A 56,209-nucleotide genomic window follows, 5' to 3' on the forward strand; every position below is an offset into this window, starting at 1 on the left:
TCCCGCCAAGGCGCCTCCGCCGGCCAGACCGCAGCAGCCGCAGGCCGCGGAACGCCCGCGCCCGCCCGCTGCCGTTTCGCAGTGGTCGAACGATCTTTACGCGGCGCTCGACCTCGGCACCAACAATTGCCGTCTTCTCGTCGCCCAGCCGACACGCCCCGGACAGTTCCGTGTCGTCGATGCGTTTTCGCGCATCGTGCGCCTCGGCGAGGGGCTCGCGGCGAGCGGCCGGCTTTCGGCCGAGGCGATGGACCGCGCGGTCGAGGCGCTCCGCGTCTGCGCGGCGAAACTCTCCGGCCGGCAGATCCGCCGCATGCGCCTGATCGCCACCGAAGCCTGCCGTGCAGCGGAGAACGGCGAGGAATTCCTGCGCCGCGTGACGGTCGAGACCGGCCTCGACCTCGAGATCATCAATCGCGAGACCGAGGCGCGGCTTGCCGTTTCCGGCTGCTCGTCGCTGGTCGGCCGCGAGGCGCGGTCGGTCGTGCTCTTCGACATCGGCGGCGGCTCCTCCGAGATCGCCGTCATTCGCATCGGCGAGAACCGCTCGAGCCGGCTTGCCAACCACATCACCCATTGGACCTCGCTGCCGGTCGGCGTTGTGACCCTCTCGGAGCGCCACGGCGGCCGTGACGTCACGCCGGAGGTCTTCGAGGCGATGACCGCCGAGGTCGGAGAGATGCTCGCCCGTTTCGACTGCCCGCCGCTCGAAGGTGCGGCAGAAGGCGCCGTGCCGGAGGATTTCCACCTGATCGGCACGTCGGGAACGGTGACCACGCTCGCAGGCGTCCATCTCGACCTGCCGCGCTACGATCGCCGCCGGGTGGACGGGCTCTGGCTCTCGGACGCCGAAGTGAGCGCCATGCAGGCGAAACTGCTCTCCTGGGATTATCAGGGCCGCGCGGCCAATCCGTGTATCGGCCCGGACCGCGCCGACCTCGTGCTCGCCGGCTGCGCGATCCTTGAGGCGATCCGCCGCCGCTGGCCCTCTCCGCGCATGCGGGTGGCCGATCGGGGCTTGAGGGAAGGCCTGCTCACCGACATGATGGCCGACGACGGCGTCTGGCGGCGTGCGCGCAGCCGTCGCCCCTTCCGCGAGCGTGGGCGCTGAACAGGAAAGAACGAAGATGACCAAGGCTCCGATCGCCGGAAACCGCACCGGCCGCAAGCTCGGCCAGAAAGTCAAGAAGACCAAGCTCAAGGCCTCGTCGCGCCGCTGGCTGGAACGGCATATCAACGACCCTTACGTGCAGCGCGCCAAGCTCGAGGGCTATCGCGCCCGCGCGGCCTTCAAGCTGCTGGAAATCGACGAGAAGCACAACATCCTGAAGGGCGCCCGTCGCATCATCGACCTCGGGGCTGCGCCGGGGAGCTGGTCGCAGATCGCCGCCAACGTCACCGGGTCGACCGACGCGGACGTGCGGGTCGCCGCGATCGACTTCCTCGAAATGGCGCCGCTGCCGGGCGTGAAGATCCTGCAGCTCGACTTCCTCGATCCGGAAGCCCCGAAAAAGCTCATCGAGGCTGTCGGCGGCACGCCCGATCTGGTGATCTCCGACATGGCCGCCCCGACCACCGGCCACCAGAAGACCGATCACCTGCGCACGATGCATCTCTGCGAAGTCGCCGCCCATTTCGCGATCGAGGTGCTCGCCGAAGGCGGCCACTTCCTCGCCAAGACCTTCCAGGGTGGTACGGAGCGGGAGCTTCTGACGCTGCTGAAACAGAACTTCCGTCAGGTCGTGCACGTGAAGCCCGGCGCCTCGCGCTCCGAATCGGTCGAGATGTTCCTGCTCGCCAAGGGCTTCAAGGGACGCAAGCCCGCGACGGCTGAGGAGGCCGTCGAGCAGGATCGGTGAAATCCCATGCTCCTTTACGTAACGCTCGGAACCAATGACCTCGCGCGCTCTCAGCGTTTTTGCGACGCAGCTCTCGCGGCCCTCGGATATGAGCGCAGGGTTACCGAGGCGGACGAGATCGGTTACGCGGCCGCCGACGACCGCCGCTGCCGCCTGTGGGTGACGAAACCCTATGACGGCAAGCCCGCCACCTTCGGCAACGGCACGACGATCGCGATCGAGGCTCCGAGCCGCGCTGCCGTCGACGCATTCTATAAGGCCGGACTGGCGAATGGCGGCACCGACGAAGGCTCTCCGGGACTGCGGCCCTTCCATCCGGATTTCTACGCGGCATTCGTCCGCGATCCGGACGGAAACAAGCTCGCCGCCGTCTGCGAAAAGCCGGAATAGGCGCTATTTCACCGCGACGCTGTCGGGCTCCGGCGCTCGTCCATGACCCGAGACGTTGGCGCCGGCATCGCGCGGTATGCGCAGGAAGGGCAAGACGGCGAGCAGCGAGAGACCTGCCACCACCGCGAAGGCGAGATGGAAATCGGCAAGCCCAAGGGCACGGCCCTCGAGTGCGGTGCTCCCCTCGAGAATGGCGGCGGCGGCCGCCACTCCGAGCGCCAGGCTCACCTGTTGCAGTACCGAGCTCATCGAGGTCGCCTGGCTCGCCTCTGCGTCGCCGATCTCCGCATAGCTCAGCGCATTGATGCCGGTGAAGAAGAAGGACCGGCAGAAGCCTGCGGCAAGCAGCAGTCCCATGATCAGCGGATAGGGCGTGCCGGGCGTGAAGAAGGCGTTCGCCGCCGTCGTCGCCGCACCGGTGATCGCCGCGGCAATGAGCACGGTGCGGAAGCCGACAGCCGCGAAGACCCGGCGGGCGAGGAACTTGGTGGTGATCGCCCCGATCGCGCCGACGAAGGTGATGAGGCCGGACTGGAAGGGCGTGAGGCCGAAGCCGAGCTGTAGCATCAGCGGCATCAGGAAGGGAATGGCACCGGCGGCGATGCGAAAGATCGTGCCGGCGATGACCGCGGCGCGGAAGGTGGCGTTGCGGAAGAGGCCGAGGTCGAGAAGCGGTGCCGGATGGCGTCGCGCATGGCGGACGTAGAGGAGGCCTGCGGCAAGGCCGATGGCCGTCGCGCCGATGCCGGCGGCGGGCGGCAGCGCCGGCAGGCTCATGACCGAAAGACCGAAGACGATACCCGATGCGGCAAGCGCGCTCAGCGCGAAACCGCGCCAGTCGATCGGCGGCGTTGCGATCGGTGGCACTTCCGGCAGGTGGATGGTCGCCAGCCAGATGCCGGCAAGGCCGATCGGCACGTTGATCAGGAAGATCCAGTGCCAACTGAAATAGGTGGTGATGAAGCCGCCGATCGGCGGACCGCTCAGCGGGCCGATGAGGCCGGGGATCGTCAGCAGCGCCATCGCCGAGACGAGTTCGCGTCGCTCCGTCGTGCGCAGGAGCACGAGGCGCCCGACGGGTGTCATCATCGCGCCGCCCATGCCCTGCAGGAAACGGGCCGCGACGAAGGCGAGCAACGATCCGGAAAACGCGCAGAGGACGGAGCCGGCCATGAAGACGAGGATCGCCACGCGAAAGATGATCTTCCCGCCGAACCGGTCGGCCATCCAGCCACTCGCCGGAATGAAGATCGCAAGCGCCACCATGTAGGCGGTGAGGGCGAGCTTGAGCGTGATCGGCCCGACGCCGAGGTCGGCGGCAATCGCCGGCAGCGCCGTCGAGATGACGGTCGAGTCCATCTGCTCCATGAAGAGCGCGACAGCGAGGATCAGCGGGACGATACGGTTCATGCGAGAAGTGCTCACGGGAAAGGAGGGGCGGTCACCGGTGCGTCGCGCGGGGCCCGTTCTAGCTGAGGTCCGCACGGCTTGCCAGCCACGAATCGCCCCCGGTGCAGATGGACATTCACGTGTGCGTGACGCGTTCTGGCCGCCGGCGAACCCAAAGAAACCCGGCACCTGTGCGCAGGCCGTTTTTTCTGTTCCCTTCCTGTCATAGACGTGTTACCAGCCCTCGCCAACTTCCACGTTGTCCTGCAGGAGCGGCCGGGCGGACGATTCGTCCCGGAGAGCCACTGCATTTTTTAAAAAGAGGAAATTGGCAATGGCACGCATCGTATTATCGGCCACGGGAGCCGAAGCCCTGACTTTCGACGATGTCCTTCTGCAGCCGGGACATTCCGAGGTCATGCCGGGGCAGACCAACATCGCGACGCGGATTGCCAAGGATATCGATCTCAGCCTGCCGATCCTCTCCTCCGCCATGGACACGGTGACGGAAAGCCGCCTCGCGATCGCCATGGCCCAGGCCGGCGGCATCGGCGTCATCCACCGCAACCTCACGCCGAGCGAACAGGCCGAGGAAGTCCGCCAGGTCAAGAAGTTCGAGAGCGGTATGGTCGTCAATCCGGTCACCATCGGCCCGGATGCCACGCTCGCCGAGGCGCTGGCGCTGATGAAGGCGCACGGCATTTCCGGCATTCCGGTCGTTGAGAACGGCGGCCGCCCCGGTCGCCTTGTGGGTATCCTGACCAACCGCGACGTCCGCTTCGCCTCCGATCCCTCGCAGAAGATCCATGAGCTGATGACCAAGGAAAACCTGGTCACCGTCAAGGAAAGCGTCGACCAGCAGGAAGCCAAGCGCCTGCTGCACAGCCATCGCATCGAAAAGCTGCTGGTGGTTGACGGCGACGGCCGTTGCGTCGGCCTGATCACCGTCAAGGACATCGAGAAGAGTCAGCTCAATCCCAACGCCGCCAAGGACCTCCACGGCCGTCTGCGCGTCGCCGCCGCGATCTCCACCGGCGAGGACGGCCGCGAGCGCGCCGAGCGGCTGATCGATGCCGGCGTCGACGTGATCGTCGTCGATACCGCGCACGGCCACTCGCAGAAGGTTCTGGACGCCGTCGGCGTGGTCAAGAAGATGTCCAACGCGGTGCGCATCATCGCCGGCAACGTCGCGACCGCCGAAGGCACCCGCGCGCTCATCGAAGCCGGCGCCGACTGCATCAAGGTCGGCATCGGCCCCGGCTCGATCTGCACCACGCGCATCGTCGCCGGTGTCGGCGTACCGCAGCTCGCCGCCGTGATGGCCGCTGCCGAAGAAGCCGCCAAGAGCGACATTCCGGTGATCGCCGACGGCGGCATCAAGTTCTCGGGCGACCTCGCCAAGGCGATCGCCGCCGGCGCCTCCGCAGTCATGGTCGGCTCGCTGCTCGCGGGCACCGACGAAAGCCCGGGCGAGGTCTTCCTCTACCAGGGCCGTTCCTTCAAGGCCTATCGCGGCATGGGGTCCGTTGGCGCCATGGCGCGCGGCTCGGCCGACCGCTACTTCCAGGCGGAAGTGCGCGACACGCTGAAGCTGGTGCCGGAAGGCATCGAGGGCCAGGTCCCCTACAAGGGCCCGGTCTCGGCCGTGCTGCACCAGCTTGCCGGTGGCCTGAAGGCTGCCATGGGCTATGTCGGCGGCCGCGACATCAAGGACTTCCAGGAGAAGGCGACCTTCGTCCGCATCTCCGGTGCGGGCTTGCGCGAAAGCCATCCGCACGGCGTCACCATCACCCGCGAAAGCCCGAACTACCCCGGCGCCGGCGGCTGAGGCGAATGGATGGAGGGGAGCGGCAGATGGGAACGAACAAGGTGATCCTGTTGCTGCTCGCCCTCTCGGGCGCCCTTGTCGCCTGGATGTTCTTCGGGCTCGATCCGGAGTTCCGGCATCTCAGCGGGGCAGGAGGCTTCCTCGATGCCCGCCTGTCCGGCTACGAGGCCGATGCGGTGCGGGGCCTCCAGGCGGCGCTTGCCGATCCGGCACGGGCCGAGGCACGCGATCTGCTTCAGCTGATGTATCTCGGTCCGGACCTCGTCCTGCCGTTCGCGCTCACCCTCTCGCTCTGCCTGCTCTTTCGCGGCTATGCCCCCGGCGTCGTGCTCTATGGCCGACGCCTCGATGTCCGGCATGCCTGGCTGCTTTGCCTGTTGCCGATCGCCTACGGCGTCTTCGACTATCTGGAGAATTTCGGGTTTCTGAGCTATTTCCCGCCGGCCGAGCCGGGTCCGTGGCTCGCCGAAAACCTGCCCAACGTCTTGCCGTGGGTGACGCGCGTCAAATTCGTATTGCTGTTCGTGTCCGCGCTGCTTGCACTGCGCGTCACGGTGTTCTCGGGTCGCTCCGACGGCCGGTAACGAAGATGTGTTGCCCGCAATCGCCGGTGGGCACTATCCTGCCTGAGGCGCGCCTGCGTTCGGGCCGCCATCCAGATACCCTGAACGGAGGAGCATCATGGACACGCCGAAAGTCACGCAGGCGATGATCGACGCCTATGACGAATACACTCATCTTACTCTGGATCGCCGTGCATTCATGGAGAGACTGACGGCACTCGCCGGCTCGGGCGCGGCGGCCGCCACCATCGCGCCGCTGCTTGCCGCCAGCAAGGCGAGTGCCGCCGTTATCCCCGAGGATGACGCCCGCCTGAAGGCCGAGGATGTGACCTATCCCGGCGGAACGACCGAGATGAAGGCCTATCTCGTCGGCCCCAAGGATGCCGCCGGCCCGCTGCCCGGCGTCATCGTCATTCACGAAAACCGCGGTCTCAATCCGCACATCCGCGACGTCGCCCGCCGCATGGCACTCGAGGGCTTCGTCGTGCTGGCGCCGGACTTCCTCTCACCTTACGGCGGCACGCCGGACGACGAGGACAAGGCGCGCGAGATGTTCACCACCCTCGACATGGCCGCGGCCGTCAACAATGCCGAGGCGGGGCGCGTCTATCTGGCCGGCAACGCCGATTCCAACGGCAATGTCGGCGCCGTCGGCTTCTGCTGGGGCGGCGGCATGGTGAACCGCCTGGCGGTCGCCTCGCAGGCACTCGGGGCGGGGGTCGCCTACTACGGCGCCCAGGTCCCTGCCGACCAGGTGCCGTCGATCCAGGCGCCCCTTCTGCTGCACTATGCCGGGCTCGACGAGCGCATCAACGCCGGCATCGACGCCTACAAGGCGGCGCTCAATGAGAACAAGAAGACGTTCGAGATCCATGTCTACGAGGGCGTGAACCATGCCTTCAACAACGACACCTCCGCAGCCCGCTATGACAAGGCGGCGGCCGACCTTGCCTGGTCGCGGACGGTTGCTTTCCTGAAGAAATATCTCTCCTGAACATTCGCTGTTGCGATGGCGCCGGAATCTTTCCGGGGCTGTCGCAACCCTGCGACAGAAGTCGTTGCGAAGCGCCGCAGGCTTGACCCGGATCAAGAAACTCGACCGGGACAACGATAGGATGCATACGTCGTGACGGGTGCATCCCGGGCGGCCAGATGATTTCGCAACACGATTCCTGTCGAGGAGGAAAAGAATGGCATCGAGTATGAAAGCCGCGGTTGTGCGGGAATTCGGCAAGCCGCTGGTGATCGAGGAGATGGCGATACCGGACCCCGGTCCGGGTCGGATTCTCGTCAGGTATCTGGCGACGGGCGTGTGCCACACCGACCTGCATGCGGCGAACGGCGACTGGCCGGTCAAGCCCAATCCGCCATTCATTCCGGGGCATGAGGGCGTCGGCTATGTCGCCAAGCTCGGCGCCGGCGTGACCCGGATCAAGGAAGGCGACCGCGTCGGGGTTCCGTGGCTGCACACCGCCTGCGGCTGCTGCTCGCCCTGCCGCACCGGCTGGGAGACGCTCTGCGGCAGCCAGCAGAATACCGGCTATTCCGTCAATGGCACCTTTGCCCAGTATGGCCTTGCCGATCCGGATTTCGTCGGGCGGTTGCCGGACAATCTCGAATTCGGCCCCGCAGCTCCGGTGCTCTGCGCCGGCGTCACGGTCTACAAGGGGCTCAAGGAAACCGAAGTGCGCCCCGGCGAATGGGTGGTGATCTCGGGTATCGGCGGGCTCGGTCACATGGCCGTGCAGTATGCCAAGGCCATGGGCATGCATGTGGTCGCCGCCGACATCTTCGATGAGAAGCTGAAGCTCGCGAAGGAGCTCGGTGCCGACATCACCGTCAACGGCCGCGCAGCCGACGCGATCGAGCAGGTGCAGAAGGCGACCGGCGGCGTGCACGGTGCGCTCGTCACCGCCGTCTCCCCGAAGGCGATGGAGCAGGCCTATGGCTTCCTGCGCTCCAAGGGCACCATGGCGCTGGTCGGCCTGCCGCCGGGCTTCATCTCGCTGCCGGTCTTCGACACGGTGCTGAAGCGCATCACGGTGCGCGGCTCGATCGTCGGCACCCGCCAGGATCTCGAGGAATCCCTGGTCTTCGCGGGCGAGGGCAAGGTCGCCTCGCATTTCTCCTGGGACAAGCTGGAGAACATCAACGACATCTTCCACCGCATGGAGGAAGGCAAGATCGACGGCCGCATCGTCCTCGATCTCAACTGAACCGGCGCATACACCGAAACGTGAATGCAAGGGGCCGCCGATGCGGCCTCTTGCTCTGGCGACGCGTTCAGAACTTCCTATTTTATGGTGCAGCGCAATATTCTGGTTGCAGGGCATCATGTCGAATTCCAAGTGCGAACAAATCTTTGTCTTTCAAGGTGGTGGCGCGCTCGGAGCGTATCAGGCGGGCGCTTACGAGGCGCTGCACCAACACGATATCGACCCCGATTGGGTCGCCGGGATTTCGATCGGTGCCGTCAACGCCGCGCTGATCGCCGGAGCGCCGAAGGAACGCCGGGTCGAAAATCTCCGGACGTTCTGGGACAAGGTCTCGTCGAACCTGACCTTCGGGTTCGGCCATGACGGCGCCGATGTTCGCCGTATCTCCAACGAGATTTCGGTAATGGCCGGAGCGCTCACCGGCATACCCGGTTTCTTTTCGCCGCGCCTCTACACCCCTTACCAGATCCTTTACAATCGCGAAGCCGCCATCAGCTTCTACGACACGGAGCCCCTGCTCAAGACACTGGAGGAGCTGGTCGACTTCGACCTCCTGAACAATTGTCGGACCCGCATCAGTCTCGGCGCGGTCGAGGTCGTGTCCGGCAACTTCGCCTATTTCGACAGCCGTCGCCAGACGCTGGATGCCCGGCATATCGCCGCCTCAGGTGCGTTGCCGCCGGGGTTCGCGCCGGTCGAAATCGAGGGGCGCTACTATTGGGATGGCGGCCTCGTCTCCAACACGCCGCTGCAGTATGTCCTCTCCACCAATGGCTCCGAGCGCAACATGGAGATATTCCAGATCGACCTGTTCAGCGCCCGCGGGACCATGCCCAAGGATCACTTCGAGGCGGAGAGCCGCATCAAGGAGATCCGCTATTCGAGCCGGACGCGCCTGAACACCGACGATTTCGCCCGCAGGCAGATCGTCCGCCGCGCCGCCAAGCGGCTCCTCGAAAAGCTGCCACCCGAATTCGCCGATGACGAGGATGCCAGAATCTTGCGGTCCATCGGCGTCGAATACGACGTGACGATCGTGCACCTCATCCACCGCCGGGCGGCCTCTGCCACGCACGCCATGGATGCCGAATTTTCACGCGCTTCGATAACGGAGCACTGGGCAGCGGGTTACGACGACGTCATGCACACGCTCAATCACGACAAGTGGAAGAACCGTGGCCGCCCGCGCGACGGAATTCAGATTTTCGACCTCGCCCACGAACGGCACGGAAAGAGCTGACATCAGACCTCGCCGTCCGGTATCGGCGCCAGCAGGGAGCACGGCCCCGGACAGGCAACAAGGAGAACGACCATGAAGCTCAACGGTAAAGTCTGCATCATCACCGGCTCGGCCAGCGGCATCGGCCATGCCATCGCCAAGCGCTATGTGGAAGAGGGCGCGAAAGTCGTCATCGCCGACCTGAAGGAAGATCAGGCCCAGGCGGCGGCCGATGCCCTGACATCGATGGGCCCGGGCGAAGCCTTCGGCATCGCCATGGACGTGACGGATGAGGCGGCGGTCAATGCCGGCGTGGCGAAGACGGTCGAAAAATGGGGACGTGTCGATGTCCTGGTGTCGAATGCCGGTATCCAGATCGTCCACCGAATTGAGGATTTCCCCTTCGCCGACTGGAAGAAGATGCTGTCGATCCATCTCGACGGAGCTTTCCTGACCACGAAAGCGTGCATCCCGCACATGAAGAGCCAGGGCGGCGGCGCGATCATCTACATGGGGTCGGTGCATTCGCACGAGGCCTCGCCGCTGAAATCGGCTTATGTCACCGCCAAGCACGGATTGCTCGGGCTGGCGCGGGTGGTGGCCAAGGAAGGCGGTTCGTCCGGCATTCGGGCGAACGTCATCTGCCCCGGTTTCGTGCGCACGCCCCTGGTCGACAAGCAGATCCCCGAACAGGCGAAGGAACTCGGCATTTCCGAGGATGAGGTCATCAAGAAGGTCATGCTCGGCGAAACCGTGGATGGCGAATTCACCACGGTCGAGGACGTCGCCGAGGTGGCGCTGATGTTTGCCGGTTTCGAGACCAATGCGCTCACGGGGCAGTCACTGGTCGTCAGCCATGGCTGGTTCATGAACTGAGCCTGACGGGAGGGCGTCGGTCTCGCGGCCACGCCCGCCCTCGCGGAACTTGCCGCGGCTCGCCACGATGCCGGCGGCCAATGCTTCCATGTCCTGTCGGCGCGGGCTCGACCTCCGCCAGACGAGGCCGATCTCGCGGGACGGCGCCGGGTCGGCGAAAGGCACGATGCGGATCGCGGTGCGCGCCGTCTCCGTATCGACGGCCATTTCCGGAATGAGCGTCATGCCCATGTCGTGCGACACCATCTGCAGAAGGGTCGTCATCGAGGTCGCGCCGACATTGACGAGATTTCTTTTGTTCGCCGCCTTGCAGACCGCGAGCGCCTGTTCGCGCAGGCAGTGCCCCTCTTCGAGCAGCAGCAACCGGTTCGGGTCGACCTGCGTTTCGGCGAGAGGCGAGACAAGCACGTCGCTCTCGTTGTCGGCCATGGCGACGAAGAAGCGGTCGGTGAAGAGACTGCGGGTCGCGACGTTCTCCGCCTCGACCGGCAGGGCCGCGATCACCGCGTCGAGCCTGCCCTCGGCGAGATCCGCGAGCAGCCGGTCCGTCACAGCCTCCTTGAGTTCGATTTCGATCAGCGGATGCTCGCGCCGAAGATAAGGCACCATCTGCGGCACCAGATAGGGCGCAACCGTCGGAATGATGCCGATACGGATCATGCCCTCCAGCATGCCGCTCCTGCGACGCGCCGCCTCCTCCAGACGGTCGATGCCGGCGAGCACGCTGCGCACATGCGCAAGGATTTCCTCGCCCTTGGCCGTCAGCAGCGTCGCCCCGCGTGTCCTCTCCACCAACACCACACCCAGATGCTTCTCCATCTCCATGATCTGTGCCGAAAGAGCGGGCTGGCTGACATGCACCATTTCGGCCGCGCGGCCGAAGTGCAGGGTGGCGGCGAGCGCCTCGAAGTAGCGCATTTGACGAATGGTAATCATGATAGGAATATCCTATCGCTAATAACATCAAATACAATTGGAAATTATCGCATGCTTGGAAGAAGCTGGCGCCCGAAGACAACTGCTGCAGACAAACAGGAGGCAAACATGGACGCGAAGCTCAAGGAGATCAACGACAGCCAGGCCAGGTGTCCTGTCGTGCACGGAGCCACCAACGTATCGATGCGTTCCAACCGCGACTGGTGGCCGAACCAGCTGAATCTCAAGATCCTCCATCAGAATTCGGCGCTTTCCGACCCGATGGGGCCGGCATTCGACTACGCCGCGGAGTTCGGCAAGCTTGACCTCAAAGAAGTGAAGGCCGATCTCTATGCGCTGATGACCGACAGCCAGGACTGGTGGCCGGCCGATTACGGGCACTACGGGCCGCTTTTCATCCGCATGGCCTGGCACAGCGCCGGCACCTACCGCACGGGTGACGGCCGTGGCGGTGCCTCCGCCGGCACCCAGCGCTTTGCCCCGCTCAACAGCTGGCCGGACAACGTCAACCTCGACAAGGCCCGGCGGCTGCTCTGGCCGATCAAGCGCAAATACGGCAACCGTCTCTCCTGGGCCGACCTGATGATCCTTGCCGGCAATTGCGCGCTCGAATCCATGGGCTTCAAAACCTTCGGTTTCGGCGGCGGCCGTGCCGACATCTGGGAGCCGGAGGAAGACATCTACTGGGGTGCGGAGACCGAGTGGCTCGGTGACAAGCGCTATACCGGCGAACGCGTGCTGGAGAACCCGCTCGCCGCGGTGCAGATGGGCCTGATTTACGTGAACCCGGAAGGTCCGAATGGCAATCCCGAGCCGGTCGCCTCCGGCCGCGACGTGCGCGAGACCTTCGCGCGCATGGCGATGAACGACGAGGAAACGGTCGCGCTGATCGCTGGCGGGCATACCTTCGGCAAGGCGCATGGCGCCGGTGACCCGGCTTTCGTCGGTCCGGAACCGGAAGCAGCGCCGATCGAGGAAATGGGCCTCGGCTGGAAGTCGAGCTATGGCATCGGCAAGGCCGGCGATGCGATCGGTAGCGGCATCGAAGGTGCCTGGAAGCCGAATCCCACCACCTGGGACATGGGTTATCTGAAGGTCCTCTTCAAATACGACTGGGAGCTGGTGAAGAGCCCGGCCGGCGCGCACCAGTGGCTGGCGAAGGATGTAGACGAAGAAGACATGGTCGTCGACGCCCACGATCCTTCGAAGAAGCATCGCCCGATGATGACGACGGCGGACCTTTCGCTGAAGTTCGATCCGGTCTACGAGCCGATCGCGCGCGACTATCTCGCCAATCCCGACAAGTTCGCCGACGCCTTCGCCCGCGCCTGGTTCAAGCTCACCCACCGCGACATGGGGCCGAAAGCCCGCTATCTCGGCCCGGAGGTCCCTGCGGAAGACTTGATCTGGCAGGACCCGGTTCCAGCTGTCGATCATCCGCTGATCGATGCGAAGGACATCGCCGACCTCAAGGCCCGGATCCTCGCTTCCGGCCTGACGATCGCGGAACTCGTCGCCACCGCCTGGGCCTCGGCCTCCACGTTCCGCGGTTCCGACAAGCGCGGCGGTGCCAACGGCGCCCGCATCCGTCTTGCGCCGCAGAAGGACTGGGAAGCAAACCAGCCCGAGCAACTCGCCAAGGTGCTGACGGTTCTCGAGTCGATCCGTGCCACCTTCGACGCCGCCCAGACCGGCGGCAAGAAGGTGTCGCTCGCCGACCTGATCGTCCTCGGCGGCGCGGCCGCGGTGGAACAGGCGGCAAAGGCGGCGGGAGAGGCGATCGAGGTTCCGTTTACCCCGGGCCGCACCGACGCGACGCAGGATCAGACCGATGTCGAAGCCTTTGCCGTTCTCGAACCCGTCGCCGACGGTTTCCGCAACTACCAGCAAACCGAGTTCAGCATTTCGCCCGAGGAACTGCTGATCGACAAGGCGCAGCTCCTGACCTTGAGCGCGCCGGAGATGACGGTCCTCGTCGGCGGCCTGCGGGTGCTCGGCGCGAACCACGGCGGCGCGCAGCACGGTGTCTTCACCCACCGGCCGGGTGTTCTGACGAACGACTTCTTCGTCAACCTGACGGACATGGGCACGGCCTGGGCGCCGACCTCGAAGGCCGAGACGCTGTTCGAGGGCCGCGACCGCAAGACCGGCGCGGTGAAGTGGACGGCGACGCGCGTCGACCTCGTCTTCGGCGCCAATTCGCAGCTGCGCGCGCTTGCTGAAGTCTATGCGCAGGACGACGCCCGGCGGAAGTTCGTCAACGACTTCGTCGCGGCATGGGCGAAGGTGATGGACGCCGACCGCTTCGACGTCGTCTGATCGTTGGCAGAACGGAACGCCGGTGTGCGGCCTGCCGCCAGGGCCGCGCACAGGCAGTCGGACCGAGAGAGCGCCGCACCCCGCGCCGCACTCGGGTACCGGCCGGAAACGGGAACAGCCGGGGTTCGCCCCGGCTGTTCCCGTTCTGCTGACTATGTCCGGCTGTGCCGGCGGCTTACCAGCCCGGGATCATGTGGCCGGCGCGTAGCCGCGGATAGTAGCGGGGATAGGTCTTGACGTCGCCTTCGAGATCGTCGTCGACCGCCGATGGTGTAATGTTGTCGAGGCAAGCCGTGATGTGGTCGGTGATGGCGTTCATCAGCGAGGTGGAAAGCCCGGGCCGTTTCATCAGGCCGATCTGCACCGGCGGCAGCGGCGGAAAGCCGTCAGCCTGCGTCAGCACCTTCATGCCGGTACGGAGCGCCGATTCCGGCAGCACCGAAACCGCCATGCCGGCGAGCACGGCAGCGGCCACCACGGTCGAGGACCAGCTGGTGAACAGGATCTGGTAGTCGCGGCCGTCGGCGTCCAGCGCCGAGCAGGCGAGCTGGCGCCAGTTGCAGTCGCGCCGTCCGACGGCGAGCGGCACCGGCGCGTCGTCACGCAGCGGATGGTTGGCCGAGGCGACCCAGCAGAGCGGTTCGGTGCGGACCACGTCCGAGCTGCGGGCGCGCGGATTGTGGGTGACAAGCGCGATGTCGAGCTCGCCGCGGGCCATCTTCTCGGCAAGGTCAACCGACGGCTCGCAGACGATGTAGAGCTCGACGTTCGGGTGGGTTTTCGCAAAACGGCCGATGATTTCCGGCATGTAGCGGTCGGCGTAATCGTCCGGCGTGCCGATCCTCAGTGTGCCTTCCAGCCGGTTGTCGTCGAATGCGGCGATCGCCTCCGAGTTCAGCCGGATGATCCGCCGCGCATAATTCAGGAGCTTCTCTCCCTCGGCCGTCAGCCGGTTGCCGCGGCCGTCCTTGATAAAGAGCTGCTTGCCGATGCGTTCCTCCAGCCGCCGCATCTGCATGGAAACGGCCGACTGGGTCTTGAAGACGCGGCCCGCGGCCTTCGTGAAGCTTCCGGTGTCGACGATCGCGATGAAGGTCTGGAGCTGGTCGATATCGAGTGGCGCTGACATGGGGAAATTCCATCAGATGGATTGATGATAACTATTAGAAACATTCGTTGGACTGATCAATAGCTTTTCAGCATCATCACGATGCAAATCAACCGGAGCCGCCCCATCGGCTCCCCCCAACCTCCATGCCCCGACGGTTGGCTCTACCCTTTGCCGGGTAAGAGCCCGCCTCCATTCGTGCCGAAATCGAAAGGACTTTGTCGCCATGAGCACGACCGAACGGATGATAGAACTCGATCTCGCGGTCTCCCGGCCGACGCTTGCCGCGCGTCTCGCCGCAACCTGGGAAGGGACGAAATCCGTTCTGCGCGCGCTGCGGAACCGACGAGTCGCGAACCGCCTTGCCGAACTCGACGATGCGCTGCTGCGCGACATCGGACTTTCCCGCGCCGATGTCGAGAGCATCCTTCGGACCTCCGGCATTGCGGACGATCCTTCGCGTCTTCTCACGCGTACCGCGCGTAATCGCGCCGACCGTTCGTTGCTGTCGGCGAAGTCCGAGTGACCCTCTCCCAATCCCCGCAGGGTGACTGCCAATAGCCCTGCCGACTTGCCCGGTGACCCTCCCAGTCCCGGGCATTTTTTTATGCCCAAGAATCTTTGCGCCAACCTCCCACAGCTTTTCCGTTCGCGGTAAGAGATTTCTAACTTCCGCACGAGATTCTCTTTCCCATTGCCAGCGGCCCCGGTTCCTCCGGGCACGGTCACGGAGCCTTTTTCAATGCGGATTTCCAGGAAGCTTCCTCTCGCGGCGGCGGTCTTCACCATCGTCGCCATCAGCGCATCGGTCGCCTTGACGCTCTTTCTCGAAGGCCGTGCGCTGCGCCAGCAGGTCTATCAGAAGCTGGAAGCGACGGCCGACGGAAGGCGCAACGAAGCGAAGGGGTATCTCGAAAGCGTGCGCCTCGATATCGCGGCGGTCGCCTCGAACGTCACCACCCAGCAGGCGCTTTACGGCTTCACCGGAGCGTGGAAATTCCTGGGCGAGGACCCGGCTGCCGAACTTCACCGCCGCTACATCGACGAGAACCCGAACCCGGTCGGCGAGAAATACAAGCTCGAAAGCGCCAAGAAGGATGCCTTCGACCGTGCCCACAAGCAGTATCAGGCCTACTATCTCAACCATCTGCAGGCGCAGGGCTATGACGATATCCTGATGATCGATCTCGAAGGCAACGTCGTCCATTCGGTCCAGAAGGAGAAGGACTACGGCACCAACCTGACGAAGGGACCCTACAAGGATTCCGGCCTGGCGGAGGTCTTTTCGAAGATCGTTGCCGCCAATGACCCGAACGCCGTCGCGATGTCCGCCTTTGCCGCCTATGCGCCTTCCGAAGGCGCTGCCGCCTCCTTCCTCGCCGTTCCGATCACGATGAACGGCCGCACGATCGGCGTCGTCGCCTATCGCCTGCCGAACCACCGCCTCGACACGCTCTTCGCCAACCGCAAGGGTCTCGGCGAGACCGGCGAAACCGTTCTCGTCGACTCCGCGGGCACGCTGCTGAACGACAGCACGCTGACGCCCGAGAAGGACATCCTTTCCGCGAAGGTCGACACGACGATGCTGCCGGTGGTCATGGAAGGCGGCGACGCCTTCGGAACACTATCCGGTTACCGCGACATGACCAGCCTTGCCGCCGGCGTGCCGCTCGAATTCGCCGGAACCCGCTTAGCCGTCTTCGCTCTCATCGGCGAGGATGAGGTCGCGGCGAACCTCCGCGATACGGCACTGGTCTCCGTGCTGTTCGGCGCTCCGATCGTGCTGCTCGGCATCGTGATCGCCGTTCTCTACTCGCGTTCGCTGACGCGCCCGATCACGCGCCTCGTCAAGTCCATGGGCGAACTCGCGAGCGGCAACACGACGATCGCTCTCGAAGGCGAGGGGCGGCAGGACGAGATCGGTGAAATGGTCCGTTCGGTGGCGGTCTTCCGTCAGGCGGCACTCGAGAAACGGACGCTCGAAAGCGACGCCGAGACCCGCCGGCTCGCCGACGAAAAGGACCGCCGCGACCGCGATGCGGAGCGTGCCGCCGAACAGGCGCGCATGACCGAGGCCGTCGAAATCCTCGGCAACGCGCTGCAGCGGCTGGCGAGCGGTGACCTCACCGCGACGATCGACAAGCCGTTTGCGAGTGGTCTCGATCGTCTGCGCGTCGACTTCAACGCCTCGCTCGAACGCCTGTCGCGGACGATTTCCGCTGTCCACTCCAATGTCCACGAGATCAACGCCAAAAGCGTCAAGGTGCGGTCCTCTACCGAGGACCTGTCGCGCCGGACCGAAGAACAGGCGGCGGCGCTCGAAGAAACCACCAATTCGATCCGACAGATTATGGAGGCGATCCGCCAGTCCTCCGAACGCGCCGAAACCGCGTCGCGGCTCGCCGGCACGGCACGGGACAATTCCGACCGCTCGGCCGGGATCGTCGGCGAGGCGGTGAACGCCATGGCGCGTATCGAGAACGCCTCCTCGGAAATTTCGAAGATCATCAACGTCATCGACGAAATCGCCTTCCAGACCAACCTGCTGGCGCTCAATGCCGGCGTCGAGGCGGCGCGCGCCGGCGAGGCGGGCAAGGGCTTCGCCGTCGTTGCCCAGGAAGTTCGCGAACTCGCGCAACGTTCCGCAAACGCCGCCCGCGAGATCAAGGCACTCATCATCAAGTCGGGCGACGAAGTCGCAAGCGGCGTCGGGCTGGTCAAGGAGAGCGGCGACCTGCTGTCGTCGATCGCCGGCCAGGTCGTCGAGATCAACGATCACATCCATTCGATCGCGACCGCCGCACGGCAGCAATCAGAGGGTCTCAAGGAAATCAACTCGGCGGTCGGGCGGATGGAGGACGTCACCCAACAGAACGCCCGCGCCGCCGAACAGACCGACCGCGAGATGACCACGCTCTCGAACGATACGCAGACGCTTTCCGACATCGTCGGGCAGTTCAACGTCGACGGGAACCTCGCGCCGCGGGCTGCGACGGGGCTGAGGCAGTCCCCGAGCGGCGCCCCCGTGGAGCCGCGCGTCTTCCAGGCGCCGTCGCCGCGTCCCCGCGTGACCCCGGCCAGCCAGACCTCGCGTCCCGTCAGTTCGCCGGCCCGCGCACTTCTTGGAAAGATTACCAACCGGCTGAACGTGAAGACCGGCTCCTCCGGCACCGAAGCCTCCGGCGGCGGGGACTGGGAAGAATTCTGAGACCGGCGGGCGGCGGTCTCGCCGCCTGTGCCTGAACTGATACCAAATCTCGGTTCACGTCACCGAGACTTGGTATAAGCGAAAGGATCAGCCTTTGCCGTTCGGTGCATCGCCTTGCGGCGCCGGCTCCTCTTCGGGGGCATCGTCCGTCTTTCCCAGATAGCTTTCGAAGATCTGCTCCATGCTCTTCTGGTAGCTCTTCTGCACTTCGAGGCCGCTGTCGAACATGGCGTTCACCATGGTCGTGAACTGCTCTGTCGCCTGGTCTTTCGGCTTCTCGGCGGGCTTGGCAGCCTCGCCCTGCGGTGCCGGAGCCGTTCCCGCATAGCTCGCCATCATCTCCTGGAAGGCCTTGGCGAAGGGGTTCTCGAAGAAAGGGTTGGCGGCAGCGGGCGCGGGCTGCGGCTGGCTCGGCTTGACGCCGAACATCGTCTGCATCGCCTGCGTGAAGGGGTTGTCGAAGAGGTTCGGCTCCTTGGGCTTTGCCTTCGGTGTGAAGCCCATGCCCTCGAGCCACTGCTGAGTCATCGCGCCCATCGGTGAGTTGGCGAAGGCGGAAGCGTCGAACTGTCCGGTGGTCTGTTTGGAAAGCCCGCCCATGATCGTATCGGCCATGGCCGGCATCATCTTCTTGAAGATATCCTGGCTGATGCCGGTGAACTGTGCCGCCTGGGCTGCGATCGCCCGAGAGACTTCTTTCGAGCCGAAGAGCTGTTCGAGCACCGTGTTGCCGTCGGCGATGCCTTGCGGCGTGAAGGCCGCGGTCATGTCCTCGAAGTATTTCGCATAGTTCCCGGAGGCCATGGCGCCCAGGAGCGCGGTCATGTCATACGGATTGGCGGTGTTGCGCTTGAAGCCCGAGGAGAATGCCGGCATGAGCGCGGCCACGGCCTGTGCCGCCTGCTCCTGCGCGAGGTTGAACTGCCTCGCGACCGCTTCCATCGCCGTGCCATTCTGCGCCCGCAACATCATCTCGAACAGTGGTAGCATGGATGGCGGCCCTCCGGTTGCATGCAGCGCGTCGTTCCCGCACTATAACCGGAAAAAGCCGAGCGCAAACCGCTTTTTAGCGCCGCCCGCCGCGGAGTGGGCATCCCGTGCAGGGCGGTTGCCCTCAGTACTGGTAGTCCTCGAAGACGTGCTCGATATCGCGGTTCCAGCGGCCGTCGTAGAGCGCCAGCATGTCCTCGGCGAGCGTCGTCTTCTTGGCGAGGATTTCGTCGAGCGATGCGAGAAAGACGCTCTCGTCCTGCCCGTCACTGTTGAGATGACCCCGCGCCTTGAGACCCGCCCGCGACATGTCGACCACCTGCCTCGCGACGTCGAGCACGCTGCGGCCGGCGACCTCCGCGGTCAGTCCCTTCGCCGGCACGGCATCGCGCATCGCGATGACGTCCGCATGGGTCCAGTTGTGGGTGAGGTCGTCGGCGGCAGCAAGGCTCGCATCGTCATAGAGGAGGCCGACCCAGAAAGCCGGCAGCGCGCAGATCCGCCGCCACGGGCCGCCGTCGGCGCCGCGCATCTCGAGGAAGCGCTTCAGCCGGACATCGGGGAAGAGCGTCGAAAGATGGTTCGTCCAGTCGCCGAGCGTCGGTTCCCATTCGGCGATCTCACCCTTCAGGGCCCCGGCCATGAACTGGCGGAAGGTGACGTGGGTACAGTCGTGGTAATGACCGTCGCGGACGACGAAATACATCGGAACGTCGAGCGCCCATTCGACGTAATCTTTGAAACCGAACGTTTCGTTGAAGACGAAGGGCAGGGCGCCGGCCCGCGCATTGTCGGTGTCCCGCCAGATGTCACCGCGCCAGGAAAGCAGGCCGTTCGGCTTGCCCTCGGTAAACGGCGAGGAGGCGAAAAGCGCGGTCGCGATCGACTGCAGCTTCATCGACACGCGCATCTTCCGGCGCATGTCGTCTTCCGAGGAGAAGTCGAGGTTCACCTGGATGGTGCAGGTCCGGTACATCATGTCCAGGCCCTTGCTGCCCACCTTCGGCATGTAGCGCGTCATGATGTCGTAGCGCGACTTCGGCATGCGCGGCGTTTCGGCGAGCGTCCACTTGGGGCTGCCGCCGATGCCGAGAAAGCGGATGCCCATCGGCTCGGCCACCTCGCGCAGCACCGAAAGATGCTGGTTCGATTCCCGGCAGGTCTGGTGGAGCGTTTCGAGTGGACCGCCGGAGAGTTCGAACTGTCCGCCCGGTTCGATGGAGATCGCGCCTTCGCCGTCTCCGCCGGCAAGGCCGATGATGTTCTCCCCGTCCATGATCGGTTCCCAGCCGAGCTTCTGCTGCATGCCGTTGAGCAGCGCCGAGATGCTCGCCTCACCGAAATAGGGGACGGGGCTGTTGTCCGCCCGGAAGAAGGCGAACTTCTCGTGTTCCGTTCCGATCCGGAAGGCCTCGCGCGGCTTGCAGCCTTCTGCGAGGTAGCCGACCATTTCGTCGACCGACGTGAGCGGAGTGTGATCGGTGGTGTCGCGAGCCATGAAGTGAACCTTGTTGGCGAGGTCGGTCCTGGAACGGGCCATCGCGTGAATGGACCGGAACGAAGCCGGTGTGCAAGTGAAATTCTCTCAAGCCTTCGTCAAAAAAATCGGAAGCTTGCGGCAGGTCAAGCCCGTCGCGTCAATGCCAGTCGCCGACGGTTGCCTGAACCACGGCAAGGGCCGCGACCGCAGCGGTATCGGCGCGGAGGATGCGCGGCCCGAGCGGAATTGCCGTGACGAAGTCGAGCCCGCGCAGCAGCGCCCGTTCCTCCTCGGAAAAGCCGCCCTCCGGCCCGACGAGCAGGGCGAGCGACCGCTCGCGGATACCCTGAAGGGCGGCGAGGGGATTCTGCGTCGCGCTGTCCTCGTCGCAAAAGATGATCCGCCGTGCGGCGGGCCAGCGTTCCAACAGGTCCTTCAGCCGCTTCGGCGCCGCGACCGTCGGAATCGAAAGGACGCCGCACTGCTCGGCGGCCTCGACGACATTCGCCTGTAGCCGGTCGAGATTGGTGATCTTGCCCTGGACGTGCTGCGTCATCACGGGTTGCAGCAGGCCGGCCCCCATCTCGACGGCCTTCTGCACGAGATAGTCCATCCGCCCGACCTTCAGCGGCGCGAAGAGAAAGTGCAGGTCGCAGGGCTCGGGCTGAGCCCGCGTCTGCTCCGTGGCGGTCATCAGGATGCGCTTGCGGGTCGGGAAGGCGAGTGTCGCCTTCCATTCGCCGTCGCGGCCGTTGAAGAGGAGGAGTTCCGAACCCTCCTCCATCCGCAGCACGTTGGCGAGATAGTTGAACTGCTCCGGGCCGGCTTCCACCGTCCCGCCGGCCGAGAGCCCTGCGGTGACGAAAAGCCTCTGCATCCGGTAATTGGCGCGCATGATCCCGATATTCCCCTCTTCAAACGAAGAGCAGGAACATAACCCAGTAGAGCAGCGCCGCAAGCCCCGCCGCGGCCGGGACGGTGATCACCCAGGCGGCGAGAATGCTCAGCATGTGTGAGCGACGCACCAGCTTGCGGCGATGCTGTTCGTCGGCATTCGGTTCGCCGCTGTCCTCGGCGTCAGGGTTGCCGTTCTTCTTCTGGATATAGGCGCTGCGTCGCCTGGAATGGCGCGTGTACCACTCACGAAACAGGCCGACGCCGAACACCGCGCCGACGGCGATGTGGGTCGAGCTCACCGGCAGACCGAGCCAGGAGGCGGAGATCACCGTCACGGCGGAGGAGAGCGAGACGCAGTAGGCGCGCATCGGATTGAGTTTGGTGATCTGGCTGCCAACCAGCCGGATCAATCGCGGGCCGAAGAGCAATAGGCCTGACGAGATGCCGAGTGCGCCGATCCACATCACCCAGGAGGGTGCCTCGCCGCTCCGCAGCGGCCCGCCGGCGCTCAGGGCGTCGACGATCGCCGTCACGGGGCCGATCGCGTTCGCCACGTCGTTGGCGCCGTGGGCGAAGGAAAGGAGCGCGGCGGCAAAGGCGAGCGGCAGGCGGAAGAGCTTGCGGAGCGACTGGTTACGGTTTTCCAGTCCGATCGACTGGCGGGCGACGTAAGGGATGCTGGCGAACCACACGACAAGACCGGTGGTCGCGCCGAAGATCGTCGCCGTTGCCCGGCTCATATGGTAGACCTGCCCGCTTCCCCTGATCGTCAGATAGCTCGCGAAGGAGCCGACCATCAGACCGACAAGTACGGGTACCCATCGCCGTGCCGCGGCGATCTTGTCGTCCTGATAGATGATGACGGTCTTGAGGAACCAGAGGATCAGGGCGGCGATGGCGCCGCCGAGCAGCGGTGACACGACCCAGCTCATCGTGATCCCGATCATCGTCGACCAGTCGACGGCGCCGAAGCCGCTGGCGGCGATGCCGGCCCCCATCACGCCGCCGACGATCGAGTGCGTGGTCGAGACGGGCGCGTTGGTCCAGGTGGCGATGTTGATCCAGAGGGCTGCGGCGAGCAACGCCGAAAGCATGATGAAGGAAATGATCCTGGGATCGGTCGCCTCGCGGCTGTCGAGCAGGCCAGAGGCGATGGTGGCGACGACGTCGCCTCCGGCGATCACCGCGCCGGCGATCTCGCATACGGCGGCGATCACCAGCGCCGCGCCGATGGTGAGTGCCCGGGCCCCGACTGCGGCTCCGACATTGTTCGTCACGTCGTTGGCGCCGATGTTCATCGCCATGTAGGCGCCGATACCGGCTGCGGCGATCAGCAGTGCGCCGCCCGGCTGTCCGAGACCGTAAGCGCCGGCGAACACGGTCGCGAACACGAGGAACACCATGCCGAGCGCAACGGGGACGTGCCGGCGAAGCACGAAATGCCGCGCCTCCTCGACATAGGTGACCTTGTCGAGATCCTTGTCGAGTGTCGGCTTGAAGAGCTTCGGCGGCGCGCCGGCCATGAGGTGTCTTTCTTCGGTGGGAACGGGCCGGTCCGTTCCCGGTCGTCATTGATGTCGGCCCGGACGCCCTAACGGTGGTACGCGCCCACCGGAGCGGGCGAAATGCTCAGCCCCGGTCTCAGCCTTCCTCGGGTGTATCGTCCGCGGGCGGCATGTTCGCAGCCATCTGCGCCAGTCGATGGAAGAGCACCTTCAGCTCGGGTTCGTTGACGCGAGCGGTCGCCTCCTCGCAGCTTACCCATTCGAGGCGGCGGGTTCCCTTCTCCCGGAAATCCTTCGCCATCTCCTTCACCAGAAGAAGATGTACCTGGACGCGGCAGTGGATTTTCAGCCCCCCGTCCATTCCCTTGGCGTAGCTGTAGTAACCGAAGGGTTCGTGGGAAACCTTTCCCTTGACGCCGGCTTCCTCCCAGGCCTCGCGCTCGGCGACGGCATGCGACTTCTTGCCGGCCATCGGCCAGCCCTTCGGGATCACCCACCGGCCGGTGTCGCGGCTCGTCAGCAGCAGGACCTCGATGCCACCCTGCTTCTTGCGCGGACGATAGCACAGGGCGGCATATTGCTGGCGCGGCGGCCGCCGCAACATCAACTGCACGTCCGAGGCGATCCGGCTCATGATGGTCAATTCCCGCTGTCTCCTGTCTCCGTAGCTTACGCCGTGGTTGTGTTCGTTCGGTGACCTCTCCGAAATGGTGCGGCGAATCAGTCAAGCGACCGTTTAACCATCGATGTTGGATCAACGGCACGTCAGGTCAAGTGTTCTGCTTGCCCACTTTTGGGCTATGCACCGATCATGCGCACCCGCCAATGCCGGAGCCCGTCGATGACGCCGTCGGCCGTGTTGCGTTCGGCGAGATAAACGTCGTCGCGTTCCTCCGCGAGCCGGCGCAGTTCGGGATGGGCGTTGGCCGGAACGATGCCGCGCACGCCGTCGAGAAGGAACATGCCGAGATCGTTGCCCGTGTCGCCGGCGACGACCGCTTCGTGCAAGCCGATGCCGAGCTCTCCGCAAAGCCAGGTCAGCGCCTTGCCCTTGTCGGCATTGCCGGGCAGAACGTCAAGGTCGCGTCCGCTCGAATAGACGAGTTTCACCGAAAGGCCCTCGGCCCGCAGTTCCTCCTCCAGCGCCTCGATCCGTTCGAGCGGGGCATCGTGGAAATACCAGCTGGACTTGAGTGCATGCTGATAGCGTTCCGGCTGGCGCCTGATACCGGGGAGGGCGCGCAGGCGCTCCGCAATCCGGAGCGGATCATAATCCCGGTCGAGCGAAGCGGCGTAGGCTTCCGCGATCTCCGGCACCGTCGCGGCGTGCATCATCGTGCCGACGCCGCCGATGAGGTAGTCCGCCTCCGGCAGTCCTTCCTCGGCGATGAAGGCCAGGATGTCCTCGATCAGCCGGCCGCTGTTGTAAACGAGCAGCGGGCGGCTCGCGGCGTCGAGGCTCGCCCAGTAGTCGGCAAAGCGTCGCGAGGCATCCCGATCACCGGCAAGCGTGCCGTCGAGGTCGGAGGAGAATATCCGCACCGCGTTCAGTCGCCGTCGTTCCATGGTTCGTCCCAGTCCGCGTCGTCGAGCGCCTGCGCCACCGGACGGCCTTCGACCAGCGCCACGAGTTGCTGGGCAATCCCGGTCCAGGTGAAGAGACTGCGGGCCTTGTGGGCGCCCATGCGCGACAGCCGGCCATAGAGGCGCGGATGTTTGAGCGGTTTCATCATCGTGATGCCGAGGTCCTCCTTGTCGAAGGGATCGGCAAAGAGCGCATGCCGGCCGTAGCTCACCGCACGGAAGAGGCCGCCGTGAACGGTGACCACGGTCGGCGTGCCGCTGGCCATTGCCTCGATCGCGGTCATGCCGAAGGGCTCGTAGCGGCTCGAAAGCACGAAGAGGTCGGCAGCCCGGTAGTGGTCCGGCAATTCCTCGTCGGGAATGAAGCCCGAGAAATCGACACGGTCGGAAAGCCCCAGCGCCTCCACCTGCTCGTGCAGCTGCCGGAGAAGGGCGCTTTCCTGGGCGTCGAGATTCTCGCCTCCAAGCGCCAGTCGCAGTCGCGCGTCCGGAACGCGGTTCGCGAGCACCGAGAAGCCGTCGATGAGGAGGTCGTAGCCCTTGTTGGTCGCAAGCCGTCCGAGCGCCAGAACCACGTGGTCGGAGAAGCCGAGCCGCTGACGGATCATCTGGCGCGATGCCTGCGAGACCGGGAAGAAGCGATTGTCGTCATAGCCGGGCGGGATCATATGGACGCGGTTGCGCGCGAGCCCGTAATCGTCGAGCAGCATGTCGAGCTGGATCGGCGTCGTGGCGATCACCAACTGGCAGCTGCGGTAGATGATGAGCTCATGCTGGATGCGTTCACGGAAGTTGAATTCTTCCTCGAACTTGTCGGCGCGCTCCGGATAATCCGTCTCCATCTGGCGCTTCTTCCAGATGCCGAGCGAATGCGGCGTATGGATGTGCGGGATCGAGAGCGCCTCGGAAAGCCGCTGGCCGGCGACGCCGCCGTCCCAGTAGTGGCTGTTGACGAAGAGATAGGAAAGGCTCTCGCTCTTGATGAAGCGGAGAGCCTTTTCGCTCCATTCCGTCAGCTGCCGGTGCAGGTATTCCTTCGGAATGAAGTCCGGCCCGCCGCAGGGGATGCGGATTACGCGCACGTTCTCGTCGACCGTGTCGACCTGCGGCTGGTCCTCGAAGCGCCGCGTATAGATATCGACCTTGTGACCGAGCTGGCCGAGCTTCTTGGCCAGTTCGAGGACGTAGACCACCTGTCCGCCGGTATCGGCAGCTCCGAGCGGAGGATGGGCGGCGACATAGCCGTGGGTCGAGACGAGCGCGATCCGCGGCGTTTCGTGTAATCCATTGATTGAGTTTGTCATCCCGGTGCTTTTTTAGAAATTTGGTTCGTAAATGCCGGCTTTTGAACGCTGACAACTGGAACTTTGTTCCTGAAGAAGAATGTTTTTCTTCTCCGACCCGGGGATGACAGAGTTACGGATGGCCTGCCGGCCATCCGGAGGTTCAGGCGGAAGGCTCGCCGACGATGACGATGTGCAGGGCGCGCGGCCCGTGGGCGCCGAGAAGCAGCGTCTGCTCGATGTCTGCGGAGCGCGAGGGGCCGGTCACGAAATTCACCGTGCGCGGCATGACGGCCTTGCCGTTAACGGCCCGTAGCCTCGACCAGATCGCTTCCATGTCGCCGGCGATGTCGCGGGCGTCGAGCACGACGATGTGGTGCTCCGGGAGGAAGGTCAGGGTCACCGGATTGTCCGGGCCGGAAAGGAGCGCGAGCGTTCCCGTCTCGGCGATCGCGCCGAAGGCATGGCTGACGGCGGCGAGGTCGTGCCCGTCGGAGGCACCGTGGCGGATTTCGAGCGTGCGTTCCTCGCTCCATGGGGCAACGGCGAGCCGCGGATCGTTGCCGATCCGCACTGCGGCCGGCAGGTTGCGGCCCTTAAGATAATCGCTCACCGCCGCCGGTAGCGCCGCGAGATCGGAGATGCGGGTGGTGGTGGCACTGTACTTTTCCGCCATCGCGACGAAGAGGTCGGGGCGCGCCCCGCCCGGCAGCTGGCCGCGGGCCGGAATGATGCCGCGCGGCGTCTCGGCGAGGCGCGAGGCGACCGCAGAGCGGCGAGCATCGTCGTCCGGCGACGCTTTCAGCGACGCACGGACTTTCTTCAGAATTGCAGATTTGCCGTCCATGACGCTCACGCTCCCTGCCTGTTTTTCTGGCGATCCGCCCATTGCTGAAGGAAGGTCCGGCCTTCCGGTGCGGGCAGGTCGCGGTATTTCGTCCAGCCGGTGGCGAGCGGCAGCGCGCCGATCCGCCGCTTGTCGCCGCCGAGCATCGCGAGCGTCCTGGCGCCGAGCGAAGCCGCCAGCCGGTAGAGTGCCGGTCGCTTGGCGAAGAAGGCCCAGAGGCCAAGCCCGTAGCGGCTCGTCGCCGGTGTGAGGTGCCGCTCGAATTCCCGCTCGCGCCAGTGCCGCATCATCTTCGGCAGCGGGATGCGCATCGGACAGACGCTCTCGCAACGCCCGCAGAAGGTCGAGGCGTTCGGCAGGTGGCCGGACTGGTCGATGCCGAAGAGAGACGGCGTCAGCACGGCACCCATAGGACCGGGATAGACCGATCCGTAGGCGTGGCCGCCGACCGCGTGATAGACCGGGCAGTGGTTCATGCAGGCGCCGCAGCGGATGCAGCGCAGCATCTCCTCGAACTCGGTGCCGAGCATGGCCGAGCGGCCGTTGTCGAGCAGCACGACGTGGTATTCGTCCGGGCCGTCGGGGTCTTCCGGACGACGCGGACCGGTCGAGAAGGTGGTGTAGACCGACATGTCCTGGCCGGTCGCCGAGCGGGCGAGCAGCCGGAGGATCTGCGCGCAGTCCTCGAGCGTCGGCACGATCTTTTCCAGCGAGGCGACGACGACATGCACCTTGCCGAGCGTCTGGGTGAGGTCGCCGTTGCCCTCGTTGGTGACAATGACCGAGGTGCCGGTCTCGGCGACGAGGAAATTCGCGCCGGTGATGCCGACATCCGCCTGGAAGTAGCGCTTGCGCAGCACCTCGCGCGCCTCGGAGAGCAGCGTTTCAGGCGCGGTCAGGTCGCGGTCGGCCGGCAAATGGGTGTGGACGCGGCGGAAATCGGCCTCGACCTGGTCCTTGTTGAGGTGCACGGCCGGCGCGATGATATGGCTCGGATGCTCGCCGCGCAACTGGATGATGTACTCGCCGAGATCGGTCTCCACCGGCTCGACGCCCTGGGTTTCGAGGAACTCGTTGAGGTTGATCTCCTCGGTGATCATCGACTTGCCTTTGGTGACGGTCTTCGCGTTCACCTTGCGGCAGATGTCGAGAATGATCCGGCGGGCGTCCTCCGCGCTCTCCGCCCAGTGGACATGGCCGCCGGCCGCCTTCACTTTCGCCTCGTAGGCTTCGAGATAGAGGTCGAGATGGGCGAGCGTGTGGTTCTTGATGTCGCGGGCGTTGTCGCGCAGGAGGTCGAACTCGGGAAGTGCCGCGGCGGCCGTCGCGCGCTTGGCGATGAAGCCGGTCTCGACGTTCTTCAGCGCCTTCTGGAGCTGCGGATCGTGAAGGGCGGCGGCGCTGTTTTCCTTGAACTGCGGTGCGGTGAACTGCATCGGCCGGTTCCTCACTTGCCCGAGCCGGCGATCGGCGCCGTGTCCGTCATGCCGGCGAGGACCTCCGCCACGTGGCGGACCTCGACCTTCGAGCCCTCCCGCCGCAGCTTGCCGGCCATGTTCATGAGACAGCCCATGTCGCCGGCGAGCAGGACGTCGGCGCCGGCGGCCTCGATGTTCTCCGTCTTCTTGCCGACGATCTTGCCGGAGATATCGGAATACTTGATGCAGAAGGTGCCGCCGAAGCCACAGCAGACGTCGCTGTCGGCCATTTCCTTGAGTTCCAACCCCTCGACGCCGGCGAGAAGCTTGCGCGGCTGCTTGCTGATGCCGAGTTCGCGCAGGCCCGAACAGCTGTCGTGATAGGTGACGCTGCCCTCGAAGACCGCATCGACCTTGGGAAGGAACATCACGTCGGTCAGGAAGGAGACGAGTTCATGAACCTTCTCGGCGAAGGCGTGGCTTCGCGCCTCCCAGGCCGGGTCGTCCTTGAAGAGTTCGGGATAGTGCTTCTTCAGCATGGCGCCGCAGGAGCCGGAGGGAGCGACGACGTAGTCGAAACCTTCGAAGAGTTCGATCACCTGTTTGGCAAGCGCGCGCGTATCGGCCTTGTCTCCGGAATTGTAGGCCGGCTGACCGCAGCACGTCTGCGCCATCGGAACATGCACCTCGCAGCCCGCATCCTCGATCAGCTTGGCAGCGGCAAACCCGACGCTCGGACGAAACAGATCGACGAGACAGGTGGCGAAGAGGCCGACGCGCGGCCGCGCTTTCTGCGGTTCTGGGGTCATTTGGAAATATCCGTTCCTTCGGTTGTCGTCTGTTTCGAGGCGCGGCCGGAAGCCGGCTGTGCCGCGCGGCTCAGGAGCCGCAGGCGTGCGACGCGGCCCCGTTCGTCGGCGCGGTTTGCGTCCTCGACGGCCTGCATCACGAAATCGATATGGGCCTGGGCCGCCTGCTTGGCGCGCTCGCCGTCACCGGCGACGATCGCCTCGTAGATGGCGACATGCTGCTGCAACAGCCGCTTCCCGGCGTCCTCGAGCGCGAACACCGCCTTCCTGTTGAAGAAGATGCCCTGTGAGAGCAGGCGGTAGCAGGCGCGCATCGTGTGCAGCAGGATGACGTTGTGGGCGGCCTCGCCGATGGCGTTGTGGAATTCGATGTCGGCGGCGAGCTCGCCTTCGGCCGCGCCGTTCTCGTGTGCCCGCCGCATGTCGGCGATGATGCGGGCGAGAAGTGCCTTGTCGGTTTCGGTCGCGCGCCGCGCGGCAAGCTCGGCGGTGAGGCCCTCGAGTTCGCGGCGGTATTCGAGATAGTCCCGCGAGGCGCGCTGATGACGCGCGATGAGTTCTGTCACCGGTTTTGAGAACACCTGCCCGATGATATCCGCAACGAACGTGCCGCCGCCGTGCTGGCTGACGAGCAGGCCGCGTGCCTCCAGCTCCTTCAGGGCTTCGCGGAGGATGGGACGCGAGACGTCGAAGGCCTGCGCCATGTCGCGCTCGCCGGGCAGGCGGTCGCCATCGCGCAGCACGCCGTCGAGGATCAACTGCTCGATCTGCTGCACCACCTCGTCGGCCGTGCGGCTGTGGCTGATCTGGGTGAAAAGTCCCCGGTCCTTGTCGGCATCCGTCTCGGTCACGGCATTCTCCTTCGGGCGCATGTGTAGCAAGCGCCCGAAGGATTGGTCAATTAATTTGTCCAGTTTGAAAGGATGGCTTCGAGGGTTCGTCAGCCGAAGGTGAGGAAGAACTTCGAGTACGGCGCCTTCAACCCGCCGATCGCCGCCTTCGTCGCCGCGGCATCGTTGTTCGTCGCCGCGCCGCGAAGCTTGGCGACGCTGGTCTCGACAGCGCCGAGCAGGGCCTCGAAGTTGCCATCGGCTTCCTTCGGCGGATGCGCCTTGATGTCGGAGAGGAGGTATTCGAGCACGGCGGCTTCCTCGCGCACCGCTATGGTATCGGCAGCATCCATGCCGAGAACCTTCTCCATGCGCGCGTGATAGGCGTTCATCCGGTCGGAAAAGCTGTAGATGTCGTTGCGAAGATGCAGGTCGCCGATTTCGTCGCGGATGCCCTCGAGCGTGGCGTGCGCCTTGGCGAGGTCGCCGCCGGCAACCTGGGCCGAGGCATTCTCGGCGATGGCCGTCACCTTCTTCATTGTGTCGGGGAAGGCCGCATCGTCGACATATTGCGGCGGCGCCGGCAGCGCCGCAAGCGCCGACCATGCCTTGGCGAAGCGGTCGAGCGCGGCGGCCGATTCGGTATTGCCGCCCGTGTTGGTCGCAAAGAGGGCCGCCCGGTAGTCGCCGTAGGCTGTCCGCAGCCTGGCCTCGAAATCCCGGACCTCCCCGGCCGTTGCTGGCAGGGCGAGGAGAAGGGCGACCAGAAGGGCCGGCATGGAACGTCTCATCGGGTATCCTCCTTCACGGGGCATTCGTCGTCGGTCTTTTCGCCGCGTCGGGCAGCGACGCGCGTTGCCGGTATTCATGGCAGCAGTCTCGAAAAACAGCAACAATAACGATGCGCATGTCGCCTAAGTGCGACGAATGTAAGGCCCTGTGGCAAACGACCCCCTGACGGGCGGGCGTGACATTTGCTAGAAGGGGCCGATTGATCGCCGAACGACGGAGTGGGAGTTGGGATTGGACACCGGAAGACTTGCATTTCCCGCGGCACCGGAGCGGGCAATTGCCCTCGGCGAAATCCACGCCCGACCCTTTCCTCTCGTCAAGTCGTCTCGGGTGATCCTGCAGCTCGCCTTCATGATGGACGGCGGGGCTGCCGTGCACCACAGCGTCCTTGCGGAACTATCGCGGGCCGCCGGCGTGTCGCCGCCGGATCGCGCCTCACGGCATCATGCGATGGCTTGGGGGGCGGGCACGTTGCGCTGGGAACGGCACACCGAATTCTCCGCCTGGCTCTGGGAAGGGCCGGCGCCGGAAAATTTCGGCGGCGACATTACCACCCATCCTTTCGGCAGCGCCTTTTCCGCGCCCGGCCCGCTGATCTCCGGCATCCGGCTCGAAATCCGTCCCGAGGGCAAGGAGGCGACGCTGGCGATCGGCAGTTTCGACCCCGCGAGCCTCTGCTACAGCGAGGTGAAAAAGGGGCAGGCCACCGTCGTCACCGACTTCCGGCAGGACGGCGATGGATTGACCCGCATCCTGGTCATCGACCGCGGACTGAACGATGCGGGCCGTGGTGCGCTCGTCCAGCGGCTTCTCGACATCGAGACCTACCGGACGCTCGCCATGCTCGGCCTGCCGCTCGCCCAGACGCTGTCGCCGGAGATCCGGCGCATCGAGGACGGACTGACCGCCGTCACCCAGCGCATGAAGGGGCATGCGCGCGAAGAGGCCGATTCCATGCTCGGCGAGATCACGCGGCTCGCCGCCGAACTCGAGGCGAACGCCGCCCTCAGTCTCTATCGTTTCGGCGCGAGCCGGGCCTATGACGGCATCGTGCGCGAGCGTATCAAGACGCTCGACGAAAGCTCCGTGCCCGGCTTCGAGACGATCGGCTCCTTCCTCGAACGGCGGCTGGCGCCGGCCATGCGCACCTGCCAGTCGGTCGAGGAGCGACAGGCCAACCTCTCGCGCAAGCTGTCGCGTGCCACAGGCCTCGTCCGCAGCTGGATCGACGTGGAGCTGGAGCGGCAGAATTCCGACCTGCTCACGACCATGAACCACCGTGCCGAGATGCAGCTTCGTTTGCAGCAGACGGTCGAAGGTCTCTCCGTCGCGGCGATCTCGTACTATGTGGTCGGCCTGATCGGCTATCTGGTCAAGGCGGTGAGCCACGAGATCATCCCCGTCGATCCGGGCATCATCACCGGGCTCTCCGTTCCCTTCGTCGTGCTCGGCGTATGGCTCGTCGTACGGCGCATCCGCAAGCACCATGCGGAGGGCGGCAAATAGACGCCGCTCACCGTTCCCAATAGGGCACGGGTCCGTAGAGCTCGGCCAGGTAGTCGATGAAGAGGCGCACCTTGGCCGGCAGGAACTGGCGGCTCGGATAGACCGCCGAAAGCGAGACGTTGCGAGAGCCTTCATAGGCCGGCAGCACCTGCACGAGCTTGCCCGCCTTCAGCTCCGGCCCGACGTCCCAGGTGGAGCGCAGCGCGATGCCGAGACCCGAGATGACCGCCTCGCGGATCACCTCGCTGGAATTGGTGACCAGCATGCCGTCCGGCCGGAGGTTCAGTGCGCCGTGCGGCCCTTCCAGCCGCCAGGCGTCGTAATTGTGGGCGGGCAGGCAGCGGTGCTTCTTCAGGTCGTCGATCGTCTGCGGCATGCCGTGCTCGGAGATGTAACCGGGCGAGGCGCAGAGGATGCGCCGTACCGGCGCCAGCCGCCGGGCGACCAGCGAAGAGTCGCTGAGGTCGGCAATGCGGATCGCGAGGTCGAAGCCGCCGCCGACGATGTCCGTAAACTCGTCCGAGAGCACGAGGTGGACCGCAAGCTCCGGATGGGCGTCCATGAAGGTCTTGAGGTGCGGCGCGATGTGCAGCCGGCCGAAGGAGGTCGGTGCGGAAATCTTGAGGGTTCCGCGCACCTCCGACGATCTGCCGGAGGCAAAGGCCTCGGCGTCTTCGATACCGGCGAGCACCGCCACGACCCGCTCGTAGAAGCCTTGACCGGCCTCGGTGAGCGAGATCTGCCGGGTGGTTCGCTGCAGGAGGCGGGTGCCGAGCCGGTCCTCCAGCCTTTTGATCCGCTTGGAGACAACCGCCGGTGAGAGGCCGAGCGCCCGCGCCGCGGTCGACATGCTGCCGGTGGCGATCACCCGCGAGAAGACCTCGAGATCTCCGAGATTGGTCATGCGGTCTCCATTCTTTCCGGTTTTGTCATAAGTCCATAGCATTTGCATGGATTTGGTCAAAGTGGTAAAGAAAGAATACCAGTTGAAGCCGTGGACAGGGCGGTGTATGCCGATCTTGCCTTGCGAAGGAAGGACCATGACGGAAGCCATCAAGTTTCTTGAGCCCGATGCCGCGATCCTTGCCCGGCGCAAGGAGATCGTCGACGACCTCGCCGAACTGGTCCCGCCCGAGCGCCTCGTGCACGAGCCGGTCGAACTCGTCCCCTTCGAGACGGACGGTTTCCTCGCCTATCGCCGGCGACCCCTCGCTGTCGTATTGCCGGAAACCACCGCCCAAGTCGCGGCGGTGATGAAATACTGCCATCGCTACGGCATCCCGGTCGTTCCGCGCGGGGCGGGGACCTCGCTTTCAGGCGGCGCCATTCCGCAGGAGGATGCGGTGGTGCTCGGCCTCTCGGCGATGTCGCGCATCCTCGATATCGACTATGCGAACCGCACCGCGACCGTTCAGGCGGGCGTCACCAATCTTTCGATTTCGGATGCCGTCGGCGCTGACGGCTTCTTCTACGCACCCGATCCGAGCTCACAGCTTGCCTGCACCATCGGCGGCAATATCGGCATGAATTCCGGCGGCGCTCATTGCCTGAAATACGGCGTCACCACCAACAATCTGCTCGGCGTGAAACTGGTGCTGGTCGACGGCACCGTCGTCGAACTCGGCGGCAAGGCGCTGGATGCGGCGGGTTACGACCTTCTCGGCGTCGTCTGCGGTTCGGAAGGCCAGCTCGGGATCGTCACCGAGGCCACGGTGCGGCTGATCGCCAAGCCGGAAGGCGCGCGTCCGGTCCTCTTCGGCTTCGACAGCGCGGAAGCCGCCGGCTCCTGTGTCGCCGACGTCATCGGCGCCGGCATCGTCCCGGTCGCCATCGAATTCATGGACAAGCCGGCGATCGAGATATGCGAGGCCTTCGCCCATGCCGGCTACCCGCTCGATGTCGAGGCCTTGCTGATCGTCGAGGTCGAGGGATCCGAGGCCGAGATGGAGGCGATGCTCGCCTCGATCGTCGAGATCGCCCGTCGCCACGGCGTCCGGACGGTGCGCGAGAGCCAGTCGGCGCTGGAAGCGGCGCTGATCTGGAAGGGCCGCAAATCCGCCTTCGGTGCCACCGGCCGCATCGCCGACTATATCTGCATGGACGGCACCGTGCCGCTCGGGCAGCTTGCCTACGTGCTCAGGAAGACCTCCGAGATCGTCGATCGCTACGGCTTGAGGGTCGCCAACGTCTTCCATGCCGGCGACGGCAACATGCATCCGCTGATCCTCTACAACATCAACGATCCCGAGGACGCCGCCCGCGCCGAGGCAGCCGGCATGGAGATCCTGAAGCTCTGCGTCGACGCCGGCGGCTGCCTGACGGGCGAGCACGGTGTCGGGATCGAGAAGCGCGACCTGATGCGCCACCAGTATTCCGATGTCGACCTCGCCCAGCAGATGGCGGTCCGCGCTGCCTTCGACCCGGCCTGGATCCTCAACCCTTCGAAGGTCTTTCCGCTGGAGGGACGGGAGTGATGGCGCCACAGTTGACTCCCGCGACCGAAACCGAAGCGGCCGAAATCATCCGCGACCATGCCGAGCGGGCGGTGCCGCTGGAGATCAGGGGCGGGGGTACGCGCGCCGGCTTCGGCAACCCCGTACAGGCGGCCGCGACGCTCTCCTCGTCCGGGCTTTCCGGTATCCTCACCTACAATCCGGCGGAAATGGTCATGACCGCACGCGCCGGCACGCCCGTCGCCGAGATCGAGGCGGCTCTCGACGCCAACGGACAGGCGATGGCCTTCGAACCGCCGGACCATAGGTCGATCATGGGAACGGCAGGCGAGCCGACCATCGGCGGCATCTTCGCCGTCAACGCCTCTGGTCCACGCCGCATCACCGCGGCTGCAGCGCGTGACAGCCTGCTCGGCGTGCGTTTCGTCAACGGCCACGGCGAGGTCGTCAAGGCCGGCGGCCGGGTGATGAAGAACGTGACGGGCCTCGATCTCGTCAAGCTGATGGCGGGCTCCCACGGCATGCTCGGCCTCCTGACGGAGGTGACCTTCAAGGTGCTGCCGCGTCCGAAGACGGTTGCGACCATAGTGCTTTCCGGGCTCGACGACGAGGCCGCCACCCATGCCATGGCGGCGGCGATGGCACTGCCGGTGGAAGTCTCGGGCGCCGCCCATCTGCCGGAAAGCGTGAAATCACGCTTCCTCTCCGGCGGCTTGCCCGACGGCCCGGCGACCGTCCTGCGCGTCGAGGGTCTCGAAGCCTCTGTTACCGTACGGGCGGAGAAACTAGCCTCCGCCATGCAGCGCTTTGCGCCGACGACCCGCCTCGGTCCTGAGGAAAGCGCGGTGCTGTGGCGCGAAATCCGCGACGTCAAGCCCTATGCCGACGGCACGATGCGACCTCTCTGGCGCGTCTCGGTGGCGCCCTCCCAGGGCGAGAAACTCGTCGCGGCGCTGCGGCTTGCGACCGGCGTCGACGCCTTCTACGACTGGCAGGGCGGCCTCGTCTGGATGCGGATGGAGGCGGACCCGGAAGCGGATATCCTCAGGCGCTACATCCGGGCGCTCGGCGGTGGCCATGCGACGCTCATGCGGGCCTCCGCCGCGGTGCGGGCATCCGTCGCCGCCTTCGAACCGCAGGAGCTGGCACTGGCCTTGCTTTCCCAACGGGTTAAGGCAAAATTCGACCCCGTGGGGATCTTGAATCCCGGCCGCATGACGACAGGAGAACCTGCATGACCGAGCCGACCTCGCAGATGCCGCAGACGCCGCCAACGCCGCCGACCCGCCGCACCGACAACTGGATGGACCCCGGAAAGCTCAACGTCCAGATCATCTATGTCCTTTATCTCGCGAGCTTCGTGATCGGCATCACCGCCGTGGTGGGCGTGGTCTTCGCCTACCTCAACCGCGGCAAGTCCGACCCGTGGCTGGAAACCCACTACACCTGGGCGATCCGAACCTTCTGGATCGGCATCCTCTATGTCGCGATTTCCGTGGTGCTGACGCTCGCGCTTGTCGGCGTGATCCTGGCGATTGCCACCGCCGTCTGGGTGATCGTGCGCTGCGTGATCGGCCTGCAGCGGGTGAGCAACGATCAGCCGATCGAGCGGCCGGAGAGCTGGCTGATCTGACCGGGAAATATCCCGACAAACAAGGGAGGGAGGGGCAGGGCCTCTTCCTCCATGCGCTGGAGTTTCGAGTTTGCAGACCAATTTCACCGCCGAACAGCTGGCCGATCCGCACGTCGCGGAAGCCGAGCAGATCCTGCGCAAATGCGTGCATTGCGGCTTCTGCACCGCAACCTGTCCGACCTATGTGACGCTCGGCAACGAACTCGACAGTCCGCGCGGGCGCATCTACCTCATCAAGGACATGCTGGAGAACGGCCGGCCGGCCGACGAGCAGATCGTGCGCCACATCGATCGCTGTCTTTCCTGCCTCGCCTGCATGACCACCTGTCCTTCCGGCGTCGACTACATGCATCTCGTCGATCATGCCCGCATCCACATCGAAAAGACCTACCGGCGCCCCCTGATGAACCGCCTGACCCGCGGTGTGCTCGCCATGGTGCTGCCCTATCCGGCGCGCTTCCGCTTCGCCCTTACGCTTGCCCGCATCGGCCGGCCCTTCGCCGGTCTCCTGAACCGCGTGCCCCAGCTCAAACCCTTCGGCGCCATGCTCGAGCTCGCCCCGCGCGCGCTGCCGGCAAAGGCGACTTCATCCGCGGCCATGGCGCCGACCGCCGGTGAGCCGAAACGCGGCCGCGTCGCGATCCTGGCGGGCTGTGCCCAGCCGGTGCTCGATCCCGGCATCAACGAGGCGACGGCCCGGCTGCTGACGCGTCTCGGTGTCGAGGTCGTGGCACCGGAAGGCGAGGGCTGTTGCGGGGCGCTGGTGCACCACATGGGCCGCGAGGAACAGGCGCTCGATTTCGCCCGCCGCAACGTCGATGCCTGGATGCGTGAGATCGAAAGGGGCGGTCTCGACGCCATCATCATCACCGCCTCCGGCTGCGGCACGACGATCAAGGATTACGGCCACATGCTGCGGCTCGACCCGGCCTATGCGGAGAAGGCGGCGCGCGTCTCGATGCTCGCGAAGGACGTGACGGAATATCTTTCGACGCTCGAACTCCCCCGGCTCGAAGCGAAGGGGATGGTCGTCGCCTATCACTCGGCCTGCTCGCTGCAGCATGGCCAGAGGGTGACGATGGCGCCGAAGGCCCTGCTGGCGAATGCCGGCTTCACCGTGCGCGAACCGGCGGAAGGTCATCTCTGTTGCGGCTCCGCCGGCACCTACAACATCCTGCAGTCGGAAATTTCCGGGAAGCTCAAGGCGCGCAAGGTGAAGAACCTCGCCGCGACGAAGCCGCAGGTGATCGCTGCGGGCAATATCGGCTGCATGACCCAGATCGGGTCGGGAACCGAACTGCCGGTGGTCCACACCGTCGAGCTTCTCGACTGGGCCTATGGCGGGGAGCGCCCGCGGAAATTAGCCAAATCCTAAGGATGACACGTTAGGGTTGGATCTCTGGCCGGTACAGGTTTCCGGTTCCGGAGGAGGTTCGGCAATGTGCGCCAGAATGGCGATCGCTCTTATCTTGGTACTCACGGGCTCGTGCGAGGCACTCGCTGCCCAGCGCGTCTACTGCGTTGCCGACGACGCAAACCTGAAGATGTCGCTCGAGAGTGGCTTCAGCGCCGAAAAGCAGGGCGCTCTCCAGCATTTCCGTGGCATCCTGACTCTGAAGGATTCGAAGGTCCCGGGCCTCGTCGAGACCATGCGGCTCACCTCGCCGATGCTGAAACAGCACTGGATGGACGGCAGCGAACTGCGCCTGCAGATCTACGCCGAATCCGAGAGCGGCCCTTTCGCCACCCTCGAACTGACCGTCGATACGGCCGCCTTGCCCGGCGACAAGTCTCGTCTCCAGGGCGGCTATACGGTCAGGATACAGACGGGTGAAAAAGGCTCGAAGGGCGATCTCCAGACCGCCCTTTCCCGCGACGGGCGCGTTCTCTGCGAATTGAAATAGGCCGGCAGATCTGCCCCGACGTGCCGGCCTTGCCGGGCCTTACCAGCGGAAGGTGATGCCGGCGTTGACGGCGTTCGTCATGATATTGGTCTTGAGCGTCGCGCCGCTGTCGATGTCGGCGTCGACCCAGGAATAGTTGCCCTTGTATTCGACGAAGGCCTGCCAGCGGTCGGCGATGTCGTAGGCAACGCCCGCCTGCGCCTGGATCGTCGCGCCACCGAGCTGGTACTCGGACGTGGTTCCCGATGCGCGGGTCACTTCGACATGCGGAATGTTCACGCCGGCGCCGGCGCCGACATAAGGAGTGAACCGGGTGCCTTCGATCGGAAACCGGTAGAGCGCGTTGAGCGTCAGAAGGTTGAGGCCGTCGGTAAACTCGAAATGGCTCCAGCCGGAATCGGCGAGCGTTTCGTCGTCGGCATAGACCTTGGCGTGGCTGAAATCGAGCGAAACGCCGAGATTCGGCTGGCCGACCTCTTCCATCCACCAGGTGCCGCGGACGCCGTAGTAGGGCGGCATGGCGAAGGACTTTCCTTCCCAGCCTGCGGTGAAATCCGGTTCATCGGAGACCTCGACATCGCTGTGCGGCGCCGACTGAACACCGCCGTAGACGGAGATCGCCATTTCGGCGCGGGCGGCGGAGGTGAAAAGCACGAGAGCGGCGATGGCCGCGGAAGAAGACAGGCAGGCGATTTTTTTCGACATGGGGCAACCTGGTTCTGCTGTTTGAGCTCGTCCGCATATTAGGTGGTGTCAAGGACCAAGTCTGTCCCTATTTTGCATCACTGGCGGCCGGAATGTTGTGCCCTATAAAGAACTCGCCGGTTCGGAGGGCGCCGGACATCACATTTCCGTGTCCCGCGTGGCTGGAAGCGGAAAAGGGTGCGCGATTTCTCGCGCACCCTTCGGAAATGGACCGGTTCCGGCCGAATCAGCTCAGCCGCCGAGGATCGTCCGCAGGAGGTCGATGCCGCGGTCCTCGAAGCTCACCTTGCCCTGTCGGTTGCCGGGGCCGACGACGATCACCTTGGTGCCGATCGAGGCGCGTTCGTAGAGGTGCTCGACATCCTTGTTCATCATGCGGATGCAGCCGGACGACATGTTGAGCCCGATCGTCCACGGCTGGTTCGTGCCGTGGATGCGGAAGATCGTGTCGCGGCCGCCCTTGAAGAGATACATGGCACGCGCGCCGAGCGGATTGTCGATGCCGCCTTCCTGAACGACCGGCAGCATGTGGCCCTTGGCGGCTTCGCGGGCACGCATCTGTGCCGGCGGGCGCCAGCTCGGCCATTCTTCCTTGCGGCCGATCTTCACGACGCCCGACCAGCCGAAGCCCTCGCGGCCGACGCCGACGCCGTAGCGGGTCGCGCGGTTATTGCCTTCGACGTAGTAGAGGAATTTGTTGTTCGTATCGATGATGACGGTGCCGGGCTTCTCGTCGGTGACGAGCCGCACGACGCGGCGGCGGAACTTTTCGGCCGGCTGCTTCGGCTTCTGCGCGACGAGCGTGACGTCGCTCGTCACCGTCGCAGGCCGTGCCGCCGCAGCCTGGAAGGCGTCGGCCTCGACCGGCGCCAGCATGCCGGTCGCAGCGATCGCGGCTGCGGCAAGCATGGACAAGTATTTCGACATGGTGGACTTCCCCCGTAAATTATACCGGAAAAGAGCCTTAGCCGACTCGTTTGCGGATTCAAGTCCAGAGCGGCCGGCAAAGGCGGGAATTGAGCCGAATACTGCGAAGAACTTGGTGCTTTTGCCCGAAATGGTCAGATGACGACGACCGTCGTGCCGACATTCACGCGCTCGTAAAGGTCGACGACGTCCTCGTTGCGCATGCGGATGCAGCCCGACGAAACGGCGTTGCCGATCGTCCACGGCGCGTTGGTGCCGTGGATGCGGTAGAGCGTCGAACCGAGATACATCGCGCGGGCGCCGAGCGGATTGGCCGGGCCGCCTTCCATGTGGGCGGGAATGAAGTGACCCTTCGCCGCCTCGCGGGTGATCATTTCCTGCGGCGGGTTCCAGGCCGGCCATTCGGCCTTGCGTGTGATCTTGTGTTGGCCCGCCCATTCGAAGCCCGGCTTGCCGACGCCGACGCCGTAGCGGCGCGCCTTGCCGTCGCCGAGCACGAGATAGAGGAAGCGGTTGTTGGTGTCGATGACGATGGTGCCGGCGGGTTCGGCCGTCTGGTAGTCGACCATCTGCGGCAGGTAGATCGGGTTGAATTCCTTCGGCGCCGGATTGTCCGGCCGCACCGCGACGGGTTGCGGCGCGATGGTCGCCGGCTGGTCGAAGCTTCGCCGGATCTGCCGGCGCGGGGCAGGAGCGACCGGCTGCGGGCGCGGCGCATAGACGACCGGGCGAATGGCGCCGCCGAGCTGCATCACCCAAGGGGCGGTGAGGTCGGAGCTGACGACGACCGGCGGACGGCTGCGGTAACGGTCGTTGGCCTGGGCTTCCAGCGCGAAGGTCAGGACGAGGCTCGTGGCGAGCAGGAGGGTTTTCTTGATCATCGGGCGGACTCGCTACAATTGGACACCGAGAACTGAAAAAGGGCCGTCCTCCGGCCCCGGATCGCCGCACGGTGCCATCCGGCCTGCGCAGAATTGGTAAATCGCCGTTCATGAAAATGCGGTCCTTCCGATAAACCTTTCGTCAGGGTTAGCGGCCGGTTGTGAGAACTGGTGAACAAATGGTAAACATCGGGCACTGTCACGGAGAATCATTGCGATGGACGGAACGGGACTGATCACCGGCGACGACGGGCTCGTGCGCTGCTTCTGGCATGGCAATCTGGAGGATTACCGCCGCTATCACGACGACGAGTGGGGATACCCGGTCTCCGACGACCGCCGCCTCTTCGAGAAGATCTGCCTGGAAGGCTTCCAGTCCGGGCTCTCCTGGCTCACCATCCTGCGCAAGCGCGAGAATTTCCGCGCCGCCTTCGCCGGCTTCGACTTCGAGAAGGTCGCGCAGTTCGGCGAGGACGACATTGCCCGGCTGCTTGCCGACGCGGGGATCGTGCGCCATCGCGGCAAGATCGTCTCGACGATCAACAACGCTGCCCGTGCGATCGAGCTCGAGGCGGAGTTCGGTTCGCTCGCCCGCTATTTCTGGAGCTTCGAACCTGCGCCGGGAGAACGCCCCGCGCGGATGGACTATGCCACGCTCAGGGCCAACCCGACCTCGCCGACCTCGGTGCGGCTGTCGAAGGATCTGCGCAAGCGCGGCTGGACCTTTGTCGGCCCGACGACCGTTTATGCTTTCATGCAGGCCATGGGACTGGTCAACGATCACATCGAGGGCTGCGTCTGCCGCGGCAAGGTCGAGGCGATGCGCGAGGCCTTCGCCCGCCCGCGCTGACGGTTCACTGCAGGCTTGCGAGCAGGTCCGGCAACTCGCCGAGATGGGCGATCTCGCGGAAGCGCGGCGCCTCGACCGGCTTTTCCACCTGCTCCAGCACCCAGGTCAGTTCGTGCGGCACGAAGACGCCCCAGGCGCCGGCGGCGATTGCCGGCACGACGTCGGACTTCAGCGAATTGCCGACCATCATCGCCCGGTTCGGACTGTCGCCGTTGCGCGAGAAGACGCGGCGATAGGTGGTCGCCGTCTTGTCGGAGACGATCTCCACCGCGTCGAAGAGTTCGCCGAGGCCGGACTGCGCAAGCTTGCGCTCCTGGTCGAAGAGGTCGCCCTTGGTGACGAGGATCAGGTAGTAGTCGCCCGCCAGCGTCTCCAGCGTGTCGCGGGCGTGCGGCAGCGTCTCGACGGGATGGCTGAGAAGCTCGCGCCCGACCCGAAGGATGTCGTCGATCACCCGCGCAGGCACGCAGCAGTCGGTGATTTCGAGCGCCGTTTCGATCATCGAAAGGGTGAAGCCTTTGATGCCGAAGCCGTAATAGGCGAGATTGCGCTTTTCCGCCTCCAGCAGCCGCCCGGAGATGTGCTCGGGCTCGGCGAAATCGGCAAGCAGGGCGGTGAAATGCTCTTCCGTCAGCCGGTAATACTGTTCGTTCTGCCAGAGCGTATCATCGGCATCGAAGCCAATGGTGGCGAGAGGTCGCAGGGTCATCGTCGTCAGTCCGCCGCATGGTGTCGATCGGCTCCGAAGTTTAGTCCCCGCCTGTGGCAAAGCAATGGTTTTGCGCGGAAACCCTCCGACACGATCAGTTGATCGCGAGAAGTGTGAGCAAGGCGAGGCTGAGCGCGCAGAGCACGAGAAGCGAGGCGATCGCGGCGAGGATCACCCTGCCGCCGGAGCGGGTGACGGAGCGCACGTCGACGGTCAGCCCCAGCCCAGCCATGGCGACGGTGGTGAGCAGGCCGGAGGCGGTTGTGATCGGCCCGAGAAGCACGGCCGGGATCGCGCCGGCCGAGCGTAGCGCCATCATCGCGGCAAAGCCCACGATGAACCAGGGCGCGACGTGGCGGAGGGAAACCCTCCCGCTCGCGCCGTTCCCTAGGGCTCCGAGCGCCAGCAGCACCGGGCCGAGCATCAGCACGCGGACCAGCTTGACCACCGTACCGGCATGGGTGCTGACGAGGCCGGCCGAGGCGGTCGCCGCCAGCACCTGCGGCACGGCGTAGACGGTGAGACCGGCGAAGATGCCGAACTGCAGATCGCTGAGCTGCGTCGCTGCGTGCAGCGCCGGCATCAGGAGGACGGCTCCGACGCCAAGCACTGCGGTAAAAGCGATCGCCGCCGCGACATCGTCTGCTTCGGCCGCGATCACCGGGGCGGCAGCTGCGATCGCCGAATTGCCGCAGATCGAATTGCCGCAGGCGACGAGCGTGGCGAGCTTCGGGGTGAGGCCGAGCGCCCGTCCGATCCCGTAGCTGACGGCAAGCGAGAGCACCACGACGGCGGCGATCCCCGCGACCAGCAGCGTGCCGGCCGCGCCGATCTCGGCGATGCTGACCGAGGCGCCGAGCAAGACCACGGCCACTTCGAGCAGGATCTTGGCGCTGAAGGCGATGCCGGCGTCGAAGGCGGACGGGATACGGAGAGAGGAGCGCAAGCCCGTGCCAAGGAGGATAGCGAGCACCAGGCTCTCGATCCAGTGCCCCCCAGAAAGCGCGACCTCGACGCGTTCGAGGAGAATGGCGAGGCCGGAAACGAGAACCGAAAGGGCAATGCCCGGCAGGAGGCGGGGAAGTGCGGAAAGCGGGAGCATGGCGACCGGGAAAGGAAAGTGGAAGACCGGCCGCAACTTGCTTCGCGCAACCGTCGACTTCCATCGAATAGTCTCTTATGTTTCGTTCGGAAAATCAGAACGAAAGAAGCCATGACCTTCGAACAGCTCTCCATCTTCGTCGCGGTCGCCGAACGCGAGCACCTGACCCGCGCCGCGGAAGCCTTGAGGCTGACGCCGTCGGCCGTCAGCGCCGCGATCCGCAACCTCGAAGCCTTTTATCGCGTGGCGCTGTTCCACCGGGTCGGTCGGCGGATCGAACTCACCGAAGAGGGCCGGCAGTTCCTCGAAGAGGCCCGCGCGGTGTTGCGCCGCGTGCGCTCCGCCGAACAGACGCTTGCCGAACTCGGCGGCTTGATGCGCGGCACGCTCGTTGTCGAGGCAAGCCAGACGGTCGCGAGCTACTGGCTGCCGCCGGTGCTGATGCGCTTCCATCACGCCCATCCCGGCGTGGACCTCAAATTCACCCTCGGCAATACGACCTCCGTCACCGCGGCGGTGCTGGACGGCAGGGCCGACATCGGCTTCGTCGAGGGCGTGGTCGACGAGCCGGCGCTTTCGGTCTCGCGCCTCATCGACGATGCGATCCTCGTCGTCACGGCGCCCGACCACCCCTGGGCGGACGGCAGGGCGCTCACGCCGCAGGATCTGGTGGACGGCTCCGACTGGGTGATGCGCGAGGCGGGCTCCGGCACCCGCGCGGCCTTCGAAACGGCGATCGCCGCGCGCGGCATCGATCCGAGATCCCTCAAGGTGGTGCTGGAACTGCCCTCCAACGAGGCGGTGCTTTCCGCTGTCCGCGCCGGCGGCAGTGCGACCGTCGTCGCCGGCGTTGCCGCGCGGTGCTTTGTCGATGCGGCGCGACTCGCGCGGGCGAATTTTGCGCTGCCGCCGCGCGCCTTCTCCGTCCTTCGCCACAAGGAGCGGCGCGCGAGCCGCGCGGCCGATGCGCTCGAACGGCTCGCCCGCGAAGCCGCCGCGTCCCCGGTCTCGGAATAGCGCCAGCCCTCGGGCATTCCGTCAGACGGCGATCACCTCGTGGACCACGCGATAGTCCCGGCTTTCCTCGCCGAGCGGCGCGACCGGCCATTGCCAGTGTGCCTTCGGCGCCGGTGCGGAAACGCCGTGGAGGAGGTCGGCGGTTTCGTGGAGATGTCCCGTGCGGTCGATCACCGAGAAGCTCACGTCCGTGATGAGGCAGGTCCGGCAGGGAAGCCCGGCGAGCCCGCCGATATGGGCGCGGATGAGGCGCGGCAGGGCGTCCTCGGGCATGGTCCCGGAAGGCTCGGCGGCGAGCCGCCGCTTCACGCCGAGGCCGATCTGCGACAGGAGGTTCGCCGAGACGACGAAATCGAGATAGGGCACCTGCCGCAGGGAGGAGAGTGGTTCCGGTTCCTCGCCCGCGGCGAGCTGGTCGTATCCCGAAAGGTCACGCTCGATCAGACGGACGTTGCGGCGGCCCTTGAGCGCCAGCCGAAGCCTGACACTCGCCAGATGCACGAGGTCGACGAGAACGACGGTATCGAAGCTTGCTGCGAGCGCGTCGATCGGGACGTCGCGCAAGAGCCCGGAACCGAGCACGACCGCGGTGCGTCGCTGCCGCAGATCTTTTACCGCATCGAGAATGACAGCGCGGCTATTCTCCTCGTGCGGCGCCCAGTCGGCGGCACAGCGTCGCGCTCGCGCCCAGAGCCGCACCGAGGAATTGATCTCGCCGGCGCGACGTCGGCCGGAGAGGGCGTAGGTCGCGGCGAAGTTCAGTGCTTCGGCGAGCATCAGGTGAGTGAAAGCGTCGTCGGCGCCAGCGCCACGTGCAGCTCGTGCGGCGCATCCGGAAGGCCGGGAGCGTAGCCGAAATCGAGCTTGAACTCGGTGGTGCGGAGCCCCCTGCGGTCGGCATGGGCATAGAGCATGGAAAAGCCCTTGTAGATGTCGGCGAGCGGTCCGGTATGGACGAGCCGGAGATAGCGCTGCGCCGGCACCACGAGCCGGGTCATGCCTTCCGGCACTTCCGTCGCCGTGGCGGCCATGAAGCCGACGAGTTCACGGTAGACGCCGTTTTCGCTGCCGGTCGAGACCTCGAGAAAGGCCGTCGCCCCGGTCTCGGCCGCAAACAGGCGGCTCCAGGCGTCCGGCACCACCCGCGAAAGGTCCTCGAAGCGCCCTTCGACGGCAATGCCGACGACGACGAGTTCCGGCAGTTCGACAAGCTCGATCATGGCGGCCTCCTGAGCTGTTGCTGGCGATCGATGGTCCCGCGGAGCGGGGAGCAAGTCGGGGCGAAGCTAGTGCCGCGCCCGAAACCGGTCAAGCGCCACGGAGCGCGCACGAGGATCATTCCGCTTGCCGGTTTTTGCCCAATCCGTTAGAGCAGGCCGCAGCCCGAGACCCGCAATCGCCGGATATGCCCATCATGAACGAAAAGCCCAGGAAACCGCAGAAGCTGAAGGCCCGCCTGCCGCGTGGCTTCGTCGATCGCGAGGCCGCCGACATCCGCGCCGTCAACGAGATGGTGGGCAAGATCCGCGAGGTCTACGAGCGCTACGGTTTCGATCCGGTCGAGACGCCGCTCTTCGAATATACCGATGCGCTCGGCAAGTTCCTGCCGGATGCCGACCGCCCGAACGAGGGTGTCTTCTCGCTGCAGGACGACGACGACCAGTGGATGAGCCTGCGCTACGACCTGACGGCGCCGCTCGCCCGCCATGTGGCGGAGAATTTCCAGGAAATCCAGCTTCCCTACCGCACCTATCGCGCCGGCTACGTCTTCCGCAACGAGAAGCCGGGCCCGGGCCGCTTCCGCCAGTTCATGCAGTTCGATGCCGACACCGTCGGCGCGCCGGGCGTGCAGGCGGATGCCGAAATGTGCATGATGATGGCCGACACGCTCGAAGCCCTCGGCATCAACCGCGGCGACTATGTGATCCGGGTGAACAACCGCAAGGTTTTGGATGGGGTGCTGGACGCCTCCGGTCTGATCGGCGATGACACGACTGGGCAGCGCCTCACGGTCCTGCGAGCAATGGATAAACTCGACAAGTTCGGGCTGGAAGGCGTGCGGCTGTTGCTGGGCGAAGGCCGCAAGGACGAGTCCGGCGACTTCACAAAAGGCGCGGGACTGGCTCACACTCAGATCGAGAACATCATTCAGTTTCTTCAATGGAAGACTATTCAATACACACCAGTTGATCGCGGCGTCCGTTTGGAGACGAACACGATTTCCTCCAATTTGGCAGTATTGGACGGCTTCGTAGCCTCTTTCCCGGCTGATAATCCCTTGTTCTTGGAGGGTATTGGCGAGCTGCGTACCATCGCCTCTATGACGGACGCAGCGGGGTACGATCGCACGCGTATCCAAATCGACCCCTCCGTCGTCCGCGGCCTCGAATACTACACCGGCCCTGTCTACGAAGCCGAGCTCACCTTCGACGTCACCAACGAGAAGGGCGAGAAGGTCGTCTTCGGCTCGGTCGGCGGCGGCGGGCGTTATGATGGCCTCGTCTCGCGCTTCATGGGCCAGCCGGTCCCGGCGACCGGCTTCTCGATCGGCGTGTCGCGCCTGATGACGGCGCTGAAGAACCTCGGCAAGCTCGGCGCCGAGGAGGTGGTCGCCCCGGTCCTCGTCACCGTTATGGACGGCCAAGACGCTGACGCGCTGGGCCGCTACCAGAAGTTCACGCAGGACCTCCGCAATGCCGGCATCCGCGCCGAAATGTACCAGGGCAACTGGAAGAAGTTCGGCAACCAGCTGAAATATGCCGACCGCCGCGGCGCCCCGATCGCCATCATCCAGGGCGGCGACGAGCGGGCCGAGGGCGTCGTGCAGATCAAGGACCTGATCGAGGGCAAGCGCCTCTCCGGCGAGATCACCGACAACGCCGAATGGCGCGAGGCCCGCGTGGCGCAGGAGGTCGTGCCGGAAGCCGACCTCGTCGCCAAGGTCCGGGAAATCCTCGCGGCCCAGGCCGAGGACCGCCGGCGGGCGAAGGGCAACTAAGGTGTTTTTCCGTCGCCACCCCCCTCTGCCCTGCCGGGCATCTCCCCCACAAGGGGGGAGATCGATCGGCGGTGATCGCCGCGCACTCCCTCTGCTCTCTCCCCTTGTGGGGGAGATGTCACGAACTGACAGAGGGGGGTATGCTTTTGCCGTCGGCGCGAGGCACCGGCCCCAACCCGTTCTCCCCCCTTGTGGGGGAGATGCCCGGCAGGGCAGAGGGGGGTATCCTCTCCGTGGAGCCGTCCCATGCCCCTGATCAACATGCCGGATTTCGCCGCCGACATTCTTGATGAGTTCGCCGGCCGCGGCACCACCCGCGTCGACACACCGGTCATCCAGCCGGCCGAGCCCTTCCTCGACATGGCCGGCGAGGACCTTCGCCGGCGCATCTTCCTGACCGAGAACGAGCGGGGGACGAGCCTCTGCCTCAGGCCGGAATTCACCATTCCCGTCTGTCTCCGCCACATCGAGACGGCGACCGGCACGCCGAAGCGCTACGCCTATCTGGGCGAGGTCTTCCGCCAGCGGCGCGAGGGTGGCAACGAATTCTACCAGGCTGGCATCGAGGACCTCGGCGACACCGCGATCGCCCGCGCCGATGCCCGCGCGATCGGCGACGCCTGGGGTGTGCTTTCCCGCCTCCTGCCGCAGCGGCGCCTTTCGGTCGTGCTCGGCGACCAGGCGGTGTTCGAGGCGGTGGTCGAGGCGCTCGGCCTGCCCGCCGGCTGGCAGAAGCGGCTGATCCACGCCTTCGGCAACAGCGAGCAGATCGAGCAGCTGCTGCGCAAGCTTGCGAGCCCCAACCATGTGCAGGGTCTCGATCCGGTCGTCGCGAACCTCGTGGCGAACGGCGACGAGGCCGCACTGATCGCCCATATCGACACCACCATGCAGGCGACCGGCTATTCCACCAATGCCAGCCGCTCGCCGGTCGAGATCGCTGCGCGGCTCAAGGAAAAGCTGGCGCTCGCCGAGACGAGGCTCGATGGCGCGGCACTGCTGCTGCTGCGCGAGTTCCTGTCGCTCGAACTGCCGCTTTCGGAGGCCTCCGGCGCGCTCGCCGGCTTCGCCGATGCGGCGGGGCTGTCGCTCGGGCCGGCACTGTCGCGCTTCGACGAACGGGTTGCGGCGCTCGCCGACGCCGGCCTCGACCTGACGAAGATCACCTACCGCGCCGCCTTCGGGCGTCCGCTCGACTATTATACCGGCCTCGTCTTCGAGATCGCCGCCGAAGGTTCGCCGGCCGTGCTCGCCGGCGGTGGCCGCTTCGACCGGCTGCTGACGCTGCTCGGTGCGGAAAGCCATATTCCGGCCGTCGGCTTCTCGCTGTGGCTCGACCGGATCGAAGCGGCGAGGGCCTCCCAATGACCATCACGATCGCACTTCCCTCCAAGGGTCGGATGAAGGATGACGCCTCGGCGATCTTCGAGAGGGCCGGCATGAAGATCGTCGCCGTCGGCAACGACCGGTCCTATCGCGGCCGCGTCGAGGGCTTCGACGATGTCGAGATCGCCTTCCTCTCGGCCTCGGAGATTTCCCGCGAGATCGGCAACGGCACCGTCGATTTCGGCATCACCGGCGAGGACCTGATCCGCGAAGGGCTTGCGGAAGCCGACAAGCGCGTCGAGATCTGCGCCCGCCTCGGCTTCGGTCATGCCGATGTCGTCGTCGCCGTGCCGGAAATCTGGCTCGATGTCGACAGCATGGCCGACCTCGGCGACGTCGCCGCCGATTTCCGCACCCGGCACGGCCGGCGGCTCACGATCGCGACAAAATACTGGCGGCTGACCCAGCAGTTTTTCTCCAGCCAGCACGGCATCCAGCTCTACCGCATCGTCGAGAGCCTCGGCGCAACGGAAGGGGCGCCCGCAGCCGGACAGGCCGACATCATCGTCGACATCACCTCGACGGGCTCGACGCTCAGGGCGAACCACCTGAAGATTCTCTCCGACGGCGTGATCCTGAAATCCGAGGCCTGCCTCGTCCGCGCCAGAAAGGCAAGCCACGAGGGCGACCCACAGGTCGGGAAGATCGTGGCCGCAGTCCGGGGCGCGCTCGGCTGATCGCCTTCGTTCCGTCCAGAAGACAAAGAACCCGCCGGAGCGATCCGGCGGGTTCTTTCACGAGGGCAGGGATTCTCGATGTGTCAGGCGATCGCGTAGGCGCCGCGGCGGGCGTCAAGCGAGTAGGCGCCAGGGCCGAAGGTGGCGAGCACGATATAGGCGCCGGCGAGCGTGATGTTCTTCATCATCATGATCTGGTTCAGCACGGTCAGCCAGCCGTTGGCGGCGGCCGGGAAATCCGGAACGTTGATCGCCGAGCCGTGGAAGACGACGCCGGTGAAGACGCAGAAGGCGGCGAGCAGCCAGCCCGCGATCCGGGTCTGGTAGCCGACGAGGACGGCAAGGCCGGCGACGAATTCGAAGGCGCCGGCGAGATAGGCGAGCGCGGTGGCGGCAGGCAGGCCGGCGCCGGTGATCATGCCGGCGGTGGCGCTCGGGTCGGCGAGCTTGCCGAAGCCGGAATAGATGAAGATGAAGGACAAGAGGACGCGGCCGAGAAGGATGGCCAGGTTGTTGGCGTTCGACATGGAAGGCTCCTGTTTGCGAGTGCCTGCGTGCAGGCGGTCAATGACGATTTCGCAAAGGTTCTCGCATGCCTCCACTGTTGCGGATAGATGTACAATTCTTGACTCTTCGTTCAAGAATAGCAAACAACGAAGGCGCGACCGGGGGCCACTTCCTGCCTCAGGCGTAGGCGATGGCGGGAAGCGTCGGGGCCAGCCGGAATCGTGGGAACATGAAGACACCGCAGATGCTGCCCGCGACGCCGCCTTCCACCCCTTTCGTCTCGGCAACGCAGAAGACAGGCTGGCGATACTCGTCGTCGGAGACGATCGTCGTCGAATAGCAAAAAGTCGACGAAACGGTCGCGGCCTGCTCGAACAGATCGAGGACGTGGGCCCGGTCGTGGGCATCGTAGCAGCGCGTCATGTTGAGCAGTCCGCATTCCGGCCCGTCCAGTCCGTGCAGGACGGTCGCTCGGTCGCCGAGGCGGATGATCCCGTTGGCGAGATCGCCCGTCCAGGATTCGGAAACGGTGAACCGCGAGAAGCCGTCGGCATCGTCGCCGCCCGATGGCGGGTGCTGGATGCATGGTGCAGCGAGGGTGGTTCTGGCAATCTTAAACAAGGCATTCCCCAAAGTCGAAGCCGATGGGCGTCGCGCCGTCTCGGGTTCAGTTTCGGTCCGTGTGGTTTAAGCTACGCGTCGGTCGGCAACGGCAGATCGCCGCGCTCGTCCATGGCACCAGAACGGAAACGTCCGGAACAAAAGCTTCCGGCGAATCTGCCGTGCATATTATCTCTTTCTTAAGGACAAGCAATATCGAAACCGGTGCCGCGTACCCCACTCAGCTTGATGCAGGTTCTCCGGGAAATCTGTCCAAAAGTGAACAGTAAAGCCGAAGTAGGGATGCGGCGAAACTGTCCCGTGATGAGACAGTTCTTACCAAAGCGATATAAATTTTGCAGAATGTCCGCAAATGGAATCTTCAATTTCGTAGCTCCCGGGGGCGACTTTTTTGCGGGCAAACCTCAAGAGAGGCAAAGTCGGGTCGCGCTGCGGCGGCACGTCTTCAAGCAAAACCGGTCGAGGGTGGAGAGCGTCACCGCTGTCTCACTGGCCAGGCGGGGGAATAGTACGCCTGAGCGCGGTGGTGATTCGCCAAACGCAAAAGGGCGACCCGAAGGCCGCCCTTTCGTCAAATCCCGGTGAGGGGATGGATCACATCATGTCCATGCCGCCTCTTCAGGCCGCTTGACGGCCTGAAGCACTTTTGGTGATGGGCGGCTCTTATGGACGCTGATCGTAATCGGCTACGCCGATCACATCATGTCCATGCCGCCCATGCCGCCCATGCCGCCCGGCATAGCCGGAGCATCCTTCTTCGGCAGCTCGGCGATCATGGCTTCGGTGGTGACCAGCAGGCCGGCAACCGAGGCTGCGTCCTGCAGGGCGGTACGAACGACCTTGACCGGGTCGACGATACCCATGGCGATCATGTCGCCATATTCGCCGGTCTGGGCGTTGTAGCCGTAGTTGTCGTTGTCCTTTTCGAGGATCTTGCCAACCACGATGGAGGCTTCGTCACCGGCGTTCTCGGCGATCTGGCGGGCCGGAGCCTGCAGGGCGCGACGAACGATGCTGATACCGGCTTCCTGGTCCTGGTTGACACCCTTGGCCGTGATCTTCGCGGACGAACGCAGCAGAGCCACGCCACCGCCGGGCACGATGCCTTCCTGGACAGCAGCGCGCGTCGCGTTGAGCGCATCGTCGATGCGGTCCTTCTTTTCCTTCACTTCGACTTCCGTCGAACCGCCGACGCGGATGACGGCAACGCCGCCGGCGAGCTTGGCAAGGCGTTCCTGCAGCTTCTCGCGGTCGTAGTCGGAGGTGGTTTCCTCGATCTGGGCCTTGATCTGGCCGACGCGGCCTTCGATGTCGGTCTTGGAACCGGCGCCGTCGACGATCGTGGTGTTTTCCTTGGAGATCGAAACCTTCTTGGCGCGGCCGAGCATGTCGAGGGTGACGTTTTCGAGCTTGATGCCGAGGTCTTCGGAGATGACCGTACCGCCGGTGAGGATCGCGATGTCTTCCAGCATGGCCTTGCGGCGATCGCCGAAGCCCGGAGCCTTGACGGCAGCAATCTTCAGACCGCCACGCAGCTTGTTGACGACGAGGGTGGCGAGAGCTTCGCCTTCGACGTCTTCAGCGATGATGACGAGCGGCTTGCCGGTCTGGACGACGGCTTCGAGAACCGGGAGCATGGCCTGGAGGTTCGAGAGCTTCTTCTCGTGCAGGAGAATGTAAGCGTCTTCGAGATCGGCGATCATCTTTTCCGGGTTGGTGACGAAGTAGGGCGACAGGTAGCCGCGGTCGAACTGCATGCCTTCGACGACTTCGAGTTCGGTTTCGGCGGTCTTGGCTTCTTCGACCGTGATCACGCCTTCATTGCCGACCTTCTGCATTGCTTCCGCAATGTCGAGACCGATCTGGCGTTCGCCGTTGGCGGAAATGGTACCGACCTGGGCGACTTCTTCCGAGGTGTTGATCTTCTTGGCCTTGGCCTGGAGATCCTTGACGACTTCGGCGACGGCGAGGTCGATACCGCGCTTCAGGTCCATCGGGTTCATGCCGGCGGCAACGGCCTTGGCGCCTTCGCGAACGATGGCCTGGGCGAGAACGGTTGCCGTGGTGGTGCCGTCACCGGCGATGTCGTTGGTCTTCGAAGCGACTTCGCGGACCATCTGGGCGCCCATGTTCTCGAACTTGTCTTCCAGTTCGATTTCCTTGGCGACCGAAACGCCGTCCTTGGTGATGCGCGGAGCGCCGAAGGACTTGTCGATGATGACGTTGCGGCCCTTCGGACCGAGGGTGACCTTCACTGCATCGGCGAGGATGTCGACGCCGCGCAGCATCTTTTCGCGCGCGGTACGGCCGAACTTGATATCTTTAGCTGCCATTTTTCAAAACTCCCGGGCTTTGGCCCACTGGTGAATTGTCGTTGTTGCGGGAAAAAGGGGATCGGCCGATCAGCCGATGACGCCCATGATGTCGGCTTCCTTCATGATGAGGAGGTCGACGCCGTCGAGCTTGACTTCGGTGCCGGACCACTTGCCGAACAGGACGCGATCGCCGACCTTGACGTCGAGCGCAACGACCTTGCCGTGTTCGTCGCGGGCGCCGGGGCCGACGGCGACGATTTCGCCTTCAGCGGGCTTTTCCTTGGCGGTGTCGGGAATGATGATCCCGCCCTTGGTCTTTTCTTCGGATTCCACGCGGCGAACGACGACGCGGTCATGAAGCGGACGGAATTTGGTGTTTGCCATTGTCTAATCCCTCGATCAAATGACATCTACGGGACGGGAACCGCCCCGTAACGATATGATTAGCACTCGCCTTTTGTGAGTGCTAGCGCGACCGATTTAGGGAGCGCGCCGGGGGGAGTCAAGAACCGCTTCGAAAAAAGCGGAGCGACTTTCGAAAATGCTTTCGAAACCAGTTAATAGGGGCGGGTGAGCCGGGCCGGGATGCCCGGCTTTCTTCCTCGGCGTCAGATGGCAAGCCCGGCATAGGTGCCGAACTCGGCGACGATGCCGCGCTCGGCCATGAAGGCCTTCGGGTCGAAGTCGATTGCACCATAGAACTCGGCGACCTTCGCCTTGGCGTCGGCGAGCGCCTTCTGGCTTTCCCACTCGACGATGGTGACGAGGTGCACGGTCTCGCCGCCATCGGCGATGGCGACCTTGTTGTAGAGGCAACCGGGCAGCGTCTCGAAATAGCCGTGGATGATGGCCAGGCGATCCTCGAGTGCGAGGCGATGATCCGCGGGGCAGGTCATCCGGTCGACGCGGAAGATGGAGGTGCGGCTCTTGGTCAGGGTCATGACGTTCATTTTCGGGGTCCTGAATATGGTTTTGCTGACAACGATGGGAGGATCCGACCTCAACCAATGTTGAGGTCAATAGGGTTCTGGAATTTTTCAAATGAGCGTGGTTGCCCCGACCGCATAATGGCTTACGCTCGGCCGCAAAGCCGCGGTCGCGTCTTCGCAAAACTGTCGGAGAAGCATGATAGGGGCTCGCCGGATCGGACGTGCACAAGGGAGGAAAAGGCTTGGAAGCGGCAACGGATTGGAGGGAAGGGCCGCGGCCGACATTCTCCGAGCTCGTTTCGGCCTTCGCGACGATCGGCGTCCTGAGCTTCGGCGGGCCTGCTGCACAGATCGGCCTGATGCACCGGATCGCCGTCGACGAGAAGCGGTGGATTTCCGAGGAGCGCTTCCTGCATGCACTCAACTACTGCATGCTGCTGCCGGGCCCGGAGGCGCAGCAGCTCGCAACCTATATCGGCTGGCTGCTGCACGGCGTGCGCGGCGGCATGGTCGCCGGCCTGCTCTTTGTGCTGCCCGGACTTGCCGTCATCCTCGGCCTGTCGACTGCCTACGCGCTCTATCAGGATACGACCTGGCTTGCCGGCCTGTTCTTCGGCCTGAAGGCAGCCGTGCTGGCGATCGTCGTCGAGGCGGTCATCCGCATCGGCCGCCGGGCGCTGAAGAGCCGCTTCCATCGCCTCGTCGCACTCGTCGCCTTCCTCTCGCTCTTCCTGCTTTCGGTGCCGTTCCCGCTGGTGGTGCTGCTCGCCGGTGTGGCGGGCTTTCTCGCCGCACGTGCCGGGCCGGCCGTTCCGGCCGCCATCGCTGAGGCCTTCAGCCCGGAGGATCGCCGGATGCCGGGCGGTCTCCTTTCGGGCCGCAGCCTGTTCGTGCTCCTGTTCTGGGTCGCGGTGTGGCAGGCGCCGTTGCTCCTGCTCTCGACCGGTGCCCTCGGCGGCGCCTTCTCGGCGGTCTTCGTCTTCTTCTCGAAGATGGCGCTCGTCACCTTCGGCGGCGCCTATGCCGTGCTCGCCTATGTCGCGCAGGTGGCCGTCGAAACGCACCACTGGCTGAACCCCGGCGAGATGCTCGACGGGCTGGCGCTCGCCGAGACGACGCCGGGGCCGCTGGTGCTCGTTCTCTCCTTCGTCGGCTTCCTCGCCGGCTATCGCGATCCCGGCGTGGTCGGAGCCGTTCCGGGAGGCGTGCTCGGCGCGCTGCTCGCAGCCTGGGCCACCTTCGTGCCGAGCTTCATATGGATCTTTGCCGGCGCCCCCTATATCGAACGGCTGCGCGGCAACCGGCTGCTGACCGGCGCGCTTTCGGCGATCACCGCCGCCGTGGTGGGCGTCATCCTCAATCTCGCCGTCTGGTTCGCCCTGCACGTCCTTTTCACCGAGGTTCGCCGGTTCGTGTTCTGGCGGGGCTTCGAAGGAGAGGGCCTCGACGGTGCGTCTGGTTTCTTCTCCGTCGCGGTCAGCCTGCCGGACCCGGCGACGCTCGATCCGGCGGCCCTCGCCGTCTCGCTTCTGTCGGCGCTCCTCATCTTCCGCTTCGGGGTCGGCATCGGCCGGGTGCTTGTCGTGGCGGCGGCGTTGGGGCTGGCGCTGCGGTTTTTCATTTCCTGAGTGCCGGCTTGAACAACGGTCCCCTCGGGCATATTTCCGCAGACGGCTGCAAATCCCCTTGCCTTGCCGGCTCTCCTTTGCGATGTCAGCCGGGACCATTTTCCATGACAGGACCGAGGAATGCCCGAACACATTTCCAGCTTGAGCGACGTCAGCGACCGTTACGACGTGATCCTCTGCGACGTATGGGGCGTGCTGCACAACGGCGTCGACGCCTTTCCCTCGGCCTCGGAAGCACTGACGGAGGCACGCGGGAAGGGCTTGTCCGTCGTGCTGATCACCAATTCCCCGCGTCCGTCGCCCGGCGTCATCAGCCAGCTGAAGACCATCGGCGTCGCCGACACCGCCTATGACCGGATCATCACCTCCGGTGACGTCACCCGCAAGCTGATCGCCGAGGGCCCGTCGAAGGTCTTCTTTCTCGGCCCGGATCGTGATCTCTCGCTCCTCGACGGACTTCATGTCGAGGCGGTCGCACAGGACGCCGCCGAAGCGATCGTCTGCACCGGCTTCTTCGACGACGAAACCGAGGTGCCGGAAGACTATCACGACATGCTGACGGCCTTCTCCGCCCGTGGGATCCCGCTCATCTGCGCCAACCCGGACCTGATCGTCGAGCGCGGGGCGCGGATGATCCCCTGCGCCGGCGCGGTCGCCGCCTATTACGAGCAGCTCGGCGGCACGACGCGGATCGCCGGCAAGCCGCACCGCCCGATCTACGAAGCCGCCCTTGCCGCCGCCCGCGAGCAGCGCGGCGCCGATTTCCCGATCTCGCGCGTTCTGGCGATCGGCGACGGCCTGCCGACCGACGTGCGCGGCGCACTCGATGCCGGACTTGATCTCCTCTATGTGAGCGGCGGCATCCATGCCACCGAATACACCGTCAGCGGCCGCACCGACGAGGCGATCCTGAAGGCCTACCTCGCCCGCGAGAAGGTGGCGCCGAAATGGTGGATGCAGAGGCTCGCCTGAGCGGACGGTTCGCGTGACGATGAGCAGCACGGATTACACCCCCCTCTGCCCTGCCGGGCATCTCCCCCACAAGGGGGGAGATCAATCCGCGGTGATCGCCGCGCACTCCCTCCGCTCTCCCCCCTTGTGGGGGAGATGTCACG

General features: G+C 65.1%; 53 protein-coding genes. 25 read left to right on the forward strand and 28 right to left on the reverse strand.

Annotation, left to right across the window (positions count from 1 at the left end; genetic code table 11):
* The 3 genes from EUU22_RS23590 to EUU22_RS23600 form a co-directional block, all read left to right on the forward strand.
* The coding region (locus EUU22_RS23590; RefSeq protein ID WP_245485275.1) for a Ppx/GppA phosphatase family protein at positions 1-1,111 on the forward strand (1,111 nt) is incomplete at its 5' end.
* 16 nt (positions 1,112-1,127) lie between these two features.
* Positions 1,128-1,859 (forward strand): RlmE family RNA methyltransferase, encoded by a 732-nt coding sequence (locus EUU22_RS23595; protein WP_129334412.1) that lies wholly within the window; start codon positions 1,128-1,130, stop codon positions 1,857-1,859.
* A 6-nt stretch (positions 1,860-1,865) separates the two neighbouring features.
* On the forward strand, positions 1,866-2,249 hold the full coding sequence (locus EUU22_RS23600; RefSeq protein ID WP_129334413.1) for a VOC family protein: 384 nt from the start codon (positions 1,866-1,868) through the stop codon (positions 2,247-2,249).
* 3 nt (positions 2,250-2,252) lie between these two features.
* Here EUU22_RS23600 and EUU22_RS23605 read toward each other — a convergent pair whose 3' ends face one another.
* Positions 2,253-3,659, reverse strand: a complete 1,407-nt coding sequence (locus EUU22_RS23605) for an MFS transporter (protein ID WP_129334414.1) — start codon at positions 3,657-3,659, stop codon at positions 2,253-2,255.
* A gap of 313 nt (positions 3,660-3,972) precedes the next feature.
* Between EUU22_RS23605 and guaB the strand changes: the two genes are divergently transcribed.
* The 6 genes from guaB to EUU22_RS23635 all read left to right on the forward strand — a co-directional run bounded on the left by guaB (position 3,973) and on the right by EUU22_RS23635 (position 10,340).
* A complete protein-coding gene (gene guaB, locus EUU22_RS23610) occupies positions 3,973-5,466 on the forward strand; it encodes an IMP dehydrogenase (protein ID WP_129334415.1) in 1,494 nt (497 codons plus the stop codon).
* Between the two features lie 26 nt (positions 5,467-5,492).
* Positions 5,493-6,050 (forward strand): hypothetical protein, encoded by a 558-nt coding sequence (locus EUU22_RS23615; protein ID WP_129334416.1) that lies wholly within the window; start codon positions 5,493-5,495, stop codon positions 6,048-6,050.
* A gap of 97 nt (positions 6,051-6,147) precedes the next feature.
* Entirely contained in the window at positions 6,148-7,023 is an 876-nt protein-coding gene (locus EUU22_RS23620) for a dienelactone hydrolase family protein (RefSeq protein ID WP_129334417.1), read from the forward strand.
* Between the two features lie 196 nt (positions 7,024-7,219).
* Entirely contained in the window at positions 7,220-8,245 is a 1,026-nt protein-coding gene (gene adhP, locus EUU22_RS23625; RefSeq protein ID WP_129334418.1) for an alcohol dehydrogenase AdhP, read from the forward strand.
* A gap of 118 nt (positions 8,246-8,363) precedes the next feature.
* On the forward strand, positions 8,364-9,485 hold the full coding sequence (locus EUU22_RS23630) for a patatin-like phospholipase family protein (RefSeq protein WP_129334419.1): 1,122 nt from the start codon (positions 8,364-8,366) through the stop codon (positions 9,483-9,485).
* Positions 9,486-9,557: 72 nt separating this feature from the next.
* Positions 9,558-10,340: a 3-hydroxybutyrate dehydrogenase gene (locus EUU22_RS23635; protein WP_129334420.1), complete on the forward strand. Its 783-nt coding sequence runs from the start codon at positions 9,558-9,560 to the stop codon at positions 10,338-10,340.
* Here the strand turns inward: EUU22_RS23635 and EUU22_RS23640 are convergent.
* Positions 10,305-11,276, reverse strand: a complete 972-nt coding sequence (locus EUU22_RS23640) for a hydrogen peroxide-inducible genes activator (protein ID WP_129334421.1) — start codon at positions 11,274-11,276, stop codon at positions 10,305-10,307. The genes EUU22_RS23635 and EUU22_RS23640 overlap by 36 nt on opposite strands.
* A gap of 108 nt (positions 11,277-11,384) precedes the next feature.
* Here EUU22_RS23640 and katG point away from each other — a divergent pair, with 108 nt between their 5' ends.
* Positions 11,385-13,595, forward strand: coding sequence for a catalase/peroxidase HPI (katG, locus tag EUU22_RS23645; protein WP_129334422.1), 2,211 nt, complete (start codon positions 11,385-11,387; stop codon positions 13,593-13,595).
* A gap of 175 nt (positions 13,596-13,770) precedes the next feature.
* Here the strand turns inward: katG and EUU22_RS23650 are convergent, their stop codons facing one another.
* The gene (locus EUU22_RS23650) at positions 13,771-14,724 is read right to left on the reverse strand and encodes a LysR substrate-binding domain-containing protein (RefSeq protein ID WP_129334423.1); all 954 of its coding nucleotides are present in this window, start codon (positions 14,722-14,724) and stop codon (positions 13,771-13,773) included.
* Positions 14,725-14,929: 205 nt separating this feature from the next.
* Between EUU22_RS23650 and EUU22_RS23655 the strand changes: the two genes are divergently transcribed.
* The gene (locus EUU22_RS23655; RefSeq protein WP_129334424.1) at positions 14,930-15,229 is read left to right on the forward strand and encodes a DUF1127 domain-containing protein; all 300 of its coding nucleotides are present in this window, start codon (positions 14,930-14,932) and stop codon (positions 15,227-15,229) included.
* A 216-nt stretch (positions 15,230-15,445) separates the two neighbouring features.
* Positions 15,446-17,911: a methyl-accepting chemotaxis protein gene (locus tag EUU22_RS23660; protein ID WP_129334425.1), complete on the forward strand. Its 2,466-nt coding sequence runs from the start codon at positions 15,446-15,448 to the stop codon at positions 17,909-17,911.
* 87 nt (positions 17,912-17,998) lie between these two features.
* On the opposite strand, the gene EUU22_RS23665 is transcribed toward EUU22_RS23660, so the two are convergent.
* From EUU22_RS23665 to EUU22_RS23720, 12 genes are all read right to left on the reverse strand, one after another.
* Positions 17,999-18,901: a DUF937 domain-containing protein gene (locus tag EUU22_RS23665; RefSeq protein WP_129334426.1), complete on the reverse strand. Its 903-nt coding sequence runs from the start codon at positions 18,899-18,901 to the stop codon at positions 17,999-18,001.
* Between the two features lie 124 nt (positions 18,902-19,025).
* A complete protein-coding gene (locus EUU22_RS23670; RefSeq protein WP_129334546.1) occupies positions 19,026-20,399 on the reverse strand; it encodes a glutamate--cysteine ligase in 1,374 nt (457 codons plus the stop codon).
* Between the two features lie 139 nt (positions 20,400-20,538).
* On the reverse strand, positions 20,539-21,276 hold the full coding sequence (locus EUU22_RS23675; RefSeq protein WP_129334427.1) for a 16S rRNA (uracil(1498)-N(3))-methyltransferase: 738 nt from the start codon (positions 21,274-21,276) through the stop codon (positions 20,539-20,541).
* A 19-nt stretch (positions 21,277-21,295) separates the two neighbouring features.
* Complete coding sequence (locus EUU22_RS23680) at positions 21,296-22,801, reverse strand: inorganic phosphate transporter (protein ID WP_129334428.1); 1,506 nt, start codon at positions 22,799-22,801, stop codon at positions 21,296-21,298.
* Between the two features lie 118 nt (positions 22,802-22,919).
* Entirely contained in the window at positions 22,920-23,426 is a 507-nt protein-coding gene (locus tag EUU22_RS23685; RefSeq protein ID WP_129334429.1) for an NUDIX hydrolase, read from the reverse strand.
* Positions 23,427-23,581: 155 nt separating this feature from the next.
* Positions 23,582-24,349, reverse strand: a complete 768-nt coding sequence (locus tag EUU22_RS23690) for an HAD-IIB family hydrolase (RefSeq protein ID WP_245485277.1) — start codon at positions 24,347-24,349, stop codon at positions 23,582-23,584.
* The gene (locus tag EUU22_RS23695) at positions 24,331-25,671 is read right to left on the reverse strand and encodes a glycosyltransferase family 4 protein (RefSeq protein WP_129334430.1); all 1,341 of its coding nucleotides are present in this window, start codon (positions 25,669-25,671) and stop codon (positions 24,331-24,333) included. Before EUU22_RS23695 ends, EUU22_RS23690 begins: the two co-directional genes overlap by 19 nt.
* A gap of 142 nt (positions 25,672-25,813) precedes the next feature.
* Complete coding sequence (locus EUU22_RS23700; protein WP_129334431.1) at positions 25,814-26,497, reverse strand: LutC/YkgG family protein; 684 nt, start codon at positions 26,495-26,497, stop codon at positions 25,814-25,816.
* 5 nt (positions 26,498-26,502) lie between these two features.
* The gene (locus tag EUU22_RS23705; protein ID WP_129334432.1) at positions 26,503-27,933 is read right to left on the reverse strand and encodes a LutB/LldF family L-lactate oxidation iron-sulfur protein; all 1,431 of its coding nucleotides are present in this window, start codon (positions 27,931-27,933) and stop codon (positions 26,503-26,505) included.
* A gap of 11 nt (positions 27,934-27,944) precedes the next feature.
* Positions 27,945-28,724: a (Fe-S)-binding protein gene (locus EUU22_RS23710; protein ID WP_129334433.1), complete on the reverse strand. Its 780-nt coding sequence runs from the start codon at positions 28,722-28,724 to the stop codon at positions 27,945-27,947.
* Positions 28,721-29,575, reverse strand: a complete 855-nt coding sequence (locus EUU22_RS23715; RefSeq protein WP_245485278.1) for a FadR/GntR family transcriptional regulator — start codon at positions 29,573-29,575, stop codon at positions 28,721-28,723. The genes EUU22_RS23710 and EUU22_RS23715 overlap by 4 nt, the downstream gene beginning before the upstream one ends.
* Positions 29,576-29,664: 89 nt before the next feature.
* On the reverse strand, positions 29,665-30,345 hold the full coding sequence (locus tag EUU22_RS23720; RefSeq protein ID WP_129334435.1) for a hypothetical protein: 681 nt from the start codon (positions 30,343-30,345) through the stop codon (positions 29,665-29,667).
* A 232-nt stretch (positions 30,346-30,577) separates the two neighbouring features.
* Here EUU22_RS23720 and EUU22_RS23725 point away from each other — a divergent pair, with 232 nt between their 5' ends.
* Positions 30,578-31,852, forward strand: a complete 1,275-nt coding sequence (locus EUU22_RS23725; RefSeq protein ID WP_129334436.1) for a DUF3422 family protein — start codon at positions 30,578-30,580, stop codon at positions 31,850-31,852.
* A 7-nt stretch (positions 31,853-31,859) separates the two neighbouring features.
* Here EUU22_RS23725 and EUU22_RS23730 read toward each other — a convergent pair whose 3' ends face one another.
* A complete protein-coding gene (locus EUU22_RS23730; protein WP_129334437.1) occupies positions 31,860-32,756 on the reverse strand; it encodes a LysR family transcriptional regulator in 897 nt (298 codons plus the stop codon).
* A gap of 136 nt (positions 32,757-32,892) precedes the next feature.
* Here EUU22_RS23730 and EUU22_RS23735 point away from each other — a divergent pair, with 136 nt between their 5' ends.
* From EUU22_RS23735 to EUU22_RS23755, 5 genes are all read left to right on the forward strand, one after another.
* Entirely contained in the window at positions 32,893-34,326 is a 1,434-nt protein-coding gene (locus EUU22_RS23735) for an FAD-linked oxidase C-terminal domain-containing protein (RefSeq protein ID WP_129334438.1), read from the forward strand.
* Entirely contained in the window at positions 34,326-35,543 is a 1,218-nt protein-coding gene (gene glcE / locus EUU22_RS23740) for a glycolate oxidase subunit GlcE (RefSeq protein WP_129334439.1), read from the forward strand. Before EUU22_RS23735 ends, glcE begins: the two co-directional genes overlap by 1 nt.
* Entirely contained in the window at positions 35,540-35,938 is a 399-nt protein-coding gene (locus EUU22_RS23745; RefSeq protein ID WP_129334440.1) for a DUF4870 family protein, read from the forward strand. The genes glcE and EUU22_RS23745 overlap by 4 nt, the downstream gene beginning before the upstream one ends.
* 70 nt (positions 35,939-36,008) lie before the next feature.
* Positions 36,009-37,313 carry a glycolate oxidase subunit GlcF gene (glcF, locus tag EUU22_RS23750; protein WP_129334441.1) on the forward strand — a complete coding sequence of 435 codons (1,305 nt, stop codon included), beginning with the start codon at positions 36,009-36,011 and terminating at the stop codon, positions 37,311-37,313.
* Positions 37,314-37,377: 64 nt separating this feature from the next.
* Positions 37,378-37,842 (forward strand): hypothetical protein, encoded by a 465-nt coding sequence (locus tag EUU22_RS23755; protein ID WP_165351283.1) that lies wholly within the window; start codon positions 37,378-37,380, stop codon positions 37,840-37,842.
* 39 nt (positions 37,843-37,881) lie between these two features.
* On the opposite strand, the gene EUU22_RS23760 is transcribed toward EUU22_RS23755, so the two are convergent.
* The 3 genes from EUU22_RS23760 to EUU22_RS23770 form a co-directional block, all read right to left on the reverse strand.
* Complete coding sequence (locus EUU22_RS23760; RefSeq protein ID WP_129334443.1) at positions 37,882-38,547, reverse strand: outer membrane protein; 666 nt, start codon at positions 38,545-38,547, stop codon at positions 37,882-37,884.
* Positions 38,548-38,778: 231 nt separating this feature from the next.
* Complete coding sequence (locus EUU22_RS23765; protein WP_165351284.1) at positions 38,779-39,474, reverse strand: L,D-transpeptidase; 696 nt, start codon at positions 39,472-39,474, stop codon at positions 38,779-38,781.
* 134 nt (positions 39,475-39,608) lie between these two features.
* Positions 39,609-40,355, reverse strand: a complete 747-nt coding sequence (locus EUU22_RS23770; RefSeq protein ID WP_129334444.1) for a L,D-transpeptidase — start codon at positions 40,353-40,355, stop codon at positions 39,609-39,611.
* 217 nt (positions 40,356-40,572) lie between these two features.
* Between EUU22_RS23770 and EUU22_RS23775 the strand changes: the two genes are divergently transcribed.
* On the forward strand, positions 40,573-41,205 hold the full coding sequence (locus tag EUU22_RS23775; protein WP_129334445.1) for a DNA-3-methyladenine glycosylase I: 633 nt from the start codon (positions 40,573-40,575) through the stop codon (positions 41,203-41,205).
* A 4-nt stretch (positions 41,206-41,209) separates the two neighbouring features.
* Here EUU22_RS23775 and EUU22_RS23780 read toward each other — a convergent pair whose 3' ends face one another.
* Both EUU22_RS23780 and EUU22_RS23785 read right to left on the reverse strand, forming a co-directional pair.
* Positions 41,210-41,914, reverse strand: coding sequence for an HAD family hydrolase (locus tag EUU22_RS23780; RefSeq protein ID WP_129334446.1), 705 nt, complete (start codon positions 41,912-41,914; stop codon positions 41,210-41,212).
* A gap of 94 nt (positions 41,915-42,008) precedes the next feature.
* Positions 42,009-43,016: a YeiH family protein gene (locus EUU22_RS23785; protein ID WP_129334447.1), complete on the reverse strand. Its 1,008-nt coding sequence runs from the start codon at positions 43,014-43,016 to the stop codon at positions 42,009-42,011.
* A 111-nt stretch (positions 43,017-43,127) separates the two neighbouring features.
* Here EUU22_RS23785 and EUU22_RS23790 point away from each other — a divergent pair, with 111 nt between their 5' ends.
* The gene (locus EUU22_RS23790) at positions 43,128-44,033 is read left to right on the forward strand and encodes a LysR family transcriptional regulator (RefSeq protein ID WP_129334448.1); all 906 of its coding nucleotides are present in this window, start codon (positions 43,128-43,130) and stop codon (positions 44,031-44,033) included.
* 21 nt (positions 44,034-44,054) lie between these two features.
* Here the strand turns inward: EUU22_RS23790 and EUU22_RS23795 are convergent, their stop codons facing one another.
* Together EUU22_RS23795 and EUU22_RS23800 are read right to left on the reverse strand one after the other, a co-directional pair.
* A complete protein-coding gene (locus tag EUU22_RS23795; protein WP_129334449.1) occupies positions 44,055-44,810 on the reverse strand; it encodes a hypothetical protein in 756 nt (251 codons plus the stop codon).
* Positions 44,810-45,253: a GyrI-like domain-containing protein gene (locus EUU22_RS23800; protein ID WP_129334450.1), complete on the reverse strand. Its 444-nt coding sequence runs from the start codon at positions 45,251-45,253 to the stop codon at positions 44,810-44,812. The genes EUU22_RS23795 and EUU22_RS23800 overlap by 1 nt, the downstream gene beginning before the upstream one ends.
* A 194-nt stretch (positions 45,254-45,447) precedes the next feature.
* On the opposite strand from EUU22_RS23800, the gene hisS reads away from it, so the two are divergent.
* The 3 genes from hisS (at position 45,448) to hisG (ending at position 49,094) form a co-directional block, all read left to right on the forward strand.
* Positions 45,448-47,031: a histidine--tRNA ligase gene (hisS, locus tag EUU22_RS23805; RefSeq protein WP_129334451.1), complete on the forward strand. Its 1,584-nt coding sequence runs from the start codon at positions 45,448-45,450 to the stop codon at positions 47,029-47,031.
* Between the two features lie 246 nt (positions 47,032-47,277).
* The gene (locus EUU22_RS23815; protein WP_129334453.1) at positions 47,278-48,399 is read left to right on the forward strand and encodes an ATP phosphoribosyltransferase regulatory subunit; all 1,122 of its coding nucleotides are present in this window, start codon (positions 47,278-47,280) and stop codon (positions 48,397-48,399) included.
* The gene (gene hisG / locus EUU22_RS23820; RefSeq protein ID WP_129334454.1) at positions 48,396-49,094 is read left to right on the forward strand and encodes an ATP phosphoribosyltransferase; all 699 of its coding nucleotides are present in this window, start codon (positions 48,396-48,398) and stop codon (positions 49,092-49,094) included. Before EUU22_RS23815 ends, hisG begins: the two co-directional genes overlap by 4 nt.
* An 83-nt stretch (positions 49,095-49,177) precedes the next feature.
* Here the strand turns inward: hisG and EUU22_RS23825 are convergent, their stop codons facing one another.
* The 5 genes from EUU22_RS23825 to EUU22_RS23845 form a co-directional block, all read right to left on the reverse strand.
* Complete coding sequence (locus EUU22_RS23825; RefSeq protein ID WP_129334455.1) at positions 49,178-49,621, reverse strand: DoxX family protein; 444 nt, start codon at positions 49,619-49,621, stop codon at positions 49,178-49,180.
* A gap of 157 nt (positions 49,622-49,778) precedes the next feature.
* Positions 49,779-50,222, reverse strand: coding sequence for a hypothetical protein (locus tag EUU22_RS23830; protein ID WP_205687966.1), 444 nt, complete (start codon positions 50,220-50,222; stop codon positions 49,779-49,781).
* A 695-nt stretch (positions 50,223-50,917) separates the two neighbouring features.
* The gene (gene groL / locus EUU22_RS23835) at positions 50,918-52,555 is read right to left on the reverse strand and encodes a chaperonin GroEL (protein ID WP_129334457.1); all 1,638 of its coding nucleotides are present in this window, start codon (positions 52,553-52,555) and stop codon (positions 50,918-50,920) included.
* A 69-nt stretch (positions 52,556-52,624) separates the two neighbouring features.
* Entirely contained in the window at positions 52,625-52,921 is a 297-nt protein-coding gene (gene groES / locus EUU22_RS23840) for a co-chaperone GroES (RefSeq protein WP_129334458.1), read from the reverse strand.
* 224 nt (positions 52,922-53,145) lie between these two features.
* Positions 53,146-53,487 carry a hypothetical protein gene (locus EUU22_RS23845; RefSeq protein ID WP_129334459.1) on the reverse strand — a complete coding sequence of 114 codons (342 nt, stop codon included), beginning with the start codon at positions 53,485-53,487 and terminating at the stop codon, positions 53,146-53,148.
* 221 nt (positions 53,488-53,708) lie between these two features.
* Between EUU22_RS23845 and chrA the strand changes: the two genes are divergently transcribed.
* Together chrA and EUU22_RS23855 are read left to right on the forward strand one after the other, a co-directional pair.
* Complete coding sequence (gene chrA / locus EUU22_RS23850) at positions 53,709-55,094, forward strand: chromate efflux transporter (protein ID WP_129334460.1); 1,386 nt, start codon at positions 53,709-53,711, stop codon at positions 55,092-55,094.
* A 120-nt stretch (positions 55,095-55,214) separates the two neighbouring features.
* Positions 55,215-56,066: a TIGR01459 family HAD-type hydrolase gene (locus EUU22_RS23855; RefSeq protein ID WP_129334461.1), complete on the forward strand. Its 852-nt coding sequence runs from the start codon at positions 55,215-55,217 to the stop codon at positions 56,064-56,066.
* Positions 56,067-56,209 lie beyond the last annotated feature (143 nt).

The sequence above is a fragment of the Ciceribacter ferrooxidans genome (genome assembly GCF_004137355.1).
In the GTDB taxonomy this organism is placed as follows: domain Bacteria; phylum Pseudomonadota; class Alphaproteobacteria; order Rhizobiales; family Rhizobiaceae; genus Allorhizobium; species Allorhizobium ferrooxidans.

Excerpts from the sequence above, each read along its gene's own strand:
- EUU22_RS23790 (WP_129334448.1), top strand. The coding sequence starts at position 43,128 with ATGACCTTCGAACAGCTCTCCATCTTCGTCGCGGTCGCCGAACGCGAG.
- EUU22_RS23710 (WP_129334433.1), bottom strand. The coding sequence starts at position 28,724 with ATGACCCCAGAACCGCAGAAAGCGCGGCCGCGCGTCGGCCTCTTCGCC.
- katG (WP_129334422.1), top strand. The coding sequence starts at position 11,385 with ATGGACGCGAAGCTCAAGGAGATCAACGACAGCCAGGCCAGGTGTCCT.
- EUU22_RS23605 (WP_129334414.1), bottom strand. The coding sequence starts at position 3,659 with ATGAACCGTATCGTCCCGCTGATCCTCGCTGTCGCGCTCTTCATGGAG.
- EUU22_RS23730 (WP_129334437.1), bottom strand. The coding sequence starts at position 32,756 with ATGACCAATCTCGGAGATCTCGAGGTCTTCTCGCGGGTGATCGCCACC.
- EUU22_RS23745 (WP_129334440.1), top strand. The coding sequence starts at position 35,540 with ATGACCGAGCCGACCTCGCAGATGCCGCAGACGCCGCCAACGCCGCCG.
- EUU22_RS23760 (WP_129334443.1), bottom strand. The coding sequence starts at position 38,547 with ATGTCGAAAAAAATCGCCTGCCTGTCTTCTTCCGCGGCCATCGCCGCT.
- EUU22_RS23660 (WP_129334425.1), top strand. The coding sequence starts at position 15,446 with ATGCGGATTTCCAGGAAGCTTCCTCTCGCGGCGGCGGTCTTCACCATC.
- hisG (WP_129334454.1), top strand. The coding sequence starts at position 48,396 with ATGACCATCACGATCGCACTTCCCTCCAAGGGTCGGATGAAGGATGAC.
- EUU22_RS23780 (WP_129334446.1), bottom strand. The coding sequence starts at position 41,914 with ATGACCCTGCGACCTCTCGCCACCATTGGCTTCGATGCCGATGATACG.
- EUU22_RS23670 (WP_129334546.1), bottom strand. The coding sequence starts at position 20,399 with ATGGCTCGCGACACCACCGATCACACTCCGCTCACGTCGGTCGACGAA.
- EUU22_RS23655 (WP_129334424.1), top strand. The coding sequence starts at position 14,930 with ATGAGCACGACCGAACGGATGATAGAACTCGATCTCGCGGTCTCCCGG.
- EUU22_RS23690 (WP_245485277.1), bottom strand. The coding sequence starts at position 24,349 with ATGGAACGACGGCGACTGAACGCGGTGCGGATATTCTCCTCCGACCTC.
- EUU22_RS23800 (WP_129334450.1), bottom strand. The coding sequence starts at position 45,253 with ATGATCGAGCTTGTCGAACTGCCGGAACTCGTCGTCGTCGGCATTGCC.
- EUU22_RS23855 (WP_129334461.1), top strand. The coding sequence starts at position 55,215 with ATGCCCGAACACATTTCCAGCTTGAGCGACGTCAGCGACCGTTACGAC.
- EUU22_RS23630 (WP_129334419.1), top strand. The coding sequence starts at position 8,364 with ATGTCGAATTCCAAGTGCGAACAAATCTTTGTCTTTCAAGGTGGTGGC.
- EUU22_RS23620 (WP_129334417.1), top strand. The coding sequence starts at position 6,148 with ATGGACACGCCGAAAGTCACGCAGGCGATGATCGACGCCTATGACGAA.
- hisS (WP_129334451.1), top strand. The coding sequence starts at position 45,448 with ATGAACGAAAAGCCCAGGAAACCGCAGAAGCTGAAGGCCCGCCTGCCG.
- groL (WP_129334457.1), bottom strand. The coding sequence starts at position 52,555 with ATGGCAGCTAAAGATATCAAGTTCGGCCGTACCGCGCGCGAAAAGATG.
- EUU22_RS23615 (WP_129334416.1), top strand. The coding sequence starts at position 5,493 with ATGGGAACGAACAAGGTGATCCTGTTGCTGCTCGCCCTCTCGGGCGCC.
- EUU22_RS23600 (WP_129334413.1), top strand. The coding sequence starts at position 1,866 with ATGCTCCTTTACGTAACGCTCGGAACCAATGACCTCGCGCGCTCTCAG.
- groES (WP_129334458.1), bottom strand. The coding sequence starts at position 52,921 with ATGGCAAACACCAAATTCCGTCCGCTTCATGACCGCGTCGTCGTTCGC.
- adhP (WP_129334418.1), top strand. The coding sequence starts at position 7,220 with ATGGCATCGAGTATGAAAGCCGCGGTTGTGCGGGAATTCGGCAAGCCG.
- EUU22_RS23635 (WP_129334420.1), top strand. The coding sequence starts at position 9,558 with ATGAAGCTCAACGGTAAAGTCTGCATCATCACCGGCTCGGCCAGCGGC.
- EUU22_RS23640 (WP_129334421.1), bottom strand. The coding sequence starts at position 11,276 with ATGATTACCATTCGTCAAATGCGCTACTTCGAGGCGCTCGCCGCCACC.
- EUU22_RS23815 (WP_129334453.1), top strand. The coding sequence starts at position 47,278 with ATGCCCCTGATCAACATGCCGGATTTCGCCGCCGACATTCTTGATGAG.
- EUU22_RS23755 (WP_165351283.1), top strand. The coding sequence starts at position 37,378 with ATGTGCGCCAGAATGGCGATCGCTCTTATCTTGGTACTCACGGGCTCG.
- EUU22_RS23785 (WP_129334447.1), bottom strand. The coding sequence starts at position 43,016 with ATGCTCCCGCTTTCCGCACTTCCCCGCCTCCTGCCGGGCATTGCCCTT.
- glcE (WP_129334439.1), top strand. The coding sequence starts at position 34,326 with ATGGCGCCACAGTTGACTCCCGCGACCGAAACCGAAGCGGCCGAAATC.
- EUU22_RS23735 (WP_129334438.1), top strand. The coding sequence starts at position 32,893 with ATGACGGAAGCCATCAAGTTTCTTGAGCCCGATGCCGCGATCCTTGCC.
- EUU22_RS23705 (WP_129334432.1), bottom strand. The coding sequence starts at position 27,933 with ATGCAGTTCACCGCACCGCAGTTCAAGGAAAACAGCGCCGCCGCCCTT.
- EUU22_RS23770 (WP_129334444.1), bottom strand. The coding sequence starts at position 40,355 with ATGATCAAGAAAACCCTCCTGCTCGCCACGAGCCTCGTCCTGACCTTC.
- EUU22_RS23650 (WP_129334423.1), bottom strand. The coding sequence starts at position 14,724 with ATGTCAGCGCCACTCGATATCGACCAGCTCCAGACCTTCATCGCGATC.
- EUU22_RS23595 (WP_129334412.1), top strand. The coding sequence starts at position 1,128 with ATGACCAAGGCTCCGATCGCCGGAAACCGCACCGGCCGCAAGCTCGGC.
- guaB (WP_129334415.1), top strand. The coding sequence starts at position 3,973 with ATGGCACGCATCGTATTATCGGCCACGGGAGCCGAAGCCCTGACTTTC.
- EUU22_RS23765 (WP_165351284.1), bottom strand. The coding sequence starts at position 39,474 with ATGTCGAAATACTTGTCCATGCTTGCCGCAGCCGCGATCGCTGCGACC.
- EUU22_RS23775 (WP_129334445.1), top strand. The coding sequence starts at position 40,573 with ATGGACGGAACGGGACTGATCACCGGCGACGACGGGCTCGTGCGCTGC.
- EUU22_RS23700 (WP_129334431.1), bottom strand. The coding sequence starts at position 26,497 with ATGGACGGCAAATCTGCAATTCTGAAGAAAGTCCGTGCGTCGCTGAAA.
- EUU22_RS23695 (WP_129334430.1), bottom strand. The coding sequence starts at position 25,671 with ATGACAAACTCAATCAATGGATTACACGAAACGCCGCGGATCGCGCTC.
- EUU22_RS23675 (WP_129334427.1), bottom strand. The coding sequence starts at position 21,276 with ATGCGCGCCAATTACCGGATGCAGAGGCTTTTCGTCACCGCAGGGCTC.
- EUU22_RS23665 (WP_129334426.1), bottom strand. The coding sequence starts at position 18,901 with ATGCTACCACTGTTCGAGATGATGTTGCGGGCGCAGAATGGCACGGCG.
- EUU22_RS23795 (WP_129334449.1), bottom strand. The coding sequence starts at position 44,810 with ATGCTCGCCGAAGCACTGAACTTCGCCGCGACCTACGCCCTCTCCGGC.
- EUU22_RS23680 (WP_129334428.1), bottom strand. The coding sequence starts at position 22,801 with ATGGCCGGCGCGCCGCCGAAGCTCTTCAAGCCGACACTCGACAAGGAT.
- EUU22_RS23845 (WP_129334459.1), bottom strand. The coding sequence starts at position 53,487 with ATGAACGTCATGACCCTGACCAAGAGCCGCACCTCCATCTTCCGCGTC.
- EUU22_RS23720 (WP_129334435.1), bottom strand. The coding sequence starts at position 30,345 with ATGAGACGTTCCATGCCGGCCCTTCTGGTCGCCCTTCTCCTCGCCCTG.
- EUU22_RS23825 (WP_129334455.1), bottom strand. The coding sequence starts at position 49,621 with ATGTCGAACGCCAACAACCTGGCCATCCTTCTCGGCCGCGTCCTCTTG.